The sequence below is a fragment of the Paenibacillus plantarum genome, assembly GCF_013141695.1.
GTDB classification, from domain to species: domain Bacteria; phylum Bacillota; class Bacilli; order Paenibacillales; family NBRC-103111; genus Paenibacillus_E; species Paenibacillus_E plantarum.
The window spans coordinates 1-57,671 of sequence record NZ_WHNY01000062.1; the positions used below are offsets into that span (position 1 = coordinate 1).

Below are 57,671 nucleotides of genomic sequence, written 5' to 3' on the forward strand. Positions count from 1 at the left end.
TACAAAAAGAGGCTGTTTCGAAAAGTCTGAACGGACTTTTGGGACAGCCCCTTTATTGTTATCTTTTACTCAGTTCCCCCATTGCTTCATGAATTGAATCCAACCTCTGGCCGCGTGAGAAAGGTAATGATGTTTACTCCAAATTGCAGCTAGATCCCAACGAATCGGTGGAATCGTCACTGGAATCGTACGAACCGCCTTCGAGTTGAGCTTACTTGATACCGTATCAGGAAGAAATGCGATGCCCAGCCCCGATCCAACCATCTCCCCAATAAAATCCCATTGCGAGCTTTCGTAGGATATCGCTGGCTCGAACCCCTCTTGTATACAAGCTTCTCTCACCCGGTCATAGAGGGAGAACCCTTCTTTGAACAGAATGAACGATTCATTCCTCAATTGTGATAGGTGGATGACCTTTTCCCCCGCGAGAGGGTGAGCCTCATTTACGATTAACGAGAGCTTCCGCTCAGCCAAAGGAAACACCTCGAACTCTTCCTCGTCTACAGGCAAGACGACAACACCTAGATCAAGCTTGGCTTCCCTCACCAATTGCTCCACGATTTTGCCTCCTTCTTCTACTAGCCTGGTCTGAACACCTGGATATTCACTCCGAAAGTCGGCGATCATCTTGGGAAAGAAGCTTGCTCCGATGACAGGCGGCAAGCCCAATGAAAGTTGGCCTCTCTTCAATAGCTTACCTTCATTTAACAACGACTGAAGATCCCGAGACATCGCTAGGGTCGCAGTGGCATATTTCAGAACGACCTCTCCATCGTCTGTCAGTTGTAGATGCCGCGTCGTACGATTGAACAACACGACGCCGAGCTCGTCTTCTAGGCTCTTTATCGTTTTGCTTACCGATGGCTGCGAGCTATGGAGCAACTGCGCCGCTTTCGAGAAACTTTGTTGTTTGGCGACTTCGGCGAAATAACGCAACTGTTGGAAATCCATTCACTCACCCCGATGATATATTCAAATTTAGAATAAATTGTATTCGATATCTGTATTTTACTCATAAATCATACTCCATTACAATCTGTATAAAAGGAACGATTTCCCAGACTTTAAGGAGTGAATAGCGCATGAGCGCAAATGAAGTTATCATCGTAAGCGCAGCCCGAACGGCGATCGGGAAATTCAACGGCCTACTCAAGGATGTCTCAGCTATACAGCTCGGAGCGGCCGCCATACAGGCTGTCATTCAGCGTGGGGGGATCCCCCACTCCCAGGTGCAGGAAGTCCTCATGGGCAACGCTCTGCAAGCGGGGCTTGGACAGAATCCGGCACGGCAAGCTTCGCTTCAAGCAGGCGTACCCGTCGCTGTTCCCGCTACAACAGTGAATCAAGTGTGCGGATCGGGACTCATGGCGCTCCAAATCGCCTACCGTTCCATCCAAAGCGGGGAATGCGACGTTATCGTCGCAGGCGGAATGGAAAATATGAGCCAAGCTCCTCATCTGCTGCAAGGAACACGCTCCGGCTACGTCATGGGAGATCAGAAGCTTCAGGATAGCCTGATCAAGGATGGCTTGTGGTGCGCGCAGAACAATTACCATATGGGCATCACCGCGGAACATTTATGCGAGAAATACAATCTGACGCGAGAACAATTGGATCAGTATGCGTTAAACAGCCAGAGAAAAGCTGCTGCCGCAGTGGCCTTAGGAAATTTCGATGATGAAATTGTCGCGCTTGACGTACCCGGGCGAAAAGGAACCGTTATCCGCGCCGATCGAGACGAATATCCGCGTCCAGACACGACCCTAGAGGGTCTCTCTAAGCTAAAAGCAGCCTTCACACCAGAAGGCAAAGTGACGGCTGGCAATGCTTCCGGCATCAATGACGGGGCCGCAGCGTTGCTCATGATGAGCAGAACGCGTGCAGCATTATCTGATATTCGTCCGTTGGCCGTCGTGCGCTCATGTGCTGTCGTTGGCGTTGACCCGGCCTATATGGGGATTGGACCGATTCCAGCCACAGAGAAAGCGTTGATGAAAGCCGGCTTAAGCATGTCCGACATCGATTTGATTGAGGTGAATGAAGCTTTCGCTTCTCAGGCGCTGTTATTCGCCCAGCATTTCGACTTAGACGACCGTAAGTTGAACGTGAACGGAGGGGCCATCGCACTTGGACATCCGATCGGAGCCAGCGGGGCCAGAGTAATGGTCTCCCTTCTCTATGAGATGGCGCGTCGGCATTCACAGTATGGTCTGGCTACCCTATGTGTTGGCGGCGGGCAAGGCGTTGCCGTTATCGTAGAACGCTGCGAATAATCATAGAAGGAGTAGACGCAATGAAAAAAATACTGACATCATTCATGGAAGCGGTTACCGCAATTCCAGATGGCGCGACGCTGATGGTCGGCGGTTTCGGCCTCGTGGGCATTCCTGAAAATATTATTGTCGCGCTGTCCCAAACTGGCATAAGAAATCTAACCGTCATCTCCAATAATTGCGGAGTCGATGATTGGGGACTAGGGTTATTGCTTCGCAATAAGCAGATTAAGAAGATCGTGGCCTCTTACGTTGGCGAGAACAAAGAGTTCGAACGACAAGTTCTCGCCGGAGAAATTGAAGTAGAACTGCTGCCTCAAGGCACACTTGCGGAGAAAATCAGGGCCGGCGGAGCAGGTATTCCTGCTTTCTATACCCCTGCAGGTGTGGGGACTCCGATTGAAGAATGTAAAGAAACGCGTGTTTTTGACGGTAAAACCTATCTGCTAGAAGAAGCGTTAACTGCTGACTTCTCCTTAATTCGTGCTGCAGCTGCAGATAAGATGGGAAATCTGACTTACAACAAAACAGCTCGAAACTTCAATCCTATGATGGCTGCCGCAGGACGCACGACGATTGTGGAGACGGAACGGTTACTCGAAGACAGCTATCTCGAATCCAATCAAATTCATACACCTGGCATTTATGTGCAGCAAATCATCGTAGGCCAACAGCAGAAACGAATCGAGAAGGTAACGGTCACACGAAGATAAAGGCAGGAATATCGGAGGAGGAGCCCTATGGCAGAGTTGTCTACTCGTGAGAAAATCGCAATACGCGCGGAGCAAGAAATTAAAAATGGAAACTACGTCAATCTTGGAATCGGTATTCCTACTTTGGTAGCCAATTTCATACCAAAGGAGAAGCAGGTTTTGCTGCAATCGGAGAACGGTCTGCTCGGCATCGGCCCCTATCCAAGTGAAGATCAAGTGGACCCCGATCTAATCAATGCCGGCAAAGAGACGATAACTGCGATTGCGGGAGCCTCGTATTTTGCTAGCGCTGACTCCTTTGCAATGATCCGAGGTGGGCATATCGATCTCGCCATACTCGGGGGCATGGAAGTATCGGAATCCGGTGATTTGGCCAATTGGATGATCCCAGGGAAGATGGTCAAGGGCATGGGGGGAGCCATGGATTTGGTTCATGGTGCCCGACGTATCGTAGTCATCATGGATCATGTGAATAAAGACGGCAAACCGAAAATTCTGAATCAATGCACGCTCCCTCTCACAGGCAAATCCGTCGTGGATCGCATTATTACGGATCGGGCAGTCATTGATGTCACTCCAGAAGGACTCCTCCTTGTGGAAGTCGCAAAAGGTTACACCATCGGCGATATTGCAATGGCGACAGAACCGCCAATTCGGATTGCGGATAATGTTCTTTTAGATGCCTATTAACTTAAAGGGGGCCTACCATGCATATGCCAAAAAAACCTGTCGTTCTGATAACAGGATCTGCGAGAGGAATCGGATTTGAAATCGGAAAACGATTCGCCGAAACGGGAGCAACGGTCATACTGACCGATATCGACAGAGCTTCTGTGGAACAATCAGCAGCGTCGCTTAGAGAGTTAGGATTCGATGCCCACGGGATTCAAATGGATGTAACTTCGGATCATGAGATCGCTTCCGTGATCAAAGCCGTCGAAGCTAGTTGGGAAGGTGTGGACATCCTGATTAACAACGCCGGAATGCAATTCGTCTCCCCGGTTGAGCATTTCCCAACGGAAACCTTTGAGCGCATGATCCGAATCATGCTAACAGCCCCTTTTGTTTTGACCAAGTTAGTCGTTCCAGGCATGAAGAAACGCCAATTCGGAAGAATCATCAATATCTCTTCCATCAACGGACTCGTTGGTTTCGCCGGAAAAGCCGCTTACAATAGCGCGAAACATGGCGTTATCGGCTTAACCAAAGCTGTTGCCTTAGAGACGGCAGCAGACGGAATTACGGTGAACGCGCTCTGCCCTGGGTACGTAGATACGGCTTTGGTAAGAAACCAATTGGCCGATCTGGCGGATCTGCATGGAATTTCTCCGGAAGATGCCTTGGAGAAAGTCATTTTGCCTTTGGTTCCGCAGCGCAGGCTCATCGATATGAAAGAAATTGCGGAATATGCTGTTTTCTTATCGAGTGAACATGCTAGGGGGATTACCGGCCAGTCGATCGTAATCGATGGCGGCTATACCGCTCAGTAACTTCAAATCAAAACCTCGCTGTATCGTGAATTTTCATTCACGATACAGCGAGGTTTTTACAATGGAGTCGGTTTGAATGTTAATCAATTGAAATCCCCAGCATCTTCTTTAATTCTTGAATAATTGTAAATCCAGCCCCATTGTTGGAGTAGAGATTATTAACTAGCCCAACCGCAAGATGGTTGTCCGGATCCGCAAACGCAATGGAACCACCGTATCCCCCATGCCCAAAAATGGAAGAACGCGAGCCCATTATGGAGTCCTTAGCCCCTACCTGGTATCCCATGCTCATGGACAATGGCATTTCATCCTTCAGCTTTAAAGGTTCCGTAGCAATCTTCATTCGTGCAGGGGGAAGCAGTTGTATGCCATCTACCCCGCCAGGCAATAAAGCTGCGTAATGCTTCGCAATTGCTTTCGCAGTCATGATTCCGTTGCTTGCAGGAATGCACGCCTTCCTGGCGTCCGACCTGTTCATCCATTCATGAAGTGGATAGATCCAAGATGGAATCGCTTGAGGTCCACTAGCGGTTGTACTCGATTGCATATATGCCGGTTCCTCAAGGGTTGCTACACGAGCCTCGACATCCTCTGGGATTCCTACGTACATATCCTCAATACCCAGTGGATCGCAAATTTCTTCCTTCATGATTCGGGCAAACGACCGACCATCTAGACGCTGGGCAATTTCCCCGAGAATCCAACCAAAAGTAATAGCATGGTATTCCATGTGTTCCCCTGGCGTCCATTGGGGAACCAGCTTGGCTACCCCGTCACGCATCGTATCCCAATCGACGACATCCGCTAACCCTATCCCTTCCGGCATCTGGGGAATTCCCGTTGTATGGTTGAGCGCATGTCTGATCGTGGCATTTTCTTTCCCGTTAACTCTAAATTCGGGCCAAATTTCACTGATTTTCATGTCATAATCTAGCTTATTGCGATCAGCAAGAAGATGGATTACCGTTGCCACAACCCCTTTGGTTGTAGAGAACACAGGAAACAGTGTTGTTGCTTTCACGGGTTCCTGCTTATGACTGTCCGCGGAGCCTGCCCAAGCATCTACAACGAGCTCGCCGCGATAATAAGCCGCAAGCTGAACTCCGCATTCTCTTCCCTCACAGGCCATACGGCCTAGAAGCTGTTCCATATTTTTCTGAATGTCTTTCATCGAATGGGATCCCCTTTCAGTTACCTTCTTCGATCCTACATCCTCTGACAAAACATGTACAATGCAAATTAAGAATGTGATATATGCCTAATTGGCATGCATAAACCGGAACGCTTGTTCAAATAGCACGAAGTGGCTATCCAATATCTCATCAGCCGTCAACTTTATTCCAGGTGCAGCAAGCCCCATGTTGGATTCGAATGTCAGGCTCATCCCTCCACATACGTGATGGATGGCCGATGTCAGATTAAACGGTGGAGAAGAAATGGTTCCTGCATCTGGCGCAAGCTGATTGGTAAGGGTAAAAGGAAGTCCCCTCTTCGCATAGGCATCGGCAAGCTGCAGATTGAAGGCTTGCTGCTTTTGCAAGACGTATTGCGGGAGAAAATAGATCGGATACAGATGAATCTCGCTATTCGCACCTCCATGAAACTGAACCGTGAAATCTGGAGCCTCCACGTCCGCAACACCCAGCAATGCGCTCGTCTCGCGCGCCATCGGGGCAAAAAAATTGTCATGCATTAGATTGACGCCGTCATCATTAAAATAGGAGCCGAGGTAATCCGAAGCGTCCTTAATCGGATGAACTGCTTTGCAGTCCGGCCATGAACAGAGCGTCCCGTCTTTCCAAGTTCCTTGCATATAATAGACGAACTTCTCATAAGGCACATCGATCAACGTATCGGTCGGCAGCCTAGCTCGCCCGTCTGGGTTCATACAGGGGATGAGAAGAAGTCTACATTGACGGGCACGCTCACGAATATAATCATTTCGCTTCCCTCGATAGTCCTCCCCTGTTTCGAGCAGCCGAATAAGGTTCATGACGGCGACGATGCCTTCCAGCTCACCGCCATGGACGCCTCCGACGAAAAGCAGAACAGGCTTGGATTCCTTCCCCTTACGTGCATAATGCTCTGGATTTCCCGCGCCGCAAGCCGAACTGTAGTTCGCCTTCCGACTGAAGTCATCCTTCTCCCCGTATTCGACAACATAAATCTCCCTTCCACCTGCAGAGGTGGCAAGCACCCGCGTCTTCCCCAGCCTCACCTGCCCCATGGCGTCTTCGATTTCTGCCAAACTACTTTTCCAGAATGTTGCATCCATTCGTTGCACCTCCCCCTCCTTCATTGCGCTTGAAAATTTATCCTTTTACCGACCCAACCAGCACACCCTGGGTAAAATGCTTCTGAATGAACGGATAGACCAGCAAAATTGGCAGTGTACTTACAAGAATGACTGTATATTTTAAAGACTCCAGCACGATTGTCGCCTCTCCGACCGCAGAGCTTACCGTCACATCGCCAACTTGACCAATCAGCACGATGTTTCGAACAATGACCTGGAGCGGGAACAAATCGGGATTCCGCAAATAGATAAGTGCAGAGAAGAAATTCCCCCATATGCCCACAGCGTAGAAGAGTGCGATGGTCAAGAGGACCGGCTTCGACAAGGGAAGAACAATCCTTAGCAGGATACCAAGGTCTGATAATCCATCGATTTTGCCGGATTCCTCGAGTTCGCGTGGAATACCTTGGAAAAACGTACGCATGACGATCAAATACCAAGAGGATACGAGCCCAGGCAGCACCATCGCCCAAATGGTATCGAGCAGGCCATAGCTGCGCATCGTGAGATACGTCGGAATCAAACCGCCGGTGAACAACATGGTGAATACGACGAGCAACATGAGTGTTTTACCGAATACGAGACCCTTTCTTGACAAGGCATATGCACCTATCATCGTAAACACCAACGATAACGTCGTGCCGAGCACTACGTAAATAAGCGTGTTTTTATATCCGATCAGGATGCGTTTGTCTTGCAGTACGGATCTATAGGCATCGAAATTAATGCCTTTGGGCCACAGTGTAATTTCATTGCGAATGACGTAATCCGATGCACTCATGGAAACGGATGCCATATGAATGAAGGGAAACAGCATCGAGCAAACGAGTATTCCCATCAGAAGAACGTTAACCCAGTCAAAGTAACGAATTCGCTTATGCATATGTTCATTCCCCCCTACCATAAGCTGGTTTCTCCCAGTCTACGGCTAATCTGATTGCTCGTATAAACGAGCAGGAAGCCGATGACCCCCATGAATAAGTCGATGGCTGTGGCATAACTGAAGCTCCCTTGAAGCACCCCCACACGGTATACATAAGTCGATATGACGTCCGATGTGTCATATGTAGCGGGATTGGACAGCAGGAATACTTTCTCAAAACCGATTTCTAACACATGGCCAATTTGCAATATGAACATAATCACAATTGTCGGCGCAATACCGGGCAATGTGACGTTCCACGTTTGTTTCCATCTGCTTGCCCCATCCATTTTGGCCGCTTCATACAGCTGTGGATCAATGGTTGTTAAGGCAGCGAGAAAAAGAATAGAGCCCCAACCGACCTGCTGCCAAATCTCCGAACTGACGTAGATCGTGCGGAACCATTCCGCCTTTTGCAAAAAATTGATGGCCGGCAGTCCCATTGCTTGCAACGCATGGTTGATCCATCCCGTGCTCGGTGACAGCATCAACACGATCATACTCGAAACGACCACCCCAGATAGAAAATGCGGCAGGTAGCTGACCGTCTGTACAAACCGTTTATATATCGAGCTTCGAAGCTCGTTCATCAGCAGCGCGAGAATAATAGGTGCGGGGAAACCGAACAAGAGCTTGAACGCTCCAAGGAGAATCGTATTCTTGATAATGACTAATGCATCCCTGTTATCGAGGAACAACTTATAATACTTCAATCCGACCCACGGGCTTCCTGTAATGCCTTTGAACACGTTATAATCCATGAAAGAGACGACGATCCCGAACATCGGAACGTACCGGAACATGATGTAATAAACCAATACCGGCGTAAACAGCAATATAAAGGTTCGATCGCGTTTCAACTGCCTAAAGATGGATAGTTTCAAACTCTTTTCTCCTTCCGAGAAAATCAAAGGGCCCAGCCTCTACTCATCGGATGCGTGGCCCTTTCGATTCTTCTGTTCTATCTATTTTTTCACTTTGACCCGATCAAATGCCTTTTGATAAGCATCCAACATCTTCTGCAAACCAAGCTTATTCATCTCGCTAGTGAAGGTATCCCATTGCGTCAATGGCGTTTCACCCAAAATGAATTTGGCGATAGACGTTTCATAATATTTGTTTATTTGCTCTTCGGTTGTCATAATTGCGCTTTTTTCATCTGGGGTCAAGGCTGGCAGGACGTTGGTGACCGGGGATTGATACTTCGCCGCCTCTGCGTAGGAATATTTTTCATTTTCATTGCTCATCGACGTGACAGCACTGTAATCGAATTGTCCGTAAGTGCCCGCCGTCATAATACCCGTTTCTTTGCGGAGTTCGTTAGCCTCTTTGATCGTTGGGATTATTTTTCTTTTACCGTTATCGACCGTATAGGACTCCCCTTCTTTCCCCCAGCTGAGAACGTCCGTCCCTTCCTTGGAGTACGCAAAATCAAGATAGCGGAGAACCGTGTCTAGGTTTTTGGTTTTGGACGATACAGAAAATCCGAGCGTTTCATAGTTCCCTCTAGGCAGGTACGGTTTGTCCCCCGCTCCGATTGGCGGTGCCATGAATTTCAAATGCTCCCCGTTCTTAAACTGTGTATTCATTGTTTCGATCTGTCCGATAAATTGAACCGTCATGAATGACTTATTCGTCGTGATGAACTGCGTCCAAGCCTTGTAGTCCATCGTAAGCCAATCTGGTGGTATGAGACCTTCCTTATGGAATTTATTCAAGTATTCGATCATTTTCTTGAAGTTCGGATCCGTCGCCCCATACTTGAGCTTACCGGTTGCCTGGTCTTCATAAATGCCTGGATACACGCCAAATGCCGGCCCAAACGTATTGAGCGTACCCAAACCGTGACGGAAGACAAAGGGATAGCTGTCCGGGTAAACCTGTTTCAGCTTCTTCGCCGTATCGTACAGTTCATCCCACGTTTTAGGTTCCTGGAGTGAATTCTTCTGTAGAATATCATTCCGATAAAACCAAACCATCTGGTTGCCCGCACCTGCACCGTCGTTGATCAACTGGTACATTTCTCCTCCAGGCGACGTCATCCTTTGGGCGACATCAGGATGGGCGGTCAAGAACGTCTTGACGTTCGGCATCTTGTCCAGATGCTTGGACAAATCAAGGAATGCACCCTGTGGTCCATACTTCTGCGCATCGCCCACATAAAGCGCGAACACATCGGGCATATCCCCTGATGCGATCGCAAGTGCCAGCGATTCCGGTCCCGTCTGCGTCTCCTGCTTGACCGTAATATTCGTTTTTTCTTTCACCCATTTCCATATAGGCCAATCCGGCTTGGCAGGCCAGCCAGGAGAGAGCTCCGTCAACATGCGGAAGCTTCCCGCTTCAGGCGGTTTGGTCGTAGCTGTACTTGCTGATGCGCTCGGCTTGGGCGAAGAAGATGAACCATTCGTTTCGTTGGCATTGCCAGAACAACCTGCGATTAAAGCGGATGTAAGGATGACTGTTATTGCGTAGTACTTACCGTTACTGTTTCGTCTCAATTCAGATACACCGTCCCTTTTTCAATTCTTAATATGGATATGTCCCAACCATACAAGGTAATGAATGCGCTCTCATTTACCTAAACTTATCCGACAACGCTATCATAGGACATCCAAGATAACTGGTAAATGAACGGTTCTCATTCGTCTGCAATTACTTTTCGGTTTTCCAAAAATAATATCAGTTTTGTAAAAACGCTTATATTCCGCGCGAAGCCACGCTTGAATAAGAAAACGGATCTCGCCATCCTCGTATGGCGGATCCGTTTACTCAGGAAGACATCTCGTTCCTCTTCCGATACTCGCTTGGCGTGACGCCGGTATATTTCTTGAACATGCGGTTGAACGATGCAACGTTCTGGTATCCAACAGCTTTCGACACGGCATGAATCTTCATCTGGTTATCGGCTAATAGCCCCGTCGCTTTATCGATGCGGGTTTCATTAATATAATCGACGATGTTCTTACCCGTCTTCGCCTTAAAATACGTGGATAAATAGCTGCTGCTCATCTTTAATTTATCTGCGAGCACGTCGAGGTAAATCTCCTCTGCCAAATGCTCGTTGATGTAATCAATAGCCATTGACGTAATAGGGTACTTCTCTTGCTTCTTCTCATGAACCGCATCAGCCGTCTGTGTCACCCATTCGAGCATCAGCCTTTCCAATTCCGGTACTGTGGAACAGCGCCGAATGCGTTCAACCGCTTTGCTGAGAATCGCCTCCAACCTGTCTGGATCGAGATGATTCGGAGGGATCGCGTTCCGGATTTTGCCGATCATCGAATCGGCAAACCGCATCATAGCTGCAGCAGGCAGTTCCTTGCCTTTCCATTTGCCAAATACTCGTTCCATAAGCTCAAGTAGCTGTGAAGTGTTACCTTCCCTCAAATGGATCTCGAAAGCTTTGTCTTGATCCGCCGAGAACCCGATTGCTACTTGTGTGATACGTTTTTGAATGATTTGCGACTCGTTGCTAAGCAGGCGTTCTCCTACCAGTTCCTGTGCTTCTGCGTACGCTTTTGTCAATTGAGCCACATCCGAGTAAACCGGCGTAAGCGCCATAGTCACAAGCGCATGCTCCTTGTCGTGATTGAACACGTCTTTGATCTGGACGAGCAGTTCAAGCACTTCGGCTGATTGTTCGCTGTATACGAGGCTCAAAATTTGATTGCGCTCAATTTGAAAGGTAAGCGAATCAGCGAATTTAGGCTTGATCTGGCTTTCTATATATATTTTGCAATAGTACAGCCAGTTCTGGAGTAAAGCGGCTTGCACGTTGTCCACATCACTCATTTCGTGAATTTGAAAAAGGATGAGCACAAACGGCTTGTTGGCGAATTCCAGCTTCATCGAGTCGGGATTCTGATTTCGAATCGCCTTTACGTGGTTGATGAACGAAAATTGTTTCAAGATCAGTTGATTATCCTGAATATTATCGCTAATAATATTAAACTCCTTGATACTTGAACGGAACGGCACATTGTCATTCATTTGGCGAATCGAATCGATCACTTTCTTCAACGGGTTGTTGACGCGTGCCGCGAACAAGAACGAGAAAAGGACACTCAGCGTGATCGCAGTCACAATCATGACGACAAGCGTCACGTTCAGCCGCGTCTGATTGGCAATCTGGTTGACGGGAACGCGGTCGACATACGTAAATCCGGTGCCATCTCCCACTGCCTGGAAGTGATATTTTTCACCCTGAATGAAAGCGTTACCTTTTTTCTGCCAATCCTTGAAATCGTTGAACGACTCCTCATTGACGCTCTTAAATATCGTGATACCGGCACTGTCGTATATCATAAAATCGCTAATACCTTGATGGAACGCCTTGTACATTTTGGCGGCATCGAGAAAGACGACCATGTAGAAATCCGAGTTTTCCTGATTCTTAATTACGATAGGTATGAATTTGCCTAGCAGTTGCGGACGATCGCGGAACATATAATTACTTATATTGGCGGCTGGTAAAACCCGACTCGAATCTGACTCCGTAAATTGCTGCCTCCAAAATTCGATCGGATACTCGTCGCTTCGGTAGAACACGTTGAACATCAGGTCGGCGTTCGTGCTCGTGCTTTTCTCCAGAACAAGCTCATCACGCTTCGAATAAAACAATATATTATCGATAAATAGATAGGGATTGGTTGTCCAGGTTGTAATACTTTTCTGAATGAGGGATAAATTGACGTAGTTCGTTTTTTTGGCCATGAGCTGCACTTCTTCACTGAAAAAAAACAGCACCATCTGCTTGCGGATCAGATCCAAATGCTTTTCGTAGCTGTCCCTGGCATTGCTCAGCATTAGCGTATTATATTTGACGACTTCCTGTCTGGCGTTCTCTTTGGAAATGGAGATGGCATAGAACGTGAGGGAAACGAGGATGAGAACGATGAATAGAAATCCGGCAATCAGCCGTATAAAAAGAGAATGAGATATGTTTTTGATGAAAAGGATCGGGTGAATATTGTTCATAACCTCCCCCTCCCTTTCTCATAAATGTCGCTGTTTTAATCGTTCATGGTATTAATTTATCTTAACAAATCGGATGAATCGTGTAAATAAATGCCCTAAACTCTTCCAAGAATCGAGCTGTCCCCGAATAAGAAAGACTTCGGGGACAGCCCTGACATCCTGAATTATCCCTTCATGCTAATTGTACAAGGACAAGTAATCTATCAAGAATGTACTCGTATATCGGTTCGTGCTGAATCGGAAGGTATCGATTCCCGTCGTGGTAGCGTTATTGTAGAAGGGAATTCCGCTGATCTGATAGACACCGAGCGTTCGATCCATCGTGCCGGGAGCGTCGACTGTTCCAGCATAGCTTTTCAAAGCGTCAGCCTGGAACATAATGTCATACGTTTTCGCGACCGTATCAAGATCAATGCGGAGCGTGAGCCACTGATCGCGAGGCACGGTGAACCCGGAGGACTTCGGAATTTTGAAAGCTGTGAGTGTGCCGTTGACCACCTTCCAATAGCCGAATGTACCGTCCGAGAAACTGTTGAACCGCACAACATCTGTCCCGGATCCGCGCAGTTTGATCTCGAAGTTGCCGACGTCGTGATTCAACCGGCTAAACATGAATTTGGTTTCGAATGTCACCTTGCCGCTCAGCATCGCATTCGTTCTCGCAATTGCCGGGCTTTCTGTATAGTCGTCGTCCGTCGGGGCGTAATTATCCGTTACTTTCAGCGCATTACCGCTTCCGTTAGGCGTCGGTACAATTGCTACCCCTGTTCCGCCGTTCGTCACCACTGTCCAATTGCCTCCTGTCGTCATGTTGCCTGCCGTTCGGTCGTCGAAAGACTCATAGTACTCACCGTTGCTACTTGCGGCAGGCAACGTCACCGTCAAGGTCGGGCCATCGGCCGATTCGTTGCCCTTGGCATCCTTTGCTCTAACCTGGAACGTATAGGTCCCTCCTGGCTGCAGCCCCGTAGCATCGCCATAAGTACTGCCGCTAACTGTCCCTGTGTTCACAAAAGACGATTGGGTTGCATCCTTCCGGTAAATCGAGTACGAGGCAACACCCGACTCATCCGCTGCGGGATCCCATGCCAGTTTGGCCGCGCTCGGGAACAAATGAACGGATCGAACAGCGCTCGATCCCGTCCAGGAAGGAGGCGTCCTATCGACCGTGGTTTCGTACAAGCTCACATAGTCTAACAAGAATTTGCTCGTATACCGATTCGTGTTGAATCGGAACGTATCGATCCCCGTCGCGGTTGCGTTATTGTAGAATGGAATTCCGCTGATCTTATAGATACCGAGCACGCGATCCATTGCGCCGGGAGCGTCCACCACGCCAACATAGTTTTTGAAAGCATCGGCCTGCATCGTAATGTCATACGTTTTCGCAACCGTATCAAGATCTATGCGAAGCGTGAGCCACTGATCGCGAGGCACGGTGAAACCGGAGGACTTCGGAATTTTGAAGGCCGTGAGTGTGCCGTTGACCACCTTCCAATAGCCAAATGTACCATCCGAGAAACTGTTGAACCTCACAACATCTGTCCCGGAGCCGCGCAGCTTAATCTCGAAGTTGCCGATGTCGTGATTCAACCGGCTGAACATGAATTTGGTTTCGAATGTCACCTTTCCGCTCAGCGCAGCATTCGTTCTCGTGATAACCGGGCTCTCCGTATAGTCGTCGTCCGTCGGAGCGTAACTATCCGTCACCTGCAGCGCATTCCCGCTTGTATTCGGCGTCGGCACGATCGCTGCCGTTGTTCCGCCGGTTGTCGTCACCGTCCAGTTGCCGGCTGTCACCATATTGCCTGCCGTCCGTTCGTCGAACGACTCATAATACTCGCTGCTAGTGGCAGGCAGCGTTACTGTCAAGAGCGGGCCACCAGCCGATTCGTTGCCGTTGGCATCCGTTGCCTGCACTTGGAACGTATAGGTGCCCCCCGCCTGCAGGTTGGTCACATCGTAACCATATGTGCTGCCTGTCACCGTCCCTGCTTTTACGAAAGAAGATTGGGTAGCCTCCTTACGGTAGATCGAATAAGAAGCAACCATTCCCGAGTTATCCGTTGCGGAGTCCCATTCCAGTCTTGCTGCGCCTGGGAACAAATGCACGTCCCGGACAGCGCTTGATCCCCCCCATGAAGGAGGCGTAGCATCCTGGGTCGTAACGGTCACAGCAGCGGCTTCCGGGGAACGATTATCGCTGGTATCTACGGCTCTAGCGGTAATCACATAGGTTTTCCCCGCACTAAGTCCTGTAATCGTCGCCGAGAGCGTACCGTCCGGGACGGCCATTTTCTGTACGCCGTTCACATACAGCGCGTATTCCTTCACCGCGACATTGTCGGTCGAAGCGGACCAACTGACCGTTGCGGAAGTTTCCGTGCGAGAAACCAACTGCAGATTGCCAGGCACTGTTGGCAGTTCCTCGTCATCCTTCTCCTCGATCAGGCCGATCCAGTCCAGGTTCATGGCGCCGCCAGCATTCCACATTGTAATGTCGACCGGGCCAGCCGGCAGTTGCTGCCCTGTTGAGATCCGCAGTCCTTTCCAAGCTTCGGGGACCGTCCCCCAATCGACGGTTGTCGGCGCCTCGGCATAATAAGGCTGATTGCCGATCATAATTTGTCTACCCGTAAGTGTACCCGCAGGTAAATCCCAACCTGCTACGTACTTCAGAACGAGATCGTATTTGCCTGCTTTCGGGACTGTGAACGTCCATTTCGCCCACTGCCCTTTCTGATCCCAGTTGCCTAAGCCAACCCCACCGGATAAGAACGGCCGGGTAGCATATTTCGAAAAGCCTTTGCCGCCCGAAGAGGTAAAAGCTTCCGCCTCCTGCCATAGCAGGTTCAGGTTCGAGCGCATCTCATCCGGATTGTTCCATAGCACCGTATTCGTCAGATTGTCGTTCCCTACCCGCTTCAGCTTCAGCGTCCCGGACGCACCACGTAGAATGACGTTTGCGTTCTCTTCGAGATACAGACTGTGCAGACGCCCATGCTTCTCGAATAACAAACCGGGAGGCGCCTCTACGATCTCATAGAGCCCCGCTTCATTGATCAATTTTCCCCATGCAACGGACTCGCCTGCCATATCACTGTGCGCTTGCAGTGTCACTGCGTTCGAAACACCCTCGATGACCGTCTGCAGCGTCACGTCGGCGAGCGCTTGCGGCACAGGTGCATTGTTCAACTTGAAGGCATGTTGCCCCTTCTCGACATGAACGGTTAATCTGGTTCCATCCGCGTCCCATTGCACACCGCGCATGTCCATGGCCTCGGCGATTGAGCCGCCGCGAGGGAAGTCCGTGCCGCTGCCGGCCTCACGCAAACGAGCGATGCCAGGCGCGTAGAGAGAGAATTGCGAGTCTGACATACTCGATACCGACAAGCGGTCGCCTCCGTACACGATCGTGGAGGGGAGATCGCTTTCGATCAACGTGACGCCGTTCTTGACGACTTTCGTCCCGTCGACAAGCATCACAGTACTACCTTTCAGGGCGACAGCCGTTCCCTCGAATTGCACGCTTCCCGTATCAATTTCTCCGCTCGCTGCCATTCGGATATAGACAATCGAACCGTCTGCGAAAGTGAGCTTCAGGTAACTGCCATGATCTTCCGATACGACGTTCTGAGGCGTCGAATCCCGCTTATACGCTTCCATCGTCGCCACAAATGTTGTAGCATTCGCTTTGGGCGCAATGAATGCCGCATGCATCTGCTGCTCGGAAGCGTACGTCCCGCCAGGCTGCAAGTCGGTTCCGTTCATGCCGATAAACCGGTCCTCGTATTCCGTGCGCAGATTAGAAGGAGACTGGAACCGGACCTTGAGTCCTGCTTCACCCTTCAGGATCGTCGCACCGGCATGATCGGCATCTAGCTCAAGATTGTCCTCAGCATGCAGTCGCCATTCGAATTCATTGCCTGCCGGATTCGCGGACTGCAGCTTATCAATGACGACAAACATGTTTGGCCTGACATAAATCACCTGGCGTCCCGCCTTGGTCAAGACTCCCGGATAGGCCGCCGATGCGTCACCGCTGACGGCATCAAAATCGGGATGCGTGACAAAGCCGTATATGCGTCCGTCTGCATCAATATTCCCGACAGGCTGCCCTTGCTTCCCATCAAACGTAATCGCGTTTGATGATAGCGTTTGCTTCGCATAATTTAAATCATGATCGCTGCCATAGTAATCGTAATACCCGCTCTCAATGGCAAGCGACTCGCCGAAGGCGTTAAGAACAAAGCTATTCTGATCAGCATGACTATGATTGAAGCTGCCATACGGACTTGATTTGAAGTAGAAAGAAACGCGATCTGGATCAAACAGCTTGGAATGCATGGCAACCAGTCCGACATCCTCAAACCATCTGGCATCCGGCAAGTCCATAGGCGGCATGGAAGCTAAGCTGCTGTCACCATAGAAGTAATTGTTCAACTGAGCATCCGGTCCCGTACCAATCGCTTCTCCTGCCCATTTCAGCCGTGGATCGCCATTCATCTGAGAAAGGCGGTTGTACATGGTAACGCTTGGTCTGCCTGGCGCAAATTCGCTATCATCTCCGAAGATTCCCTTCGGGCTGCCATTTGGAAAAGCATATAGCGGATACATGCCTTCATTGCGGGTATAGCTCTTGTCGTACAAATTGACGCCGGTAGAAGCAAGGAGAACGTCCATGAATTCTTGGCCGATAAAAGCTGACCACTGCCAGTACCCCGTTCCTTGCGCCCATCCGCCATCTTCGCCGCCCCAAGGCGGCATAATGTTGATATAAGCGGGTACGATCTGACGATACCATTGTTCGGCATCTGGAACATCGTGAAGCATGGCGGTCGCGATAATACCGATGTAGCCGAATGCAGACCACCCGTGCGAGTCATAAGGATTCTTTTGAATTGGATGGGCAATGACAACATCGTTCACCATCGTCGTCGTACGGGTAATGATCATAGCTTGAACCTGCTGTTTCTCCGTTGGAGTCAGGAGGGGGTATAACCAGTCGTAGGCGATGGAAGCATTCAGCGCAATGGAGCGGTGCACCTGGTCTTGAATGACATAACTCGTTGCTCCGCTTGGGTTCCAAGAAGCGATATTGAGAAGCCGGTCCTTGGCTTTCTGTCCAAATTGCGGGGAACCCGTAATCAAATAGAGAAAAGCGGTATCCATCATTTGCGTGAGGGGGCCATCGGTGTAGGTCTTCAGCACACTTTGCGCAGCAACGAAATCGCTATCGCGAGGATGTGAGGCCGGATAAGGGAACGTCGGCTCAGCAGGGAGCGGGTTATTCAGATTAGCCGTCACCGAAGCCAACTTCGTCTCGTAGACCGACTTCCCTACCGTCTGTGAAAGGCTGCGAAAATCTGCAAGTGTCTCCGAGGTTGTCCATATACGCGGATGCTGAGCGGGTAAATTAGTCATAATCTGGTCGATCGATGGCACGGCGAACGGAACGTTCTGCTCCTCTATGCGGAACTTTCGAACGTCGCTCCATACCGACCAGCCGTCGGCTGGTTTATGGAACCTTACCCGCCAGTACCAGGTGCCGGCATCGAAAACATGAGGAAAGTTGTAAAAATTATCCGATAACGCCGAATTCTCATAAACAACATCCGATACCGTCGCGCTGCGGCTAACCTGCAAATCATAACTGTCCGCTCCGGGAACCGCCGGCCATTTGAAATCAGGTGGATTTTGCGTCGTCACAAGCGAATCTGCCGGCCCGAACGGCATGTTGAGGCCGGTTAACACCGACGAAGGCCATGTCGTTGCCGCTTCAGCCACGCGAGAACCCAAAAGCCCAACATTAAACAAGCTTGCAACCATTACGAAGATCATGCCTATTGCAAAACTTCTAGCTTTCATCCATCCACTCAACTTTCGATCATCCCTTCCATCATTTAGGTATAGAAAATCCCAGGCACATTCTCGATGAAATTGAAATCGCTTTCAAAAATCCCTCCTTTCTCACTAGTACAATACTAGCCAGCACCGAGCTGGGCGTATATGAACAAAGCTCCACGCGTTCAACTTTTTTTGCTATCTTCAAAAAAAAGTACCAGCTTTCGCAAAAGAGGCTAAGAAAACCTTTGGTACAATAAAGAAACCTGAGTCAATTCCCAGGTTTCTTCGCGTCTTATAATTGCTCCACAATGGCATAGGCAGCGGCCATGGATTCCGTATGCGTAATACTAATATGAATCCGGTGATTGCCTTGCAGTCCTGCTCGCAGCAGGGCTTCTTCTTTTACCTGACAAATCGGCTTGCCTAACGCATCCGGCAGTACCTCTACATCTTGAAACCCAATCTGCTTGCCGATGCCACAGCCAATCGCTTTCACAATCGCTTCCTTGGCAGCAAATCGGCCAGCAACAAACTCGGCTAGCCGTCCACGGCGCTTCTGTGCCAACTCCCGCTCGGCCGGTGTCAGTATCCGCTCCATAAACCGTTCACCTGAAGATCCCTCTAACATTTTGCCTACACGTGTAATTTCAGTTAAATCCGTTCCGACTCCAATGATCATGCTAGGTGTTCCTCTTTTCTGATAACGATAATGCTTATGCTTTGCGTACAATTTAACTGATTACTCGTCCAAGGTCAAGATAGAGGAGTTATGCCAGGCTGCTTGTATCTTCCGCTCCCCGATCTTTCCAGGGCATTGCTTACGTCCAGGTAAGTAAGTAACACTATTTTCAGCTCTTATGTCATTCTCCTGTAAGCGTTATACTAGGCATAGAAATTATAGCTAGGAGGCCATCATAGTGAAAATCATGCCACTGGAAAGACGCGGGATTTCGAACAGCCGCATTGTCTTCGGATGTATGGGATTAGGCGGAGATTGGGCCGGCAATCCATTAACCAAGGAAGATTACATCACCGCTGAAAAAGCTGTAGAAGCCGCATTATCAATTGGAATTACGATGTTCGATCATGCTGACATTTATAAAAGAGGGAACTCTGAGACCGTCTTCGGTCAGGTTCTCAAGAATAGACCTGATTTGCGCGACCAAATCATTTTGCAATCGAAATGCGGGATTCGCTTTCAAGATGAGCAGCATCCACAGCGTTTTGATTTTAGCAAAAATCACATCCTAAGCTCTGTCGATGGTATCCTCGGCCGTCTTGGTGTGGAGCACATCGATATCTTGCTGCTGCATCGTCCGGATCCGCTCATGGAGCCTGAAGAAATCGCGGAAGCTTTCAATACACTGCGCTCTGCGGGGAAAGTTCGCCATTTCGGCGTATCCAACATGACCTCTGCGCAAATACGTTTCATTCAAAACTCACTGCCAGAGCCACTTGTCGTCAACCAATTAGAGATGAGCTTGGCGCGCGTGGACTGGGTTGAGCAAGGCATTCTGGTGAATCAGAAGGTTGGCGCCAGCGTTAATTTCGCCGATGGCATCCTCGAATATTGCCAAATGAACGACGTTCAAATTCAGGCATGGGGTCCACTCGCCAAAGGGAAGTTCTCCGGCAGCGATATCTCTGATGCGCCTGACACGGTCAAGAAAACGGCCGCGCTTGTTCAGAAGCTGGCCGATGAGAAAGAAACGACGCCAGAAGCCATCGTACTTGGCTGGCTCATGAAGCATCCGGCACGCATTCAGCCGGTCATCGGCACTTCCTCCGCCAAGCGTATCGTCGCTTGTGAGGACGCGGTTCGCATCGCGGACAGCATGACGCGCGAAGAGTGGTACGCGCTGCTCGAAAGCTCCCGCGGCTTGCGCATGCCGTAGCCCAAATGGCTACTCACCTGGAGAGAGGGAACGAGAGGGCACTATTTACGAGAAAATGAGCCTAATGGACGTCGAAGGGAACAAGGGTGCCTTATTTTACCGAAAATCGGCAAATATGATGAAAATCGAACAAATAGAGCATCTATGTTCCTCTCAGAGTAAATTTCGAACGATTTTGGCGAAATAGAGCATCTTCGATCCCTTCACTACTCCCCCTAGCCCAAAATGTTGGGTGAAGGGTAATAAGGCCGTCCTGCAGTAGAGAAATCTACTTCAAGACGGCCTTTTCGCTCAGCTGATTACTTCACGCAGATCCCGATACTCTTGGGGACTAACCCCCTCCATCTCTTTGAACACGCGGCTGAAATGCTTCACATTCTCAAAGCCAGCCCGCTCGCTAATTTCGTAAACCTTGAAGTCCGTCGTTGCTAGCAGCTCGCGTGCACGCTCAATGCGCAGCTTTTTCAGATAATGAACGAAGCTTTCTCCGGTGTACTCTTTGAAGGCCTGACTGAAATAGGAGTAATTGAAGGAAACATGATTCGAAACCATCGCCATATTCAAATCTTTATCAAAGTTCTCCTGTATGTATTGGGTGGCTTTCTTCATTTCTCTGTGATCAATATGAAATGTCTTCATCGTGCGCACATACCCATTGAGTCGGTCCAACAAACCCTCGACACTATGATAATAATCGGAGAAATAATAGAAATTCGAGATATCCCCGACCTTTTTGAACAGCCGCAGGATCTCTACAGACTCGCCCCCATACACATGAAATACTTTATCAAACACAAGCTCGTTCATGGCTTTGCTCACAGCCTCCACATAGGCGATATCGAGCCGAGCGACGGTTTTCATGTCCAGTATTTCCAATAGCAGCGCGGACATTTCCTTATTCCGGTCGGTCCCCAGCATATTGGCAATTCTTTGAATTGTAGCGATAGGCACAGTGAAATCCTTATTTTTAGCACAAATACTTTCATAGCTCACACTGCCTGGCCCCGACTGCAAAAATGTATACTTCAGCGCCTCTTGAGCTTCCATATAGGCAGACTGCAACTGCTCGGCTCCACGCGTGTAGTCACTTAACCCCATGCTGTACATGAAGTAACCCGCCCCAGTGATCCGCTCCGTCAAAGATAGAAATAATTCCCCCTGCTCTGCGATGAGCATTAGCTGATTTTCTTTATCTTGAACGATCGCGTGCCGATGACGGCTGATCTCTGGCACATGAGCTAGTTCATCTTGGATACGAACCAGGAATTCGGAAGGCTTCATCCCCGTTATCGTTCCCCGATAGTGAAGCACGCCGATTTGAAACCCTGCCTCCACCCAAGCCATATCAATCTGCCCAAGCTTGCTCCGCATGGTTTCCCCGTCCATATGAGAATGCCTGAGCAAATAACTCAACTGACTCTCCTTGAAAGCTTCCTTCTGCTGTAAGGAGCTGCTCAGTTGCTCGGATATCTGCTCTTTCAGCTTCAGATCATTCTCCAATCGAACTAGGGTACTGGACAGCTCATCCCGAATAATCGGTTTCAACAGATATTCCTTCACCTCGCAGCGGATCGCTTCCTTCGCATAGGGGAAATCATCGTGTCCGCTTAGAATGATCACCGCAGGCTTCAGAACCATCTCCTGAATACGATTAATCAGCGTAATCCCATCCATCACAGGCATACGGATATCCGTAATGACAATGTCTATTGTGGTGCGCTGCAACAGTTGCAGCGCTTCTTCGCCGTCCCCAGCGAACTCGAACGTATAGGCTTCCGGAAATTCGCGGGCAATCATGGCTTTCAAGCCGAGTCGGATATTTTTCTCATCGTCAACGATAAGTATGTTTCTCATCCGTAGACATTCCTCCAGATAATATCAAATAAGGCAGCTTCATAAATACTTTGGTATACGTCCCCTCCGCACTCTCTACCCAAATCCCATACTCATTGCCATAGTACATTTTGATTCGCTGCGTCACATTGCGCATACCGATGCCGTTGCCTTCCTGCTCACGCTCAGGTCTATTCCCATATTTGTTATGAAAATAAGCGTCCTCCATATGCATCTTCTCGTGAAGCTCCTCCAGCTGATGCGCTGACATGCCTGCGCCATTATCCCCAACCTCGATGAGCATGCCATCCTCACACTGGCTCGCACGAATCCAGATCGTGACACCCTCACGTCTAGCCCGATCGATATTCATCCCATGCTTCACCGCATTCTCCACTAGAGGTTGAAGGGACATTTTCAGCACTTCTTGCTCCAGATAACTGCTTGGGATATCCAATTCCAACTCTAATTTATCATCATAGCGAATGTTCATGATCGCGATGTAATTCTGAATATGGTGGATTTCATTGCGCAGCTGGACCTGATCGCTGGACCATTTCAGACTGTAGCGCATCATGGCGCCAAGTGACGTCAACGCATTAGAAATCGTGTACTGCGCTTCGACTTCAGCCATCATTTTTAAATTTTCCAACGTATTGTAGAGGAAATGCGCGTCGATCTGATTCTTTAGTGAATTCAGTTCCGCCTCTTTCGTCGCCGCTTGTTTGTTCACAGCCTCCACGATGAGCTCATTCATTTTCTTCATCATTTGCCGGAAATGATGGGCAAGCTCGCCCACTTCCCCGCCAGCATCCATATCAATTTGCACATTGAGATCGCCTCTGCGCACCTTTTTCATCGAATCACGCAGGATATGCAATTTTTTCAATATGAGCCCTTGCAGGAAATACGTGATTGCCGACAATAGCGCAATTAACACAACAGCAGCAGCGATAAATATATTACGGGTATGATGGATTTGCGTAACGGGTTCTTTTAAAGACACTACATTCAGCAAATGAGCATCCAGATTATCGATAGCCGTCGCCAAGATCAGGTACGGCGTATCCCCAATAGTTACCGTGAAATTAGCCCCCTCCGGATGCGAGTTGGCATTCCACGCTTGGCGCAGCTGCTCCATGTTCATGCCTTTGAAGAAAGCATTGCCTTCCCCCGTAAACATCCCACCATACCGATCAATGACGAGCATGTGCGACTGGCCATCTTGAATGGGACTGAACAGCTTCTGAAAAAACTTCTCCATCAGCATATCGACCTCAAGAATAGCAACGCGCGTGTCCTTGGGATAATAGATTTCTTTCAACAAGGATACATACGTCCAGCTAGCTTCATTATCCGTGTTGTACCGATTCATAATATCTTTCTCATTCTGCAAAATCTCCCAGCGAGCCTCGCCCTTCCGTTCGAGCACATCCTTATACCAGGATCGATCTGCAATTCGGCTTTCTTTTAGAAAAATGGGCCAAATCTCTTCCGTATTCGGATTATCTGTAAACAAGCGAACATTCGTGATATTCGGGTTGTTAAACAGGAGCCGCTGCAAATTTGAAAACGTATTCATATTAAAATCTACAAGCTCCGAGACCTCAAGTTCATGCGCATTATGTAAATATTGAATAACCTCTCTGTCCGTAATCGAAAACTGAGCAGCACGCCCCATCGCTTCAATATTGTTCAGGATATTCGCTTTCTCGCTCTCTAACGCGTATTGATTATTGTTCACGGTGTCTTGAATCGTATTTTGGTAAAATTCATTAAATAAATACCAAGAAATCAATATAATGGGAATCAAAATGATGATGATATAGGCACCGATTAGTTTCGTTTGAATCGAAATCCGGTTCGTTATCTGCGTAACCCGCATTCTCCCTTTGCCCCGCATGAATCCCATGGTCTCATATCCCGTCTTTCTATTCGGTAGTTCTCTTATTTTAATATAAATCTTGCACCATGCGGGAACTATTTGCAGCGAAAAACCCGAAAACCCGATAGATTCGGGCTCTCAGGTTATCATATCGAATTACTTCGCGGATGCGGCAATTTTCTTCGTGTTCGATTCAAATTCTTTCTGTTGGTAAGCCTGCACTTTATCCAATCCAGCTGCTTTCCGATCCTTTTGGTATTTATCAAACAACTGATCGAATTCAGCATCCGTCTTAGCTAGTAGCAGTTTCGGAAGCGTTTTGCCCCACGCCTGGGCGATTTTCGTGTTGGCGATCCCCTCTTCGGATGTCCCTGTTGGCACAATGTTATCGTACTGCGAGAAGCTCTTCGACTTGCCTTTGGTCCACTCTTCAGGTTGTTTGATCGGTTCCACGCTAGGCGGTGCCCACTGCAAGTTCATGTTTGTATCCATCAACATCCAGAAGGTGTAGGACGAGCCGTATTTTTTATCAAAAGCAGCCCGGTCTTTATTCAAAAGATCTAGCACTTCGGGCTTAAATTGATCTTTGCCATTGATAGTGTCATAGCTGACGCCTTTCTCACCCAGGTACAGATCCTTGTTTCCTTCCTCACTAATGAGGTAGCTCAAGAATTTAATTGCTCTTGCTTTATCTTTCACGTCTTTGGAAATTAGCGTCACTGTCCAACCGGAGATACCGGGTCCTGCTAGGGTTGGTGCGCTTTTGGCAGCATTCGCTGGGCCGTCTACGGCAATGTACACTTTGTTCGGATCTTTTTGGAACAGGGAGATATTTTGATTCGCTAAGTCAGAACGTTGATACAACATGGCAAAATAACGGCCTTGCGCAATCTTTTCTTCCATTTGAGGACGCTTATCGATAAAAATATCTTTCGCCAGCAAGCCCATTTCATTGGCCTTACGGAACGTTTTGAGCCAGCTTACAAACTCTGGATCTGTGGAACGATCGTAGAGCTTATTATCTTTTTCATACGGAATTGCTAAGAAATTCTGCAGCATGGAACCATTTTGACCAGCATCAAGCAGTGAACTATTCCCTAAGTCTCCGAACTCATGCAAACCTAGCGGAATCAGCGGCTGACCGTTCACGTCAGGGAACTTCTCTTTCGCCGCCTTAAGCGCGTTCAAGAACCCCTCTTGTGTTCTCATATCCGGCTTACCGATCGCCTCATACATGTCTTTGCGAACCAGGAACGTTTGATTAGACACGAAGTTTTGCCCGTATTTCTTGTAGTCCTCGGAGGAAGAAGAAGCGTTCGGATAACCGTAGAAATTGCCGTCCTTCTGTGTGTACCACGATGTCTTGGCCGGATCAGCTACCTTAATGAAATATGGATCATACTGCTTGGCAAGCTCATTCAGCGGAAGGACCATATTGCCTTCGATCATTTTCTTCACTGCATCTTCGTACCAGCCCAATGTGATAAAATCAGGCAGCTTCCCGGAGGCAATCATCGTATTCAGCTTCTCGTTCTCATTGCCCGCAGGGACGATAAAGTTGATATTCACACCGGTTTTCTTGGTTATGTACTGCGAAGTGGCATCAACGCCCCATTTATTAGGGAACCAAGAGAAGTTAAGGTACCAATCGAACGTAATCGGCTTCGTATCGGATTTCCAACCTGGATCATTCGCATTCGCCACAGGCGCAGCGGATTGTGGTGCGGCGGTTTCTGCTGCCTTGGTCGCCTCGGGACCGGCCGTACTGGTGTTGGTCTCTTTATTTGTGGTACAGGCAGTTATTGAAAAAGCTGTAAATAAAGCAAGCAAGGTCGTTAGCGTTTTGCGTGGTTTCCTCATTGGCGTTTCCCCTTTTCGGATTCATTATGTGTAATCTCTGTTCGATTAACAGAGCTGGCCACCAGTGTCACATGAAGATTAACATGACTAACCCTTAATAGAGCCGATCATAAAACCTTTTACAAAATACTTCTGTAAGAATGGATAGACCAACACAATGGGCAATGTGGTCACAACCATCGTAGCTAGCTTAATCGACTGGGACGATACCGTCTTCGCCACACTTCCCGTCGTTGCTGCCATCATTTGATTGGAGCTCGACTGCGCAACAACACGGTAGAGATACGTCTGAATCGGTTGAAGATCGCTTTTATTTATGTAGATCATCCCCGTAAAGTAATCATTCCATTGGTAGACCCCATGAAAGAGGGCGATCGTCGCCACGACGGGCATGGAGACCGGTAGGATGATTTGATAAAAAATTTTGAAATCGTTCGCGCCATCGATTTTGGCAGCTTCCTCTAGCGCGTCCGGAATTTCTCGGAAGAAAGATAAGAAGATAATAAGATCGAAAAAGCTGAACATCGCCGGAATGATATATACCAGGAAGCTATCGAGCATCCCTAAATCTCGGATTAACAAGTAATATGGAATTAGGCCTCCGCTGAAAAATAAGGTTACCGTACCAATCAGCATGTAGACGTTACGGCCGATTAACTCTTTGCGGGAAAATGCGTAGGCGACCATCGCTGTAAAAAGTACGTGAACTACTGTACCTATCAGTGTTTTCGCTACAGTTACGCCCATCGCAAGCATAATGCCGTTATTCGCAAAAACAGCCCTATAGCTGTCGATGCTGAACACCCGTGGCCACCAGTAGATCCCCCCTCGCATGGCGTCATTCCCTTCATTGAAAGAATTGACGAGCACATACCAGATTGGGTAGATGGTTACGAAGCAAATCACTAGCATGAAGATAAAATTGAAGTAATCGAATGCAGCCTCTTTGTAGGTTCTGCGATTCAGGGAAAGCATCGTTGGCTCACCTCCTTGCGTAGAAGCATTATGTTTTTAAAATAAGGATGTGTTATTAAGACGTTTGGTAATAAAATTCGCCGAAAGCAGCAGGATGAGTGAAATGAGCGATTTGATTAAGCCGACTGCTGTCGCATAGGAAAAGCGGCTCTGACGAAGACCTACCTCATACACGTACACATCGATCACGTTGCTAGCGCTGGCGTTGAGTTGGTTTTTGAGAACGAGAATTTGATCAAAATTGGAGTTCAGGATACCGCTCACCGAAAGGATGAACAGGATCGTGATTGTTCCTTTAATCGAAGGAAGGGTTACATAGAACATTTTCTGAAAACGTCCTGCCCCATCGATCGTAGCCGCCTCGTACATCTCCGGAGATACGCCGGCCATCGCAGCTAAGTAGATAATCGACGACCAGCCAAGCTCCTTCCAAATATCAGAGGTGACGATAATACTCCAGAAATACGAAGGCTCTGCCAAATAGCTGATGGGCTCTTGGATGATATGGAGTGCTAGGAGGAGCTTATTTATAAGGCCAACATCTGCTAGCCAAGTGGCTAAGATGCCCCCGAGAATAACCCAAGATAAGAAGTGGGGTAAATAGGATATGGTTTGAACCAGCTTCTTGAATCGTATGGAACGAAGTTCATTCAGGAACAACGCGAACACGATAGGAAGCGGAAAGCCAATGACGAGCTTGAGTACGCTCATCCCGACGGTATTTTTAATGACACTGGCCAAATTATCATCATCCAGAAAAGCCTTGAAGTGCTCAAGCCCCGCCCAGGGTGCTGCTGATATGGGTTTCACAATATTGAAATCTTTGAAGGCGATGATGATCCCGTACATGGGGACATAGTGAAAAATGATCATCCACGCGACGCCCAGCAGCGCCATAACCTGCAAATATCGCTGTGCGTATGCGATGCGGAGCAGCCTTGAGGCAGATTTGCGGAATGGGACTGACTTGTGATTCGGAGTGGCGATGTCCGTCTCCGTCTTCATTTCTGGCTGCACCTCCTATGTCCTCTTCATGTAAGCACTTTCACTTTACTCATTATAGGTCTTCTATTCCGTCGATGTAAGGCTTCAAATTTCAGCTATGGTTACTATTTTTTGGATAAGTGGCGAATCTACTCCTAATCCACCTTCTACTCCTCCTTCTACTTCTTAACCTCCCTCAACTCCAAAAACCGCCTCAACCATCCAGCCTTTCTACGCCGCACTAAACAAATTAATGGATTTTATGTAGTTAATTTTGCTGATTCTCCCCATTTGAGAGCATTAGATGGATTTCCTACAGTTAATTTCTACCAAAGTCCACCAAAAAGATGATCCCCCTGATATTAGCTGTATTTTTTCCATCTATTCGTTAAATCTTAGATAATACGGCAATATTAGCTGTATATTTTACAGTTAAAAAAAGACCCAAGGCATATTTGGCCTCGGGTCTTTTCGATTAGGTTTACTTGCTTAATTACTTGCTGGTACAACTGACGGCGCTGACGGTAACTCCCTCACTGCTGGAGCTGCTGCTGGCGTTGCTACTGGAGCTGATCTTGGCTTCATCACTTCTTGAGTTGCTGATGGCACTGCTCCTGGCTTCCTTACTTCTGGTACAGCTACTGGTGCAGTTGCTGATTCGGGCTTTCTTACCTCTTGAGCTGGTGCAGGTGCAGGTGCTGGTTCTGATCTTGACCCCTCCGTTACCTGGGCTGGTGCAGGTGCTGGACTTGACTCTACTGTCGAAGTAGTTGGAGCAGTAGGAATATTGGGAGTAGTCGGTGCAACTACGTCGGTAGTCTTGGTTTCAGTCACTGTCTCAACTGAAGTATTCTTATCTGTTCCCGTTGTTAGCGCACTTGTATCTGTTGTCTTCTGATCAACAATCGGCGCATTCGATTCCGTTGCTGATTTCTTATCTGCACTCGCATTCGTCAACGAGCAACCACTAATGATGAGAATGGCGGCCAAACCAAGGAACGACCAGCGGTAGGAATTAAATTGAAACTGTTTTATCATCATAATTCTCCTTTTTAACTGTGACTTGTTTCCGGATAAATGAACATTGCCTGAGACACTTACGGGACGTACATAGTTTTCCAACAATTGAATAAGTGTATATCCGTATTCATCTCTTCTAGCTGGTTCTATATAAGAAAGGGCTAAAGCATCGCTTGCAATCTCTTGGTCTTCACGCATCCGTTGATGCGCATACCAAAGTACAGGGTTGAACCAATGAATAATCAACAGAAATTGCATCAGCCAATTGACGCCAATATCATTTCGTTTGCAATGTGCCAATTCATGTAGAAAAACATGCCGTAATTGCTCATGGTTTAAACTGTTCATTACCGACTGCGGTATGACTAGACAGGGATTCCTGAAGCCAAATAACGTCGGCATCGACAATTTGTCAGATACCACTAATGTGACCGGTTTATGTATCGACATGAGCTGTCGGCTCTGAGCGAATAACTGTAATATGCCGATATCTGTGATCGGTCTCGTTTCTTTCGTTATTTTCAGCACAAATTTACGGTTGATCACGAAGGTATATATCGCAAATAGGACGATTCCAAGCACCCATACGTACATCGCATACTTATACAAAATATTCTGCAACGAGTCATCTATTGCCAATTCCTCATCTGTTCCTATCTCATCTGCTGGATTGATTTCGTGAATAGTATCTGGGTAAGATAACCAATTATAAATGCTTAAATTGCTCTCCAAGTGCCAAGGCAGGAGCAGTCTTACGAGCACCAACAACCACATGAGATAGTGCCATCTAGGTTTGATCCGTTTATGCAGGATGCGCTGAATCAGCATGATGAACACAACCGTAATGGTTGCCATGATCGATACCGATAGGATCCAATCAAAAAATCCTGTAAGAAGTTCACTCATTGAGTTCACCTTCACCCTCCCTTCTTTCCTAGAAGTGGAACCTTGCTGGAGCACTGCCCAATCTCTGGTTCCATGTCATTTGTTTTTACCGTCTAGCATATCTCTTAACTCTTTGATATCTTCCTCCGATAACTGCTCCTCTTTCAAAAAATTAACAAGCATCGGCTTAAAAGCCCCGCCATAAATTCTTTTCAAAAAAGATTGCGTCTCCGACTTCACACATTCGCCCTCAGAGACCAAAGGGAAATAAGCATACACCCTGTTCTCTTGCGTAAACGAGATCGCCTGCTTCTGTGCTAGCCTGTTCAATAGGGTTCGGATCGTTTTGGGCTTCCACTCTGTCCGCTCCTGCATAGCATCAATAACTTCATTGGCTGTGCGTGGTGATTCGTTCCAGAGTACCTTCATAACTTCCCATTCGGCATCTGTAATATGAGGGACTGTCTTCACATCGTTTCCTCCTTTCAGTTGGATTACAACTGTAATACAACTTGAATATTACAGTTGTAATCCAACGTTGTCAAGCTGCATAGTTCGAGAATGAGAAAACGCCCCTTTTTTGTATACGGCGGTCACGTTAGCGCTCCTCTCTCGTGCAGGGATGCGGGCATCCGTGGACCAAACACTAGAGTAACTGTATTTTGTACAGCTAAATTCACGTCTAATTCGTGTTTCCGTGATTTAACTGGAAATCATCCATGTAATTTCACGATTTTAAGAGAATACAAATGAAATCGGAAGATTTAACAACATAAATTCCGTCTATTCGTGGAATTTGGAGGAATTTGCGAGAATTAACTGTATGTTTTCCATTTAGCTACGGTGGGAAAGCCGAAATCTGATAAAGTGAAGTGTGATTATACATGAAATAAGGGAAAAGATTCGCTTGCCCCAAACCCAAAACATTCATATTTCTATATGTAAAAAAGACCGTCCATGTTTAACATGGACAGTCTCTGCACCCTAACATCTAAATGCCTGGAATCGGAACACGCTTGTGCTCCGTTTTCGCATATTGCTTCTCCAGCTTTTCTTGAATCGCTGGATCAATTTGCTTGCCTTCGAGATAGTCGCTGTTATCACCGTAGGTGATGCCTAGCTCGTCCTCGTCGGTTTGGCCGTCCCAAAGGCCCGCTGTAGGAGCTTTGTCTAGCACGCTTTGCGGTACACCGATCTTCGCAGCGAGCGAGCGCACTTGGCGCTTGTTCAGCGTGCTCAGCGGTGTAATGTCGACCGCGCCGTCGCCGTACTTCGTATAGAAGCCGGTGACCGCTTCGGAGGCATGATCCGTGCCCACGACGATCAAGCCCAGCTCAAAAGCCAAGGCATACTGCATCACCATGCGCGTCCGCGCCTTGATGTTGCCTTTGCCGCCGCGGCTCACATGCTGGTGAACGCCGATGTGTTTGAGTCCGTATTCGACTTCGATGGCAATCTCGTCGACGGACTCTTCGATGTTGTTCTCGATTTGGTATTTCAAATCGAAAGCTTTCGCCACCGCGTAGCTATCTTCGATATCGACTTGTTGGCCATAAGGCTGGAACACGCCGACGGTTTTGTATTCTTTGCCTTTTTCTGCTGTAAGCTCGTCCGTTGCTTGCTTACACAGTCCTGCTGCTACCGCGCTGTCGATACCGCCGCTGATCGCGATCAGCAGGCCGTTCGCGTGCGCGCCGAGCACGTAATTTTTCAGAAAATCCACGCGTTTGCGAATCTCTTCATCAATATCAATTTCAGGTTTAACGCCGAGCTTTGCGATAATTTCAGCTTGTAAACTCATGCAACTCTCCACCTTTTATCTAAATTTTGGAATGATGCCTTCTTTGAGATCTAGTATAGACTTTCGGCTCCCAAATTTCAAAGTGTAATCGAAAGAACAAGAGATTAACTGGATTTCCTACATCTAATTTCACGCCAATCGCGCATTTTCAGCGAATAAATGGATTCTCTACAGTTAATTCCAGCCATTTCAGCTAAAACCGATCATTCAATCGAAATTAGCTGTATATTTTCCATTTAAATTCCATATGCAGATGAAAACGCAAAAATTAGCAGTACTTTTTACAGTTATTCCTCCAGAAGCAGTAAGGCGGATCAGAGATAGCTAGTTTAAAAGCGGATATACGGAAGAATCCGGAATGACAAAAGAAAAACCCCACCTGCTCATTGGCAGGTAGGGCCTATATGCCTAACAATTATTATTTGCAATATTGTTCAAAAGCACCAATCAAATCGCCAGCGATCATATCAGCGGAACGATCTTCGATTTGGTGACGTTGAATGAAGTGAGCTAGCTCACCATTCTTGAACAACGCGATAGATGGGGATGATGGCGGGTATGGCGCTAAGAATTCACGCGCTTTAGCCGTAGCATCCTTCTCTTGACCCGCGAACACTGTGTATGTGTAAGTTGGTACAGTTTCGTTTTGAAGAGCTTTTGCAACACCTGGACGACATTGACCAGCTGCACAGCCACAAACGGAGTTCACGACAAGCAGCATCGTGCCATCCTTGGATTTCTCAATTGCTTCCTCAACTTGCTCAGGAGTCAGAAGCTCCGTAATACCCAGACGAGTCAAATCTTCTCTCATCGGTTTAACCATATCTTTCATGTATGAATCAAAAGACATTGCCATATGTGCCACCCCTTAGGATTTAATAGTTACTCTTAAAACGTAATGACTATAACTTATATTATACATCCGTTAGCGGTGAAAGCAAAGTCCAATGTCCCCTGGTAAAAATAGAAATAAAGCGAAAGCTGTCTAGGCTTCCGCTTTATCATCCTTGTCATTCTCGATATCTTGTCCCGGCTCGTAGGCAACATTTTTATCCGGATGGGTGAAAATACCACTTTGCGGCTTGATGCCTTCTTCAAATAGTTCGCGATTCTCTGCGCTTTGGAAACCAACATCCTTGAAGGGATGCACCCACTGGTCGCCTGCCATGACTTCGGGGTTCGTATCCGATGTCCATTGCTCCAGAGGGGAGTTGTCGGATTCATAGTCATGATCACCGATCGTAACCCCATACTCATTCACAAATGGCGCACGCGGGCCTCGCCCTTGCTCAAACTGCGGCAGAAAATCGATCTCAAAAGGATCTAGCTCACTCTGGTCCTTCGAAGAGGCGGCTGTTTTCTTCTGATCTTCACTCATGTGGATGGGCGGTTGGGGCCGTCCAATTTTTTATCATAGCCCTCTTTACTTGCAGGTTTTTTATCACGCTCTTGGTTTTGCTGTTCTTGCTGGATTTGCGTTTTGGAATCGTTCTGACTCATATCCATCAGCTCCCTTCTGCCCGTAGTATGTGACAAAATAGGGAGATTCATTCCAATAATCAGCATGAGTAGATTTAGTAACTGTGCAGGGGTGAGATACAACGCCGTGGGCTCACCTAAAGCGAAAAAGCTCGCAACCATCCCCGCTGCACCCCCATAGAACAAGGTGATCTTCAGTAGCTTGCCTGTTCCTAGAACCGTTGTCGAACGAGCTGTCCACAGCTGCTGCCACACCAGTAACGGCACCAATAAAATCGCCAGGTACGCATGATGGGGATGAAATCTCGACACCGTACCTTCCACGCCAATCCCCCACGGCAACAAAGTAGGAAGTCCGAAAGAAGGTGTCAAAGCGGCATAAAGGAACACTGCTGAAGCAGCACCGATCGCGAGCATATCCAGCAAAACTCGCCAAGCCATTCCATGCTTACGCACCTGATACGTTAAGTAGATGTACGCTAGTACGATGCCTACTACAATCTCCATATTAGAGCCTGCTGTCAGAAGCAGCTTCATCGGGCTCTCCCACAACAGGGATGGCTGCGTCAACAGACTACCCAAGCGCCATGTAAAGAACACGATCAAGGCACTATTCAAAATCAAATCATCCATACTTTTTACGGCTCCCCGATCCGTATCAGGCACTTCCAGCTCTACCTGATTCCATTGCCGCACTACACGTCGCATCAGCCAAAACCCGAGCACACAAGCCAACAACAACGCGACTAACTGCCCCTGCAATTGCAGCGGTCCGATTTGTACCACTTCAGGCATAGGTGACCTCCATTTTCCCTTTCCATGTATCATTAATGCGCTTAACTTTCGACAAAACGCTTACTATTTCCTGGGAAATTTTGCAGAAGAGCGTGAACGTTTGTCTAAATCCCTCGAACTTACTAATGAACGAACTCCAGAGTCCGTTATCCCTATTCTATTTCCCGACAAAAGGAAACAACAACTTCTGATTCTCATTCGTATACATGTTATCCTTGGTGATAACCTCAGAGCCCGTATCCACCACCCGTTTAACCGTTTCCCCACGATGAGCCTGGAGCGCGGTTTTGACAGCGAGATATCCCATGTTAAAAGGCTTCTGCACGACCGTCCCTTGCAAAATCCCTGCTTCAAGAAACGATATTTCGTTCATGGAGCTGTCAAAGCCGACAAGTTTAATATTGCGGTCGGGATCCAACTCCTTCAGCGCACGCGCCGCGCCCATGGTGGATGGCTCATTCAAGCCAAATATGCCTCGGATATCTGAATGCTCGCTTAGCAGCTCCTTTGTCAGCTCATATGCCTTGTCCTCCGACCCATTGCTATACAACGTATCCAGCAACTTAATGGACGTATCGCTTTTCAAACTATCTCGCACGCCATTCTCCCGATCCATCTGGGTGTTGGAGGTTTTCACAAAGCTAACAATGGCATAGGTTGCTGGCCCCTGCACATAGCCCTTCATCGTTTCAACAGCTTTGCGTCCTGCCGCGTAATTATCCGTTGCAATAAAGCTCTCCGACACGCCGCCCGCAAGACCCGAATCGACCGTGATCAGCGTGATGCCTGCATCGATCGCACGCTGCGCAACAGGAACTAACCGATTGTAATCCGTTGCCGCCAGAATGATCGCCTTCGGCTTCTCCGCTATCGCTTGTTCCACAAGCTTAATTTGTTCCTCAATTTGTGATTCGGATGCGGTTCCCATGATCTTAATTTCTGCATTATACTCTTTCGCGGCTGCGAATACGCCTTGATTCAATACCTGCCAGAATTCCACATGGGGGTCAATCGTCTTAGGGATCACAATAATGGCATTATTCTTGGCACCGAAATCGTTAGCGTAGATCAGATATCCCGCGATCAGAATAACAGCAGCAGCAAGCGTAATCAGAACAGCACTCACTCTAATTTTCAAAAGAACACCTCACTTCTAACCTTCACTTTGACCCGGCATCGGCGGCATTTCAGGATACGTAATCGTGACTGTCGTACCCTCTTCGAGTTCGCTTTCGAATTGCAATCCGTACAGCTCGCCAAAGTACAGTTGAATCCGGTGATTCACATTAAGCAAACCGAACCCTTTGCCTGATTGCGATTGATGTGTCGTCTTCAGTCTTAGTGCGTTCAACTGATCCTCGCTCATTCCTACGCCGTTATCCATGACCTTCAGCTCGATGACGCCGTCCCGCTTCCGCCCGGTAATCCGAATATGTCCGCTTTCTGCCAAATGCTTCATGCCATGATAGATCGCATTTTCCACGAGCGGCTGCAGCACGATTTTCAAACTACGATCCTCCAATAGATCCGCTTCCACCTCGATGTCGTACGTAAATTTATTGCGGTAACGGATATTTTGTATCGTTAAATAGTTCTCAATATGAGCCAATTCCACACGGATAGGAACGAGTTCCTCCCCTTTGCTGATGCTCGAACGCAGCAGCTTGGACAAGGCCGAAGTCATCGTCACAACATCGTCGACCTTCCCCATCTCGGCCATCCAAATAATCGAATCGAGTGTATTATATAGAAAATGAGGCTGAATCTGCGCCTGCAAAGCCTTCAGCTCGCTAATCCGTTTGACCTCCTGATCCAGTACCGTCTGGCTCATCAACTCTTTGATTTTGCTAATCATCAGATTGAACGTCCGCGACAGCTTGCTAATCTCATTCGCGCCTTCCACATCGACACGGATATCGAAGTTCCCCTTCTCCACCTGCTTCATGTGTACTTCGAGCTGTTTAATCGGTTTGGTCAACGTGATCGATAGCCAAATCGAAATCGCCAGCGCAATAATAAGCGCAATCCCGCCCCACATCGCGGATGTCAGCTGCATCTCTTTTTTGTTCCCGCTGAGATCACCAGCATAGGTGACGCCAATCATTTTCCAGCCAAAGCTGGTTGTACGCACCGTATAGATCTTATTTTCATCCGTCGCCGCCGTCTCGAACGTACTATCCTTGGCCTGCATCAAGGCACGGATATCCTCGGACTTCAAGCCCGAATACAACAGTTGTTGCTGAGGATGATAAATGAGATCGCCGCTCTGATCGAGAATGAATACGTACCCCCGCTGACCCAACTGAATTTGATTGCACAAATCATTAATGAGGTTAAAATTCAGGTCAACGAGCAGCACCCCGCTTGCACCGCCTGGCCCCGGACTTGGCATCTGTTTCGAGATCGAAACGACCCATTTATATTCATTTTGATACACATGCTGCACATGCGACGAGGAAATGACGATATCCCCCTTGCTCCTGCTCGCTTTGGTGTACCATTCCTGTGAAATCAGCTCAGCATAAGACTTAAATTCGGGCGACACCCGATCCGATACAACAGCACCATTCGAACCGATGAACACAATGGAAGCGATATCATTTCGAGATGCAACGATCGTGCTGAAATAGCTGCTGATCTGCCGCTTCAACTGCTGCGCTTCCGTATCCTGCGGATTTTTCGAAGAGAGATATTGCTTCAGATCTGTATTGCTCAGTGAAAGAGTCGAAATGCTTTCCATATTGCCAATGTAAGTCTGAATGTTCTTATTCACTTGCTCGATCAATTGGTTCGTATAGGTCAGTGAGGCATCCGTAACAGCGACGGTCGAGAGCCGATAGGCGCTATAGCTAAGAATGACGGTTGTACATAAAATTAAACAGGAGAAAGCCAACGCGAACTTCGTATGTATGCTTTTGAATTGAAAAGAACGAAGCACACCTCTCATAAGCTCAGCCCAGCCTTGTTGACGGCTCTGAACTCCTTCGGGGTCATACCCGTATGTCTTTTGAAAATAACACTAAAATATTGCGGATCGCCATAACCTACCTTCGCTGCAAGCTCATAGGTTTTGAGTTGCGTGGTGGCTAGCATTTCTTTGGCTTTATCCAACCGGTATCGGGTCACATACTCAATGAAAGTCTCCCCCGTATACGGCTTAAATAAGGCGCTGAAGTAGCTCATGCTCATATAGATATGATTGCACACCTGCTGCAGCGAAAGCTGCTCATCGGCATAATGCTCATGGATATAGGCCACAGCCGACTCCAACTGTGCTCCTGACACATGAGTACGCTTCTCTGCAAGCCGATCTACGAAGGTTAAACAAATGGCCTCCAGCCATAGTCGCACATCATCCAATGTTTTACGTGTATAGAGTTCCATGAATGAATGATCGCCCAGCACGTCTCCTTCATTCAGCCCTGTCTCCACCCCAGCATTCATCAGGGCGACGAGCAATTTGTGCAGCTTGCCGTAGCAAGATTCCATCGGACACGCCGATTTCTTCAAATCGTCGATCCACTCGTACAGGGTGTTCGTGATGGCTGTCTTTTCACCTGTTTTGATCGCTGCAATCACTCTCTTCTCTGTACGTAAATAGCTCGAGTTATCTTGGCTGCTCCCGAACTCCATATCCCCAATGGCGATGATGCGATTATTCCCTAACATAAAGCGGTAATCCAAGGCCGCAAGCGCTTCTTGAAAAGCCTTCGGCAGCTCCTGCAGTCCCTTGTACATACGGCTAATGCCTACCGTGACAGTCATGCCCAAATATTTCTCAATACTGTATCTGGCTTGCTCCGCTAGCGTCTGACAAATGACTTCGACTTCGTCCTCGTTGCCTGAGACGAGTCCGACAAGCTTATCATCACGGGTCCGAAACACCGTACCGCCATGCTCCTTCTCCACGATTTCATGCAAAATATTATAAGCCGCAAATCGCAGCAGCTCCTCTTCCGCTACTTGGTCGCTATACAGCTCCCTGCCAAAATCATCTATGTCGAGTGCTAGGACAGTATGTCCCGCCCCCTCTAAGTGCAGACCAAACATCGGGAGCTTCCGCTCAATCTCGTCTTTCCGCATGCCTGACGTGACCAACCGCTCCAGAAACCGCTCGCGCAGCAAGGGCATGCTCTCTTGGAACTGGTGGCGAAGGAACGTGATGTCCTCGCGCTGCTTGCGCTCTTCATCCAGCTCGAGACATAGTTTCTGCAGGAATTCCGTGAATTCTGCGCTATTGATCGGCTTCAGCAAATAGTCTTTGACCTTCAGCTTAATGGCTTGCTTCGCATAGTCAAAATCCTCGTAACCGGTTACAATGACGACTTTCATGGTACGGTATTTGGCGACAATCCGCTCCGTGAGCTGAAGTCCGTCCATGAACGGCATATTAATGTCGGTGATGACGACATCTGGCTGCAGCCGCTCAACCGCCTCATAGGCGTCACGGCCATTATCGTAATCGCCAACCAGCTGGAAGCCGCAAGCTTCCCAGTTCGTCTTCTTCTTAATGCCTTCTCTGACTTCATCCTCATCATCGATCATGATGATTGTGTACATGGTCCGTTCACCTCTAGCGAAATCGAATTAGGCTCTATGTGTATTGTACACGTCGCTCCCAAGAACTGGCAATGCATAGCCAGCCACATCGTCAATGCGTTGCCAATTTAAGAAACACATCTACTGCTTTTGCGTTCCAGGCTAGATAGCTTTGGGGGATTAACTGGATTTCCTACATTTATTTCCGGGTAAATCTAGCCTGCGGAGAGTTTAACTGGATTTTCTACATCTAATCTTGCTCGAAAAGTTCCGTTTTGGCGAAATTGGCCTGAAATAACGGGAGGAAATCCAGTTATTTTACGAAATTCCGTGATTTCGCTTGAATTAGCTACAGAAAATCCAGTTATTCGCTTGACCAGGATGCCCTATGGCCCTATGGCTAGTGCAGGTATTTGTGCCTGCACCAGCGCCAGGAGCAACGCCTCACGCCCTAATCCACGCTGATAACAATTACATTTAGACACACAAAAGAGGCTGCCTAATGGCAGCCCCTCATTTTTGTAGTACTTCATCTAACCTTGTGAAGATACGTTATGACTAGACAAGAAGAACTCAAACTCCATCTCTTGATCCGCTGGAATCTGATATTCCTCATGGACTGGTGCACCCCAGCTGTCATCGCCGCCAACACCCATTTGTTTGCCTGCAACGGTCACAACCGTATAATGAACCTCTGGCAGCTCAAAGGCATGATCCGCATGCTCGAGTTCAAATGCCGTATACGGAGACAAGTTGCACTCAACTGGCGCTAGTGGGTCTGACTGAATCGATAGACCGATACCAGCCACATCCGTCACATTCACACGGCGGACACCCGTACGGTTGCCTGATTCCTGTGGGACCAGATAAGGCGTAGGCAATTGATTCACAGGACGACTAAATACGCCCAATCGAGCACCGAAATTGCGATCGATATAGTTTTCTTCAGGTCCCATCGCATACCAGTCGGATTGATTATAATCCGCAGACATCTTGAACGATACAGCGAGTATCGGCAAATTCGGCAGACCCGCGGCACCCTTGTACTGCGTATTCACGCGAATTGTTCCATTCGCTAATACGGTGTACGCGATGCGAACGGTCACTTCGACGTTGATGCTGAATTTGTAATCGAAAATGACAGTCGCTGAACCTTGTTCTTGACGCAGCTCCCAATTGACGCATTTGCGAGCCAAGCTAGCGGCATACCAAGCTCCGGCCGTAAAGCTCATTGCCGTTCCTTTGTCATTATCCGTGGTTGCCCGCCAAAATAATGGCGCAGGTGGCATCGCGATCATTTCACGTCCCTCGTATTTAAGTGAAACGAGCGAGCCTACCTGCTTCGAGAAAATGGCAGCGAAGCCTTTCCCTGTCACGCTCATGTTCACATCGCCCTCAACGACGACGACTTCACCTGATGGCCGCTCATTCTGACGGCTCGCCCCAACTACAAACGTCGTTTGACCAAACGTCGTTTCAAATCCAGCATCAGCCCATATTGTAGCTTCTCTCAGAACCAAAGAAGCCTGAATGCAGTACTCACCTGGCGTTCCATCTACATCGGACAATTCAATTGGCAGACTGAATTCACTCTGCGCTTCGACTTCGATGTTCGCTTGCCCTGCGCCAATTTCTTTCCCCTCATGGAAAAGACGGTACACTAGCACTAAATCATCTGTATTCGCAAATAAATTCTCGTTCACAATGTTAATATGAGTTCGGGTTGGTTCCAGCTTGATATTCTGATAAAGGAATTTAACTTCCTGCATTTTAGGTGTGATTTGGCGATCAGCAAAGACGAGACCATTACCACAGAAGCTATAGTCGGTTGGACGATCTTTGAAATCACCGCCGTACGCCAGAAACTCACGGCCGTTTCGGTCTTTTTTCACAATCGCCTGATCGATATAATCCCAAATAAAGCCACCTTGGTATAACGGATATTTGTTCTCAAGCTCGGTGTATTTATGAAGACCTCCGACGGAATTCCCCATCGCGTGCATATATTCGCAGCTAAGGTACGGTTTGCTTGGCTGGCTATTGAGATACGCTTCAATATCCGCTGGCTTCGCATACATCCGGCTTTCCATGTCGCTTGTCGCATCATAATTGCGATCGTAGAAAACACCTTCGTAGTGAACAAGTCGTGTAGGATCCGTTTCACGGAAGTAGTTGGACACATTCAGAATAACTTGACCTGCATAGGATTCGTTACCGCAAGACCAAATGAGAATCGACGGATGATTCTTATCTCGCTCCACCATCGATATCGCACGATCCATGACGATGTCTTGCCACGCCATATCGTTACCTGGAATATTCCAGGAAGGTTCGACCGCGCCCATCTTTTGCCATGAGCCGTGCGTCTCTAAGTTCATCTCATCAATGACATAGACCCCGTACTCATCACAAAGCTCATACCAAAGCGTCTGGTTTGGATAGTGAGACGTGCGGACCGCATTAATGTTACTGCGCTTAAGCGTTTGAATATCCCACAGCATATCCTGCTTCGTAATCGCTCGTCCGCTGCGGCTGTTAAACTCATGTCGATTGACACCTTTGAAAACAATACGTTTCCCATTGATGCACATCAGCTTGTCTTTCATTTCAAAACGACGGAACCCTGTCTTCTGAACGATAGCTTCAATTAAATTTCCGCTCTCATCGTAAATCGAGATACACGCGGCATATAAATAAGGGCTTTCCGCACTCCAAGGCTGAACAGTACCTGCAGAAAGGTTGAAAGAAAGGTTGCCTTCGCGGAACTCTCCTTCTTCGGTGAGGCAAATCCGCCCTTCCGCATCCTTTAGCTCAACCTTAGCGCGGACCGTTTCCGTATACTCATTTCGAAGCTTGAGCTCAATCTCAAGCAACCCTTGCTCATACGCATCATCCAAATCTGCCTTCACACGCATATCCCAAACATGGACTTTAGGTACGGTGTACAAATACACCTCGCGGAAAATCCCCGACATCCGCCAGAAATCCTGATCTTCCAGCCAGCTTCCAGTACTCCGCTGATAAACCTCTACAGCGAGTTTATTCTCACCCTCACGAATATGAGGCGTTAAGTCAAACTCGGCAGGCGTAAAGCTATCTTCGCTGTACCCGATAAATTCGCCGTTAAGCCATACGTAGAAGGCCGATTCCACGCCTTGAAACGATATGTAGACAGGCTTACCAATCATCGTATCTGGTAATTCAAAATTTTTCACATAGCTGCCAACTGGGTTATGCTCTTGCGAAATATGAGGAGGACGAAGCGCTTCTACGCCATCCCACGGATACATCGTGTTAACATATTGCGGCTGACCCCAGCCTTGAAGCTGGATATGTCCAGGCACTTGGATATGCTCCCAAGCCGCGCAGTTATAATCCATTTGATAAAAAGACTGCACGCGGCTTGCGGGATTAACCGCGTAACTAAACTGCCAGCGCCCGTTCAAACTATGCCGCATGTCCATCGGTGCGCCTGCCTCCGCAGACGCCATTGAATGATAATAACGATGATCCGAATGGGCATCCACGCGGTTCACTTTGAATACACGTACATCTTGAAGCCAATCAAGGCTTGGTACCGAATGTTTCATTCTTCTACGCCTCCCAAAAAATAAGACCCAAGAAGGGTCTCTAATTACGTACTATTTCACAGAACCAACCATACCAGCTACAAATTGTTTTTGCATCAAGAAGAATACGAGCGCTGTCGGCAATGTTGAGATGACAATAGCGGTCATGATCACCCCGAAATCCGGTGAATAACTAGAACCTAAATTCGAGATTAACAAAGGAATGGTTCGTTTCTCCGGCGTTTGCAAAACGATAAGCGGCCACAAGTAATTGTTCCAGCTCGACATAAAGGTAATGATGGCTGCGGCTGAATATGTTGTTTTCATAGTCGGCATATACACACGGAAAAACAATCCTAATTCGGACAAACCATCTATACGCCCCGCTTCTAGAAGCTCCTTCGCAAACATTTTTGTGCTTTGGCGGAAGAAGAAGATAAGAAACGCTGTCGTAAAGGTCGGAAGTACAACCGCGTTCATCGTGTTAATCCCGATAAATGGAACCGCACGCGATAGGCTCGAAAACATTTGGTAAAGCGGAACCATCAACGCCGCGAACGGAATCATCATCGACACAAGCAGTATATTGAACACAATATCCTTGGCTTTGCTCCGATAGATTTCAAAGGCATAGCCTGCCAGCGAAGCAACGACTAAGGCCAAGATCGTTGTAGCCAACGAGATCCTCAAGGAATTCCATAGTGCAGGAACGAGATTGATGGACTTGGTTAATTTATGGAAGTTGTCCATGAAATGCGTTCCTGGTAACATTCTGCCCTGTGTAACGTCCACAGACAGATTCGTCGAACTAATGACCATCCATATGAAAGGAAAAATGGAGACAAGCGCCACAGCAAAAAGGAAGACATAGATGATTGTACGTCTTAAACCTATCATTTTTTATCACCTGCCAATTTGATTTGAAGGACAGATAACACAATGATCATGACTACAACCGAGTAGGAAACTGTTGCTGCATAGCCAAAATCAGGTGTGTATTTGAAAGAAAGATTGTAGATGTACTGCGATATGGAGAGGGTAGAATTACCTGGTCCACCCTTCGTAATATTCATAATCTCATCGAACAACTGCAGCGTACCAATCGTCGAGGTAATGGACGTGAAGAGTACAATAGGCTTCAGCATTGGGAACGTAATAAAGAAAAACTGTTTGAACGCAGAGGCTCCGTCAATACGAGCTGCTTCATAAATAGAGCTATCAATGTTTTGTAAAGAGGAGAGGAAAAAAATCATATTATATCCTGTCCAGCGCCATGTAATGGCAAGGATAATCGTAATTTTCGCCCAAAAAGGATCAGAAATCCATGCGATGGGCTGTGAAATCAAGTGAATCTTAGTTAAAGCCATATTAATCAAACCATCATTGCCAAACAGGTACTTGAAAACAACGGAGTAGGCTACGAGCGAAGTCACGCAAGGCAAGAAAATAGCTGTCCGGAAAAAGCCTTTGAAACGAAGCTTGCTATCATTCAACAAGACGGAAATCATCATCGACAGAATGATCATGACCGGCACCTGAATAATCAAATAGATGAACGTATTCTTAACGGCAGTGATGAATGTCTTATCACTAAAGAGCCGTTTATAGTTGCTTATCCCATTGAAATGTAGATTGGCACCCGCGCCTGTTTTAAAGGAAAGCAGCAATGCCTGAATCATGGGATAGAAGTAAAACAAACAAATCATCAATACGGCAATAGCGATAAACAGCCATCCCGTAAGCTTTGCACGGCTACGCATCGAGTAGTTCATTGAGTCCAAATCCTTCCTATTCTTAGCGATAAAAATTGAAACGCTGTCCTCTTCTTTGCATATTGCGCAATTCAGAGGTCAGCGTTCATAAGGTAAATGGGAAGAGAAACTTATTTAAGTTGGGATTCTGCTTGGGACTGAGCATCACTGAATACTTTCGCGATGTCTTTGCCCTTCAGGAAGTTTTGCATCTCAACTTTGAGAATATCTTCAATCGCATACGTATGCAGACCATAGTTGACTTTAGGAATTTGTGCCGTCCATGTTGCGAAATCAGAAATCACCTTTTGACCTCCGAAGAAATCGTCGGCTTTCGTGTAAGCTTCACCTTGTGCAGCAGGTTTATAAGTACCAACAACACCTACGTCTGTTACTAATTTTTGATACAAATTCACATCAGAACCCAGTGTTTTCCCAAGGAAATCAGCAGCCGTATCTTTACCCGTGCTGTTTAATACGTACCAGGAGCTTCCTCCTAGGTTAGATGCGTTAACGGAACTAGCTGTGTTTTTCAACTTAGGAAAAGGAACAACTGCCCATTTACCGGATTGATCAGCTTGTGATTTAATCGATGGCGTAATCCAGTTACCTGTCGGAACAGAAGCAACAGCACCGCTATTGAAACCAGCTAGGAAGGAGTTCCAATCCGAATTGATTTTAACAATGTTCGCGTTCATGATTTCTTTGTACGTCTCGAATGCTTCCTTCAACACAGCGTTGTCTTTCAGATCCGGCGTCGTGCCATCACTTTTCAGATACCAAGCGCCTGCGGATTGAATCATCATACGAACCAAACCAAGATCATTTGGATCCTGTGTCAGCAAGTCTTTACCGGTTTTGGCTTTAACCGCTTTACCGACTTCAATGAATTTCTGCCAGTCAATGTTTTTCAAATCATCAACCTTGTAGCCTGCTTGTTCCAAGTAATCTCTGCGAACATAAAGACCTGTTACGCCGGAGTCAAATGGTACACCGTATTGTTTACCGTTCAAGCTTGTTGGACCTAACTTGTATTCAGCGAAATCCGAAGCTTTAATGGATGCGGACATATCAGCGAATGCATCTGGATATGTTTTCAAAAAGCTTTGCGCACGATAATCTTCAATCAATACCACATTCGGCAGGCCTGACTTTGAACCGGAGTTCAAACCAGTGTTCATCTTTTGAATAATGTCATCTTGCGCATATTCGACAACGTTGATTTTGACATCAGGATGATCCTTCGAATACGCGTCTTTCGCAAGGTTCATTGCTGCGATATTAAAGTTCTTATCCCATGCCCAAACTGTAATTTCTTTACTAGTGCTCGCTGCACCGCCACTAGGAGTAGTCGTTGATGATGTGTCTGACGAATTACTTGAACATGCCGTCAAAAGCATAAAACTTGCAAGTAAAACCGTAGAAATTTTCTTCTTCATGTGATCCCCCTGGATGATTTAATTTTGTAAGTGCTTACTTATAAATAATATCATTTGGGCAATTTGTCTTGTTAGAACGAAATTTGCTGAAATTAGCGTTTTTATTGTCTCTGTAATCCCATCCTCCACTACTCATTTGTATTATTTTTATATTTTGTATTTATTTTAGTTTTTTATACTCCTACGTGTTCTGTATCTGTACGCCATGGAAGATTAATAGATATTTTCGTTCCCTGTCCCAATGTGCTTGTTATCGTAACCCCATACTCTTCACCGTACAGAAGAACCAAGCGATCATGAACATTACGAATACCAATCCCTGTGAACAATTGCCTCGCACTTTTGGGATTCGGTATCTCATCCGCCTTATCCGAAAGTTCCATGCCATCCCCATTGTCAACCACTTCACAGTGCAGCGTGTCTCTTTCTTTCGTGATGATGACGTAAATATATCCGGTACCCTTCTTATTAAAAGCATGAAAAAAAGCATTCTCGATAAAAGGTTGCAGCATCAAATTAGGCACTTGCGCAGGCAAGCAGTCCGGTGAAACAAAGTAATCGACCTTAATCCCTTGACCATAACGAATCTGATTAATGAACACGTAATGCTTTAAATTCACCAACTCTTGCACAACGGGAATCGTTTCTTTGACATTACTGATCGTATTCTGCAGGAGAGAAATGAGCGCATGAATCGTCTGCGTGGCGGTCTCTTGGCTCCCTCGCTGAACGAGGATATTAACGGAAGCCAGTGTATTATATAAAAAATGCGGATTAATCTGCTGCTGCAACGCGGCCAATTCTGCTTTGCGCTGCTCCTTCTGCGTTTCAACAAGCTGGCTAATATAGTCGTTCAACTCGTCGAGCATGAAATTGAAGGAGCGACTAAGCTCCCTTGTCTCATAGGTGCCCGTAACCGCCATATAATTGTGAAAATTCTCTTTTGTCACCGTGGACATTTTCTTAACGAGCTTTCTTAACGAGAGCGTCAACCTCCGCGTGATCACATACACAACGAGTACAGCCAAAGCCACGATCCCCGCAACAATGAAGAAAATCGCTTTCCTGTTGAGCATTTGACCCAGGGCCGCATCCTTATCAATGACATTCATGATGTAAAAATCGTACAATGGCAAATCGCCAGCCAATACCATGACATCCTTGTCGGACATCCTGATTTCATCCTTAGCCAGACCCTGCTGCTGAATCCTCTGTGCACTTTCTAAAAGCGCTTTCGATGTTGTTCCGATCAACTCGGTTCGGTCGCTAGAAATAATTAGACCTTGACGATCCAGGATCATCACATCATTCCCAGCACTTGTAAAACTGGCATAAATGGATCTTAAATCGTTTTCTTTCAGGAAGATGTAAAGCGTCCCGTACCCTTCTTTACTGCCAGAATCCGTTAGCGTTTTGACGGCAACCAGTCCTTGATCCCCAGAACCCGGAGTTCCTTCACCTAAATAACTGTACAACAAGCGTCCTGGCTGGTTCCGCGACTCTTGTGTAATCGGATTTCGCCCTAAATCCGCCGAAGAACCGGACCAATAAGTCCGGTCGCTCTTAAAGCTTTTGCCATTCATACCTGAAATGATCATCCCAATGTTCTTGGCTCCAATACCCGACTGGATTCGCTTCATCTGCTCACTCATGTCGAAGGTTACTTTGGAGTTGGTTACCGAATCAACATCCCCTTCTGTCAGAAAACGTTTAATCGCACCACTTTGCGCGGCATTAATGACGATATTGACATTTGAATAATGAATGGATTCCAGACCGCTTTTAATTTGCTCGATGATTTTGGAATTCGTGATACTAAATGTCTGCACAAAAAGTTTCTCCGACATTTGCACGGTAACCCAAGAAGTCGCCACCGTAACCGTAATCATGCTGAGCACCATGACAAGAAATAATTTACTAAATAAACTTAGATCAGAGATCCTTTTGAGCCACGCCCCCATAGGTTGGATGATTCCCTTCTTTATTTTTTTCGATAGTGGCTAGGTGAAGTCCCCATCAACTTCCGAAACACTTTCGTGAAGTAACTGTGATCTGAGTATCCAACAAGACTGCTGATTTCCGAAATCGAAATTTGCGCATTATCCCTTAATAATTCACATGCACGTTCGATCCGAATACGATTTAAATACTCATTAAAACCTTCTTTATTATGAATGGTAAAATAATTAGATAGATACGATGGGTTGAAATGAAATTGTTTGGCTACTTCTGTCAGCGTGAGAGGTTCAGTGAAGTGCTCATCCAGATACAATAAAATCTTCTGTATACCTGGTGAACTTGTTTTGTTTCCTGTTACACAATCTGTCGCCTCATTCAGGAATTTGGCCAAGAGAGAACGCACTTCCCCAATATGTTTGGCCTCATGAATGGCACGGAAATACTCATACTTCGCATCATCCAGCGTTCTAGCCTCGTAGTGAAAATGCAGTAAGGAAACAATAATATTGAATAGGCTGTGACCTAAAAAAGACTTAAACTCAAACATATCCGTATCCAGCCTGTCAGGCATGGTGTCTACATAATGGCTGAGACGCCCAAAAGCTTGTTGAAAATCTTGACGATTCAGCTCCGCAGTAAACGCCTCCGAATCAAACGCATCGCCATTCCCTTCATGCTCCAACAGTTCCTCAGCAAAGAACAGTTGTTGATCCGACAGGAAGAAACGGTGATCCAGCACTTTGAGAATATCATTGGTATACACATCATGAAGTTCTGTAATTTGCGTAAAATTCTTGCTAAGTGCTGCATAAAAGGATAAACCCGCCATTACGCTGGATTGTACCAATTGCTCGGCCATATGAATGACCTCCATTCGGCCAGCATGCTCTATATTTAGCAAAAACCGGATATGGCTGTCTTGATGTGAAAGGCGGTGAATGATACACGGTTCCTTCACATCCTGAACCATACCTTTCAGAAAGGCTTCGATCCATTCCTCGTTTCGTTTCATCGCGGATGAGCTATCTTGCCGATCTACAACGAGTAACACGAAACATGGATACGGGAAAAGGGTCCTTATCTCCGCACTATCAACCTCCATGGCATAGCCGGAAATCAGCCTGTCCAGCACATAGTCAATGGACTGCCCTTTTTCATTCGTAAAGTCCATGTGTCGAAAGGCTGGCATCCCCTCTACCGTCTTTTTTAAGACGGCTAGCAGCGACTTCGCATCTAATTTGGGCTTTAATAAATAATCTGCTACACCACTCTGAAACGTGGAGCGTACATACTCAAATTCACCGTAGCTGCTGAGAACCACAATCTCAATCTCCGGATATAAGCCTTTCACAACTCGGACCAATTCCTCCCCACTCATGACCGGCATAACGATATCCGTCAGGATCATGTTGGGTTCGAGTTGTTTCACCATATCAAGGGCATCCTTACCGTTCGATGCCTCGCCGACAATTTGAAAGCCTTCGCTTTCCCAATCGAGAAGATGTCTGATTCCTTGACGCACCAGCATCTCATCATCAACAATTAACACCTTGCAATACGTCTCCATGGCTTACTCCTTTGTGGACTATACATAGCTTCCCACTTTTAAATTGAACGATGTATGGATCTCTGTCAGATTTTAAATTTAATTCTACACTTTAACAAGTATGAATCAATAATCATCCCGAGCGCTTATCTACGCAGACAAAAAAGCATCATTCACCATGTTAACGTGAACGATGCTTTTTACTAGAAGCTTTTATTCGTATAATAGCGGCTTGATATCCGCTGCATCAATGTTTGTTTTGTCATACCAGTGGAAGCCTGTGTCGATATTTTTCGGGACGGTTTCGCCTTTGATCGCTTGCACAGCCGCTTTCACGGACCAATAGCCGATGCCGATAGGATCTTGCGTAATCGCTCCTGCCATTTTACCGCTGCGGATCGCATCCATTTGTTGTTTACCGGAGTCGAAGCCGATAACGACGATTTTGCCGTCTTTTTTGCTTTCTGTAATCCCGTTAATAACCCCAATGGCCGCACCTTCGTTAGAACCGAAAATTCCTTTGATATTCGGGTGAGCTTGGATGATCGCTTTGGACAAGTCTGTTGCTTTCAGTGGATCACCACTGTATTGGGTGTCTACGATTTTAATGTTGGGATATTTTTCTTTAATCTGGTTCACAAAGCCATCGCGGCGATCAACGCCCGTACGGCTCGTTTGGTCATGAACAACTAGCGCAATCTCGCCTTCGTTGCCGATGAGTGAAGCCATTTTATCAGCAGCGAGTGAAGCAGCGGCTTTATTATCCGTAGCGGCAGTCGTTACAGGTATGTCGCTATCGACACCAGAGTCAAAACCGATAATCGGGATTTTGCCCGCTTTCGCTTTCTCTAGCAGCGGTGATGCTGCTTTGCTGTCAAGGGCAGCGAAAGCGATAGCCGCAGGCTTTTTGCCCAGTGCCGCTTGCAGCATTTCGATTTGTTTATCCACTTGCGTCTCCGTCTCAGGACCTTCAAACGTAATCTCCACGTTGAATTCCTTCGCTGCTTTCTCTGCGCCTTGTTTCACCGCTTGCCAGAACTGATGCTGGAAGCCCTTGGAAATGACAGGAATGTAGATCTTATCTGACTTCACAGTTGTTGTCGTTGTTCCTGCTGTTGATGTTGCTGTTTTCGTAGAAGTGGAACCACATGCACTCAAAACGATAGCGGATAGCAAGATTAACGATGACGCTAACGCCAATTTCTTAGTCCGTTTTTGCACGGTTGATCGCCCCTTATTCCTAATTTGGTTTGGTTTGTATAGGACTCCTAATGGAGTAAATACCAAGGTTATTTCTTGCGACGACGCATCATATCTGCGTAAACTGCCAATACAATCACGATACCTACGATGACGGTCTGCCACTCTTGCTTCACAGATAAAATCCGCAGTCCATTCGTCAACACGCTCATGATCAGCGCCCCGATGACGGTTCCAAGGATGGAGCCCTTGCCCCCGCTGAGGGACGTTCCCCCGATAACAACGGCTGCAATCGCTTCCAACTCATAGCCGGATCCGAGTGCGGGCTGTGCAGAGTTGAGCCTGGAGGCCATCATAATGCCGGCAATTCCGCTGAACACACCTGTCAGTGTGTAAATCACGATTTTCCAGTAGTCCACGTTAACACCGGAGAGTCTTGTAGATTCTTCATTGCTCCCTAAGGCAAAGTTGTAACGGCCGATGATCGTTTTGGTTAAAATAATGCTGGCCACAATCGCAGCTCCGAAGAAGATGAGAATCGCGTTCGGAATGCCACTGATGATTGAGCCCATCGAAATCTTCGTAAATGCGGGTGTGTCGGTAAAATAAATCGGTTTCGCACCTGAGATAACTAGCGATAAGCCCTTCGTCACCATCATCATGGCGAGCGTCGCGATGAAGGGCGGAATTTTCATTTTGGCTACGAGCAGTCCGCTAATGAGACCGCAGATTGCGCCGGCGAGTATGCCTCCGAGGATACCGAGCGGCATCGGCAATTGCCACGTCGTGATGATCACGCCGGCCATCACGGCGGAGAAGGTCATGACCGTTCCTACGGCCAAGTCGATGCCGGACGTAATAATAACGAACGTAGAGCCCAAGGCTAGAACCCCAATTACGGCGGTTGAAAGCATAATCGCGACTAGGTTATCGAATTGGAAAAAGTTGCTCGATGATAGGGAAAAAATAAGTACGAGCATGATCAAGCTGGCGAACGCCAGTAGCTTCTGTGCAGCCCCGCTTTGTTTGGACAAGGTGGGAATGGTTTTCTTGTAGGCATGTGCTAGTCGTGTTGACATCGGGCTCCTCCTAACTGATCCGCATCGTGGCGAATTTCATAATGGCTTCCTGTGTCGCTTCTTGCTGCGTGAGTTCACCGGTAATGCGACCTTCGCACATGACCATGATGCGATGACTCATACGTAATATTTCTGGCAGCTCCGAGGAGATCATAATAATCGATTTCCCCTGTGCCGCAAGATCATCGAGCAATTTGTAAATCTCGGTTTTGGCGCCCACATCAATTCCCCGCGTCGGTTCATCGAAGATGAGAATATCGCAGTTGCGGTGCAGCCATTTGCCGATAACGACCTTCTGTTGGTTACCGCCAGATAGGAATTTCACCTGCTGGTGGATGGTCGGCGTTTTGATTTGAAGCGCTTCCACATAGTGCTTGGCTGTTTGAGCGATAACACCGTCACGCATCCAGCCAAGTCGCCGCGCTTTTCGGTAGGAGGCCACGGCGATGTTCATTTTCACATCCATGTCCACCATGAGCCCGTATCGCTTGCGGTCCTCGGACAAGTAGCCGATACCATGCCTCACCGCGTCATGCGGCGCTTGAATACGGACCTGCTGTCCGTGAATGCGGATGTCGCCAGAATCGATGGCGTCTGCGCCAAAAATCGCCCGCGCCACCTCCGTGCGCCCCGCTCCCATGAGGCCAGCGAAGCCGAGGATCTCGCCTTTGGCCAGATGGAAGGACACATCCTTCACCGCTGAGCCGCGGTTGAGTTTGGTAACCTCCAGCACCTTCGTCGGTGAGGTCGCCTTTGTTTGTTGATTCGGGCTGACGTAGAGCTCACGCCCTACCATCATCGCGATAATCTGATCGATGGATGTCGTCTGCGTCTGTACCGTATCGATGTAGCGACCGTCACGCATGACGGTGATGCGGTCGCTGATGCGTTTCAACTCTTCCATCCGATGAGAGATGTAGACGATCCCTACACCGCGACTGCGGAGCTGGTTGATGATGCGGAACAGTTCCTCTATCTCTGCGTGCGTTAGCGCCGCTGTCGGCTCATCCATGATCAGCACCTCAGATTGGAAGGATAGCGCCTTCGCTATCTCCACCATCTGCTGCTTCGCAACGGTCAAATCCGCTACCAGCGTTCGCGGATCTAGCTGCAGGTTCATCTGATCGAGGAGACGCTGCGCTTGCTCGTTCAGCTTGCGCTCATCAACGAATAGCTTGATGCCGTGTCTCGGCTCGCGGCCAATGAAGATATTCTGTGCGATGGTCAAATCCGGCATCAGGTTCAACTCTTGGTGAATCATCGAAATACCTAGATGCTGCGCTGCTCTTGTATGGGGGATATTCACTTCCTTGCCCTTCACCAGGATACGACCTTCGTCTTTCTGGTACACACCCGTGGCAATTTTCATTAACGTGGATTTTCCTGCCCCATTCTCACCGACTAGCGCGTGCACCTCACCCGCAGCTAACGCCAACTGACACTGATGCAGCGCATGAACACCAGGAAAATGCTTCTCAATCCCTTCCATCCTGAGCAAAACTTCCTCACTCATCGTCGATCTCACCTCGTACCCAGTTCGTCATGTCCCTCGTTCATGAGTTCATTCTACCTGCCAGAAGTTGGAATGAGAGTAGATAAATCTCTTCAAAAACGTTGAAAATCTTCTGATTCGAGGTGGGCGTGCTTGGTTCGGTGGCTAGGTATGGAGGTGCGAAAATGTAGGTGCCAGAGATACTGTGTGTGGATAACCTGTTTGGAGTAGCTATGCCTTGGAGTTACGGAACGTCGGTCCGCTATTTCGGCGAAAACAACGAATTAGCCAGAATAGCGGAACCTGGTTCCGCTATTATCGTTAAATCCGTATTCTTCGGGCAAAAAAAGAGAAATAGCGCCCTCTCCTTCCGTATCTGGCTGATTCAGCTAGTTTTAGACCGAATAAGGGAACCACGTTCCGTAACTTGGGGGGGGTGGGGGTGGGTTGCGGTTGCGGTTGCGGTTGCGGTTGCCAGCGACCAGAAACACTTTCCCAATTTGAAGGGAACGAGGATGCGCTATCGGTTGCTTAACAAGTGAATTGGTCATCCAAGGGGAACGTCGGTGTCTTATTTGTTCAAAAAACGGCTAAATACCCGAATATCGAACGATTAGTGCATCTACATTCCCTTTCGAGTTCGAAACAGCCGATTTCTACCAAATAGTGAATCTACGTTCCTCTTCGTGGACCTATTCATCCACTAAGTGGCACCATGTTGAGCATACATGTAAATTTCAGCATGTTAAGCAGCTTACGCGTTGCCACTCACGAATACAAAAAAGCCCCTCACCAAGAGGGGCTTTCCGCACTTCTTACACCAAGCTGCTACTCAGCAGCTTGACCGTTCAATTTCTCTTTGAGCAGGTTCAGTTGCTCATCTACTTTGGCTTGCTTCGCTGTGTCGATCGGCGTGTAGCTGCCAACCCCACCAGCGGGTACGTATGGCTTGCGAGCGATCTCAGCTTCAACTTCAAGCTGAATGATCTTCTCTTCCATGCGCTGGAAGCCGCGGGATGCGTTGCCGCTTTCGATCACACCGTTGTAGGATACTTGCGCCATTTGTTTCTTTGCTTTCGCTAATTGAGCACGGGATACAAGCTCGTTGCGTTTGTTGCGCATTTTGTAGAATTCATCTTTCATCTCGTGCAATTGCTGAGTCAACTCATCGGCATGTGCTTTCGCAGAAGCGTGAAGATCTGTGTACTCAACAATTTTATCTTCGTGGTACAACTTTTCTTCAACTGCTTGACGAGCAATGGCTTCTTGACCGTTTTTGATGGCAGCGGAAGCTTTCGCTTCACGATCAGCTACTAGGCGAACGGACTCTTCAAGGCGCTGCTTCAGCTTGCGCTCACTTGCGATTTGGCGGGCAACCGTTACTTCCGCCTGGGCAATTTCTTGCTCCATATCGCGCAGATATTGGTTCAACATTACGATTGGATCCTCAATTTTATCTAATACCTCGTGAATTGAAGCTTTCGTCATATCTTTCATTCTTGTGAATACACCCATGGTTTACACGTCTCCTTTTTTACTATCCAATGTTTGTTTTTCAAAACGAGCGACTTTGGCTCTTAGTTCGTCTACTTCTCTTTGCAAAGCTTTCTTCTCAATGTCTTTCATCATCTCATCGATGTTGTTCGTTGGTTGGCTCGCTTCATATGAAGCATACTTGCTAGTCGGTTGTGGCGCTTGGTGGTGGTTATGGTGGTTATGGGATTTATGATGATTCCATGCTCCCCCTGGATAGTTTTGACGACCATACGAGCTTGCATAGGGATCAAATGGGGGCTGATCAAACCCAGGTTCCTTCGGAATGACAATCGCCGCTACAAAGTAGACGAAAATGACGGTGCCTCCGGTAAAAAACGTGGTGATCACGACTAGTAAACGTAATAGTGTGACATCTACATTCATGGCTTCTGCAAGTCCCCCGCATAGGCCCGTTAATTTCTTATCTCTTCGTGAGCGGTATAGTTTGTTCATGATCCTGTGTTCCCTCCTGTTTCAGTCTATTGCGAAGTGCTTCCATTTCCGCATCTACAGCTGGGTTACCCCCACTGTAGTAGCTTTCGCGACCCATCTTCCTTACGTCGCGAAGCGTCCTGGCGTGCAGCTCCATATCGGATACGCGCTCTTCCAATCGGCCGAACATCCGCGGTGCCCCATCTTGTGTGACACTGCTGCGAGCATGCATGCGCTGCTGCAAGCGAGCGGACTCCATACGAGCCAAGTAGTAGCTTCGTTTGTCTGCGACTTCTTTGTAATCCGCCTTCAGTTGTTGCAGCTCCTCATCAAGCTCAAGGATGGACTGCTTCGCCTGCTCATAAAGATCATGATATTGCACGCTTTTTTCTTCCGCTTGCAACTTCTCTTGCAGCACGATTCGAGCCATGTGCTCTTCGCCAGCCTTCAAAGCCAGCAGCGCTTGATGCTCGCGCTTTTCTTTCGTCTCTAATGCGGTTAAATATTGCTGCCGAAGTGATGCTGCATGACTTACGCATTGCTGATACAATCTTTCTGACTGCACAAGCTGCTCACGTTGGGCCGCTAAGTATTGGTCAATCAAGCGTACCGGATCTTCCGACTTCTCTAAATGTTCATTCAAAGTTGCCACGGTTATATCTCTCATCCGCCTAAATAGGCTCATCTTCACTCCACCTTTTTCACACTCTGTATTCGATTCTCTTACTGCTTACGTTAAGCCGTTCTTCCTTTCAACATGGAAAATCCATATCCGATTAATCCGATTGCCAGAAGGATAATAATCCATCCTGCTAGCTTACTTACTAGAATGATGATTCCGATACCGGCAATTACCCATCCTATTTTCTTATCGTTCTTAATCCCTAGGTACCCCAGTCCAACCATAATGAGGGGAATTACATATCCCATCACCGAGCCAATAAAGTCTCCTAAGTGAAAACCTAGCTTATTGAATAAAATCAGTGCGCCGAATGCGATTAGCAGAGCGGCAAATCCTGTATTTCTTTTCATCGTTTCGTCACCGCCTTTCGTTGTTTGTCGTCGTCTTCTTCATGTCTTTATTCTAGGTAAAATCGCGGCTTTCCAAAACGGACCGTGGACGGTATTTACTCCTAGACCTTAGTCGGGGTGGGTCTACGACCTATGATAGACAGGCATTCCCCTCTTTCCATGGCTGCAACCACAGCAAAAAGGAGCCGCCTACTGGCAACTCCTTCTCTCCATCTCATTCAAACCTACACGGTTTCCCTATCTAACACGTACACCTTCACGTTCTTTTTCACACCAAACTCCTGTGCTTGGCCCAAATCATTCATGAAGACATCAATGCGAGAACCGCGAATCGCCGATCCGATATCTTCCGCTTTCCGAATCCCAATGCCTTCGATGAACACCGTTGATCCTAAAGGAATGACGGCTGGATCTACAGCAATCGTGCGCCCCTCCTTGGCTTTGATACCGCTATACGTGATGCCGTATGTAGGATGAGAGGCTTTTTTGCCTGTCGATTCAAAACCCGCGGTGTACGCGGTTAACGTTGTATTAATTACTTTTTTGATAATTTTCGGCTGTCCATCCGATGATGTAGAGGCTACAGCGACAAGCGGGATTGTCAGACTTTGCCCGATCGTTAATTGGTTTGGATTCGAAATTGAATTGGCAGCAATGAGATCGTCGACGGCGATTTCAAAGCTTTTTGCTATTTTGAAAAGGGTATCTCCTCGGCTTACTTTGTACGTTGTCGCAGCTTGCTCGACTTCAGCGGCTGGAGTTTCAGCTATCGAAGTATCCGAGCTTTCATTCGAAGAGGCCACATAGACAGGTGACATCGACATATCTTCAAAGCTCGACGGATACGAATACACCTTCGATTGCATGAACCACAAACCAAGCAACACAATGAAGGATAAGGTCGATATACATATTTTACGAAACATCATAACTATAGCTCCTCCTAAAAAAGTTAATAGAGTTATAGCTACTAGACTCGGCTAAAAGTAAACTTTCTATACATTTCCTATGAAATTAATGCTAGATACATAGAAACAATAAGAGAGAACCATAAGAGTTGGCTTGTATATTTCCACCTTATTCTGTTCACGATAGTAAACCTACGGATGATATCCGTAGCAAAAAAATGAGTCCAGTTGATAAATTTCTCCATTAGAATATGCCTTGACAGGAATATTCCATTTGAGTTATATTCAATACATGAATACGATATTCAGTGCTCTTGCCGAACCACATCGCTTGCACATGGTTGAGCTTTTGCGAGACGGCCCCCTAACTGTAGGAGAGATCGTCGACCGGCTCGGCCTTAGTCAGCCGCAAGTTTCCAAGCATCTGCGTGTACTTAGTGAAGCAGGACTCGTAGAAGTACAGCCAATAGCGAATCGAAGGGTCTATAAACTGCGGCCGCAGTCCCTTCAGGACATTGAGAACTGGCTTGGTTCCTTTCGGCGCCTGTGGGAAACTCGATTTGATCGCATGGAAGCCTATATAGAGGCTCTGCAAGTTAAAGAAACCAAGCCGGCTGATCCGAAATAAATCGTGATCAAGCTAGCGTAAACTATTTTAATAATGGAGGAATAGACATGACACAACAGAACACATTTGAGATGAATCATGAAGGCACAGAATTGGTGATTACACGTATCGTTAACGCACCTCGCGAGCTTGTTTATAAGGTATGGACAGATCCTGAACACTTAGCTGCATGGTGGGGGCCAACGGGTATGGAGTTGACCGTCGTATCACTGGATGTTCGCCCAGGCGGCCTTTTCCACTACGGAATGAAGTCACCGGAAGGCTTTGAAATGTTTGGCAGATTCGCGTATCAAGAAGTTGTTGCACCGGAGAAGCTTTCCTATGTGACTTCTTTCGCAGACACGGAAGGTAACGCAATCCGCGCACCATTCAGCCCTATTTTCCCGATTGAAATCTTGAATAAGTTAACGTTCACCGAAGAAGATGGCAAAACGATCATCGTGATGAGCGGCGGCCCGATCAACGCAACAGCAGAAGAAATTCAATTCTTCGCTTCGATGAAAGGTTCTATGGAAGAAGGATTTGGCGGAACGTTCAAGCAATTGGATGACTACATTGCGAAAATTACAGCTTAATCCCATACACAAATAAACGAGCCATCAGAAGAACTCTTCTGTGGCTCGTTTAT

General features: G+C 47.4%; 46 protein-coding genes. 9 read left to right on the forward strand and 37 right to left on the reverse strand.

Going from position 1 to position 57,671, the window contains the following annotated elements:
• Nucleotides 1-69 precede the first annotated feature (69 nt).
• A complete protein-coding gene (locus GC096_RS20485; protein ID WP_171632753.1) occupies nucleotides 70-951 on the reverse strand; it encodes a LysR family transcriptional regulator in 882 nt (293 codons plus the stop codon).
• A gap of 131 nt (nucleotides 952-1,082) precedes the next feature.
• On the opposite strand from GC096_RS20485, the gene GC096_RS20490 reads away from it, so the two are divergent.
• From GC096_RS20490 to GC096_RS20505, 4 genes are read left to right on the forward strand one after another with little or no spacing between them, the layout of a single operon-like run.
• Nucleotides 1,083-2,273: an acetyl-CoA C-acetyltransferase gene (locus GC096_RS20490; RefSeq protein ID WP_171632754.1), complete on the forward strand. Its 1,191-nt coding sequence runs from the start codon at nucleotides 1,083-1,085 to the stop codon at nucleotides 2,271-2,273.
• Nucleotides 2,274-2,293: 20 nt separating this feature from the next.
• Nucleotides 2,294-2,986, forward strand: a complete 693-nt coding sequence (locus GC096_RS20495; protein WP_171632756.1) for a CoA transferase subunit A — start codon at nucleotides 2,294-2,296, stop codon at nucleotides 2,984-2,986.
• Between the two features lie 27 nt (nucleotides 2,987-3,013).
• Nucleotides 3,014-3,676: a 3-oxoacid CoA-transferase subunit B gene (locus GC096_RS20500; protein ID WP_171632758.1), complete on the forward strand. Its 663-nt coding sequence runs from the start codon at nucleotides 3,014-3,016 to the stop codon at nucleotides 3,674-3,676.
• 23 nt (nucleotides 3,677-3,699) lie between these two features.
• Nucleotides 3,700-4,476, forward strand: coding sequence for a 3-hydroxybutyrate dehydrogenase (locus GC096_RS20505; RefSeq protein WP_171632898.1), 777 nt, complete (start codon nucleotides 3,700-3,702; stop codon nucleotides 4,474-4,476).
• 79 nt (nucleotides 4,477-4,555) lie between these two features.
• On the opposite strand, the gene GC096_RS20510 is transcribed toward GC096_RS20505, so the two are convergent.
• The 5 genes from GC096_RS20510 to GC096_RS20530 form a co-directional block, all read right to left on the reverse strand.
• Nucleotides 4,556-5,647: a serine hydrolase domain-containing protein gene (locus GC096_RS20510; protein ID WP_171632759.1), complete on the reverse strand. Its 1,092-nt coding sequence runs from the start codon at nucleotides 5,645-5,647 to the stop codon at nucleotides 4,556-4,558.
• Nucleotides 5,648-5,734: 87 nt separating this feature from the next.
• Complete coding sequence (locus GC096_RS20515) at nucleotides 5,735-6,751, reverse strand: M14 family zinc carboxypeptidase (protein ID WP_171632761.1); 1,017 nt, start codon at nucleotides 6,749-6,751, stop codon at nucleotides 5,735-5,737.
• A gap of 37 nt (nucleotides 6,752-6,788) precedes the next feature.
• Nucleotides 6,789-7,655, reverse strand: a complete 867-nt coding sequence (locus GC096_RS20520; protein ID WP_171632763.1) for a carbohydrate ABC transporter permease — start codon at nucleotides 7,653-7,655, stop codon at nucleotides 6,789-6,791.
• A gap of 14 nt (nucleotides 7,656-7,669) precedes the next feature.
• Complete coding sequence (locus GC096_RS20525) at nucleotides 7,670-8,578, reverse strand: ABC transporter permease (RefSeq protein WP_246302860.1); 909 nt, start codon at nucleotides 8,576-8,578, stop codon at nucleotides 7,670-7,672.
• An 81-nt stretch (nucleotides 8,579-8,659) separates the two neighbouring features.
• Entirely contained in the window at nucleotides 8,660-10,021 is a 1,362-nt protein-coding gene (locus GC096_RS20530) for an extracellular solute-binding protein (RefSeq protein ID WP_171632765.1), read from the reverse strand.
• Between GC096_RS20530 and GC096_RS20535 the strand changes: the two genes are divergently transcribed.
• Entirely contained in the window at nucleotides 10,020-10,169 is a 150-nt protein-coding gene (locus GC096_RS20535) for a hypothetical protein (protein ID WP_171632766.1), read from the forward strand. The genes GC096_RS20530 and GC096_RS20535 overlap by 2 nt on opposite strands.
• A gap of 297 nt (nucleotides 10,170-10,466) precedes the next feature.
• Here GC096_RS20535 and GC096_RS20540 read toward each other — a convergent pair whose 3' ends face one another.
• The 3 genes from GC096_RS20540 to acpS all read right to left on the reverse strand — a co-directional run bounded on the left by GC096_RS20540 (nucleotide 10,467) and on the right by acpS (nucleotide 19,200).
• On the reverse strand, nucleotides 10,467-12,674 hold the full coding sequence (locus tag GC096_RS20540; protein ID WP_171632768.1) for a helix-turn-helix domain-containing protein: 2,208 nt from the start codon (nucleotides 12,672-12,674) through the stop codon (nucleotides 10,467-10,469).
• A 177-nt stretch (nucleotides 12,675-12,851) separates the two neighbouring features.
• Entirely contained in the window at nucleotides 12,852-18,554 is a 5,703-nt protein-coding gene (locus GC096_RS20545) for a DUF4962 domain-containing protein (RefSeq protein ID WP_171632770.1), read from the reverse strand.
• Nucleotides 18,555-18,813: 259 nt separating this feature from the next.
• Entirely contained in the window at nucleotides 18,814-19,200 is a 387-nt protein-coding gene (gene acpS, locus GC096_RS20550; RefSeq protein ID WP_171632772.1) for a holo-ACP synthase, read from the reverse strand.
• A 238-nt stretch (nucleotides 19,201-19,438) separates the two neighbouring features.
• On the opposite strand from acpS, the gene GC096_RS20555 reads away from it, so the two are divergent.
• The gene (locus GC096_RS20555; protein ID WP_171632774.1) at nucleotides 19,439-20,416 is read left to right on the forward strand and encodes an aldo/keto reductase; all 978 of its coding nucleotides are present in this window, start codon (nucleotides 19,439-19,441) and stop codon (nucleotides 20,414-20,416) included.
• Between the two features lie 291 nt (nucleotides 20,417-20,707).
• Here the strand turns inward: GC096_RS20555 and GC096_RS20560 are convergent, their stop codons facing one another.
• The 23 genes from GC096_RS20560 to GC096_RS20670 all read right to left on the reverse strand — a co-directional run bounded on the left by GC096_RS20560 (nucleotide 20,708) and on the right by GC096_RS20670 (nucleotide 52,528).
• Nucleotides 20,708-22,270: a response regulator transcription factor gene (locus GC096_RS20560; protein WP_171632775.1), complete on the reverse strand. Its 1,563-nt coding sequence runs from the start codon at nucleotides 22,268-22,270 to the stop codon at nucleotides 20,708-20,710.
• A complete protein-coding gene (locus GC096_RS20565) occupies nucleotides 22,248-24,161 on the reverse strand; it encodes a sensor histidine kinase (RefSeq protein ID WP_246302861.1) in 1,914 nt (637 codons plus the stop codon). Before GC096_RS20565 ends, GC096_RS20560 begins: the two co-directional genes overlap by 23 nt.
• Nucleotides 24,162-24,290: 129 nt before the next feature.
• Nucleotides 24,291-25,994, reverse strand: coding sequence for a type 2 periplasmic-binding domain-containing protein (locus tag GC096_RS20570; RefSeq protein WP_171632777.1), 1,704 nt, complete (start codon nucleotides 25,992-25,994; stop codon nucleotides 24,291-24,293).
• Nucleotides 25,995-26,081: 87 nt separating this feature from the next.
• A complete protein-coding gene (locus GC096_RS20575; protein WP_171632778.1) occupies nucleotides 26,082-26,969 on the reverse strand; it encodes a carbohydrate ABC transporter permease in 888 nt (295 codons plus the stop codon).
• 36 nt (nucleotides 26,970-27,005) lie between these two features.
• Nucleotides 27,006-27,974, reverse strand: coding sequence for an ABC transporter permease (locus GC096_RS20580; RefSeq protein ID WP_171632780.1), 969 nt, complete (start codon nucleotides 27,972-27,974; stop codon nucleotides 27,006-27,008).
• A gap of 468 nt (nucleotides 27,975-28,442) precedes the next feature.
• A complete protein-coding gene (locus tag GC096_RS20585; RefSeq protein WP_246302864.1) occupies nucleotides 28,443-29,879 on the reverse strand; it encodes a M56 family metallopeptidase in 1,437 nt (478 codons plus the stop codon).
• Between the two features lie 75 nt (nucleotides 29,880-29,954).
• The gene (locus GC096_RS20590) at nucleotides 29,955-30,287 is read right to left on the reverse strand and encodes a BlaI/MecI/CopY family transcriptional regulator (RefSeq protein ID WP_216626205.1); all 333 of its coding nucleotides are present in this window, start codon (nucleotides 30,285-30,287) and stop codon (nucleotides 29,955-29,957) included.
• A 562-nt stretch (nucleotides 30,288-30,849) separates the two neighbouring features.
• On the reverse strand, nucleotides 30,850-31,659 hold the full coding sequence (gene nadE / locus GC096_RS20595) for an NAD(+) synthase (RefSeq protein ID WP_171632785.1): 810 nt from the start codon (nucleotides 31,657-31,659) through the stop codon (nucleotides 30,850-30,852).
• A gap of 418 nt (nucleotides 31,660-32,077) precedes the next feature.
• Complete coding sequence (locus GC096_RS20600) at nucleotides 32,078-32,515, reverse strand: BrxA/BrxB family bacilliredoxin (RefSeq protein WP_068665909.1); 438 nt, start codon at nucleotides 32,513-32,515, stop codon at nucleotides 32,078-32,080.
• Nucleotides 32,516-32,644: 129 nt separating this feature from the next.
• Nucleotides 32,645-33,037 carry a DUF3905 domain-containing protein gene (locus GC096_RS20605; protein ID WP_171632788.1) on the reverse strand — a complete coding sequence of 131 codons (393 nt, stop codon included), beginning with the start codon at nucleotides 33,035-33,037 and terminating at the stop codon, nucleotides 32,645-32,647.
• Nucleotides 33,034-33,933: a hypothetical protein gene (locus GC096_RS20610; protein ID WP_171632749.1), complete on the reverse strand. Its 900-nt coding sequence runs from the start codon at nucleotides 33,931-33,933 to the stop codon at nucleotides 33,034-33,036. Before GC096_RS20610 ends, GC096_RS20605 begins: the two co-directional genes overlap by 4 nt.
• A 157-nt stretch (nucleotides 33,934-34,090) precedes the next feature.
• On the reverse strand, nucleotides 34,091-35,071 hold the full coding sequence (locus GC096_RS20615) for a substrate-binding domain-containing protein (RefSeq protein WP_171632790.1): 981 nt from the start codon (nucleotides 35,069-35,071) through the stop codon (nucleotides 34,091-34,093).
• Between the two features lie 15 nt (nucleotides 35,072-35,086).
• The gene (locus GC096_RS20620; RefSeq protein WP_171632791.1) at nucleotides 35,087-36,880 is read right to left on the reverse strand and encodes a cache domain-containing sensor histidine kinase; all 1,794 of its coding nucleotides are present in this window, start codon (nucleotides 36,878-36,880) and stop codon (nucleotides 35,087-35,089) included.
• Nucleotides 36,877-38,493, reverse strand: coding sequence for a response regulator (locus tag GC096_RS20625; protein ID WP_171632793.1), 1,617 nt, complete (start codon nucleotides 38,491-38,493; stop codon nucleotides 36,877-36,879). Before GC096_RS20625 ends, GC096_RS20620 begins: the two co-directional genes overlap by 4 nt.
• A gap of 512 nt (nucleotides 38,494-39,005) precedes the next feature.
• A complete protein-coding gene (gene lacZ / locus GC096_RS20630) occupies nucleotides 39,006-42,062 on the reverse strand; it encodes a beta-galactosidase, LacZ type (protein ID WP_171632794.1) in 3,057 nt (1,018 codons plus the stop codon).
• Between the two features lie 51 nt (nucleotides 42,063-42,113).
• Nucleotides 42,114-42,938: a carbohydrate ABC transporter permease gene (locus GC096_RS20635; protein WP_171632796.1), complete on the reverse strand. Its 825-nt coding sequence runs from the start codon at nucleotides 42,936-42,938 to the stop codon at nucleotides 42,114-42,116.
• Entirely contained in the window at nucleotides 42,935-43,813 is an 879-nt protein-coding gene (locus GC096_RS20640) for a carbohydrate ABC transporter permease (RefSeq protein ID WP_171632797.1), read from the reverse strand. Before GC096_RS20640 ends, GC096_RS20635 begins: the two co-directional genes overlap by 4 nt.
• A 110-nt stretch (nucleotides 43,814-43,923) precedes the next feature.
• Nucleotides 43,924-45,231: an ABC transporter substrate-binding protein gene (locus tag GC096_RS20645; protein ID WP_171632799.1), complete on the reverse strand. Its 1,308-nt coding sequence runs from the start codon at nucleotides 45,229-45,231 to the stop codon at nucleotides 43,924-43,926.
• A 173-nt stretch (nucleotides 45,232-45,404) separates the two neighbouring features.
• On the reverse strand, nucleotides 45,405-47,192 hold the full coding sequence (locus GC096_RS20650; protein WP_171632801.1) for a sensor histidine kinase: 1,788 nt from the start codon (nucleotides 47,190-47,192) through the stop codon (nucleotides 45,405-45,407).
• A gap of 20 nt (nucleotides 47,193-47,212) precedes the next feature.
• Nucleotides 47,213-48,757 carry a response regulator transcription factor gene (locus tag GC096_RS20655; protein WP_171632802.1) on the reverse strand — a complete coding sequence of 515 codons (1,545 nt, stop codon included), beginning with the start codon at nucleotides 48,755-48,757 and terminating at the stop codon, nucleotides 47,213-47,215.
• 192 nt (nucleotides 48,758-48,949) lie between these two features.
• Nucleotides 48,950-49,957: an ABC transporter substrate-binding protein gene (locus GC096_RS20660; RefSeq protein WP_171632803.1), complete on the reverse strand. Its 1,008-nt coding sequence runs from the start codon at nucleotides 49,955-49,957 to the stop codon at nucleotides 48,950-48,952.
• A 68-nt stretch (nucleotides 49,958-50,025) separates the two neighbouring features.
• Nucleotides 50,026-51,015, reverse strand: coding sequence for an ABC transporter permease (locus tag GC096_RS20665; protein WP_171632805.1), 990 nt, complete (start codon nucleotides 51,013-51,015; stop codon nucleotides 50,026-50,028).
• A gap of 10 nt (nucleotides 51,016-51,025) precedes the next feature.
• The gene (locus GC096_RS20670; RefSeq protein WP_171632806.1) at nucleotides 51,026-52,528 is read right to left on the reverse strand and encodes a sugar ABC transporter ATP-binding protein; all 1,503 of its coding nucleotides are present in this window, start codon (nucleotides 52,526-52,528) and stop codon (nucleotides 51,026-51,028) included.
• Between the two features lie 170 nt (nucleotides 52,529-52,698).
• On the opposite strand from GC096_RS20670, the gene GC096_RS20675 reads away from it, so the two are divergent.
• Nucleotides 52,699-53,049, forward strand: coding sequence for a hypothetical protein (locus GC096_RS20675; protein ID WP_171632808.1), 351 nt, complete (start codon nucleotides 52,699-52,701; stop codon nucleotides 53,047-53,049).
• A gap of 286 nt (nucleotides 53,050-53,335) precedes the next feature.
• Here the strand turns inward: GC096_RS20675 and GC096_RS20680 are convergent, their stop codons facing one another.
• From GC096_RS20680 to GC096_RS20700, 5 genes are all read right to left on the reverse strand, one after another.
• Nucleotides 53,336-54,022 (reverse strand): PspA/IM30 family protein, encoded by a 687-nt coding sequence (locus GC096_RS20680; protein ID WP_171632810.1) that lies wholly within the window; start codon nucleotides 54,020-54,022, stop codon nucleotides 53,336-53,338.
• Between the two features lie 3 nt (nucleotides 54,023-54,025).
• Nucleotides 54,026-54,496 (reverse strand): PspC domain-containing protein, encoded by a 471-nt coding sequence (locus GC096_RS20685; protein WP_171632811.1) that lies wholly within the window; start codon nucleotides 54,494-54,496, stop codon nucleotides 54,026-54,028.
• Nucleotides 54,465-55,160: a PspA/IM30 family protein gene (locus GC096_RS20690; protein WP_171632813.1), complete on the reverse strand. Its 696-nt coding sequence runs from the start codon at nucleotides 55,158-55,160 to the stop codon at nucleotides 54,465-54,467. The genes GC096_RS20685 and GC096_RS20690 overlap by 32 nt, the downstream gene beginning before the upstream one ends.
• A 50-nt stretch (nucleotides 55,161-55,210) precedes the next feature.
• Nucleotides 55,211-55,507 (reverse strand): LiaF transmembrane domain-containing protein, encoded by a 297-nt coding sequence (locus GC096_RS20695; protein ID WP_056617426.1) that lies wholly within the window; start codon nucleotides 55,505-55,507, stop codon nucleotides 55,211-55,213.
• A gap of 224 nt (nucleotides 55,508-55,731) precedes the next feature.
• Nucleotides 55,732-56,436: a 3D domain-containing protein gene (locus GC096_RS20700; RefSeq protein ID WP_171632815.1), complete on the reverse strand. Its 705-nt coding sequence runs from the start codon at nucleotides 56,434-56,436 to the stop codon at nucleotides 55,732-55,734.
• 271 nt (nucleotides 56,437-56,707) lie between these two features.
• Between GC096_RS20700 and GC096_RS20705 the strand changes: the two genes are divergently transcribed.
• Nucleotides 56,708-57,043, forward strand: coding sequence for an ArsR/SmtB family transcription factor (locus GC096_RS20705; protein ID WP_171632903.1), 336 nt, complete (start codon nucleotides 56,708-56,710; stop codon nucleotides 57,041-57,043).
• A gap of 47 nt (nucleotides 57,044-57,090) precedes the next feature.
• A complete protein-coding gene (locus GC096_RS20710; protein ID WP_171632816.1) occupies nucleotides 57,091-57,618 on the forward strand; it encodes an SRPBCC family protein in 528 nt (175 codons plus the stop codon).
• Nucleotides 57,619-57,671: the final 53 nt, after the last annotated feature.

What these genes read in the sequence shown, in the direction of transcription:
- GC096_RS20485 (WP_171632753.1), bottom strand. Translation starts at nt 951, where the DNA reads ATGGATTTCCAACAGTTGCGTTATTTCGCCGAAGTCGCCAAACAACAA.
- GC096_RS20490 (WP_171632754.1), top strand. Translation starts at nt 1,083, where the DNA reads ATGAGCGCAAATGAAGTTATCATCGTAAGCGCAGCCCGAACGGCGATC.
- GC096_RS20495 (WP_171632756.1), top strand. Translation starts at nt 2,294, where the DNA reads ATGAAAAAAATACTGACATCATTCATGGAAGCGGTTACCGCAATTCCA.
- GC096_RS20500 (WP_171632758.1), top strand. Translation starts at nt 3,014, where the DNA reads ATGGCAGAGTTGTCTACTCGTGAGAAAATCGCAATACGCGCGGAGCAA.
- GC096_RS20505 (WP_171632898.1), top strand. Translation starts at nt 3,700, where the DNA reads ATGCCAAAAAAACCTGTCGTTCTGATAACAGGATCTGCGAGAGGAATC.
- GC096_RS20510 (WP_171632759.1), bottom strand. Translation starts at nt 5,647, where the DNA reads ATGAAAGACATTCAGAAAAATATGGAACAGCTTCTAGGCCGTATGGCC.
- GC096_RS20515 (WP_171632761.1), bottom strand. Translation starts at nt 6,751, where the DNA reads ATGGATGCAACATTCTGGAAAAGTAGTTTGGCAGAAATCGAAGACGCC.
- GC096_RS20520 (WP_171632763.1), bottom strand. Translation starts at nt 7,655, where the DNA reads ATGCATAAGCGAATTCGTTACTTTGACTGGGTTAACGTTCTTCTGATG.
- GC096_RS20535 (WP_171632766.1), top strand. Translation starts at nt 10,020, where the DNA reads ATGCGGAAGCTTCCCGCTTCAGGCGGTTTGGTCGTAGCTGTACTTGCT.
- GC096_RS20530 (WP_171632765.1), bottom strand. Translation starts at nt 10,021, where the DNA reads ATGTTGACGGAGCTCTCTCCTGGCTGGCCTGCCAAGCCGGATTGGCCT.
- GC096_RS20540 (WP_171632768.1), bottom strand. Translation starts at nt 12,674, where the DNA reads ATGAACAATATTCACCCGATCCTTTTCATCAAAAACATATCTCATTCT.
- acpS (WP_171632772.1), bottom strand. Translation starts at nt 19,200, where the DNA reads ATGATCATTGGAGTCGGAACGGATTTAACTGAAATTACACGTGTAGGC.
- GC096_RS20560 (WP_171632775.1), bottom strand. Translation starts at nt 22,270, where the DNA reads ATGAGAAACATACTTATCGTTGACGATGAGAAAAATATCCGACTCGGC.
- GC096_RS20565 (WP_246302861.1), bottom strand. Translation starts at nt 24,161, where the DNA reads ATGGGATTCATGCGGGGCAAAGGGAGAATGCGGGTTACGCAGATAACG.
- GC096_RS20570 (WP_171632777.1), bottom strand. Translation starts at nt 25,994, where the DNA reads ATGAGGAAACCACGCAAAACGCTAACGACCTTGCTTGCTTTATTTACA.
- GC096_RS20575 (WP_171632778.1), bottom strand. Translation starts at nt 26,969, where the DNA reads ATGCTTTCCCTGAATCGCAGAACCTACAAAGAGGCTGCATTCGATTAC.
- GC096_RS20580 (WP_171632780.1), bottom strand. Translation starts at nt 27,974, where the DNA reads ATGAAGACGGAGACGGACATCGCCACTCCGAATCACAAGTCAGTCCCA.
- GC096_RS20585 (WP_246302864.1), bottom strand. Translation starts at nt 29,879, where the DNA reads ATGAGTGAACTTCTTACAGGATTTTTTGATTGGATCCTATCGGTATCG.
- GC096_RS20590 (WP_216626205.1), bottom strand. Translation starts at nt 30,287, where the DNA reads ATGAAGGTACTCTGGAACGAATCACCACGCACAGCCAATGAAGTTATT.
- nadE (WP_171632785.1), bottom strand. Translation starts at nt 31,659, where the DNA reads ATGAGTTTACAAGCTGAAATTATCGCAAAGCTCGGCGTTAAACCTGAA.
- GC096_RS20600 (WP_068665909.1), bottom strand. Translation starts at nt 32,515, where the DNA reads ATGGCAATGTCTTTTGATTCATACATGAAAGATATGGTTAAACCGATG.
- GC096_RS20605 (WP_171632788.1), bottom strand. Translation starts at nt 33,037, where the DNA reads ATGAGTGAAGATCAGAAGAAAACAGCCGCCTCTTCGAAGGACCAGAGT.
- GC096_RS20610 (WP_171632749.1), bottom strand. Translation starts at nt 33,933, where the DNA reads ATGCCTGAAGTGGTACAAATCGGACCGCTGCAATTGCAGGGGCAGTTA.
- GC096_RS20620 (WP_171632791.1), bottom strand. Translation starts at nt 36,880, where the DNA reads ATGAGAGGTGTGCTTCGTTCTTTTCAATTCAAAAGCATACATACGAAG.
- GC096_RS20625 (WP_171632793.1), bottom strand. Translation starts at nt 38,493, where the DNA reads ATGTACACAATCATCATGATCGATGATGAGGATGAAGTCAGAGAAGGC.
- lacZ (WP_171632794.1), bottom strand. Translation starts at nt 42,062, where the DNA reads ATGAAACATTCGGTACCAAGCCTTGATTGGCTTCAAGATGTACGTGTA.
- GC096_RS20635 (WP_171632796.1), bottom strand. Translation starts at nt 42,938, where the DNA reads ATGATAGGTTTAAGACGTACAATCATCTATGTCTTCCTTTTTGCTGTG.
- GC096_RS20640 (WP_171632797.1), bottom strand. Translation starts at nt 43,813, where the DNA reads ATGAACTACTCGATGCGTAGCCGTGCAAAGCTTACGGGATGGCTGTTT.
- GC096_RS20645 (WP_171632799.1), bottom strand. Translation starts at nt 45,231, where the DNA reads ATGAAGAAGAAAATTTCTACGGTTTTACTTGCAAGTTTTATGCTTTTG.
- GC096_RS20650 (WP_171632801.1), bottom strand. Translation starts at nt 47,192, where the DNA reads ATGGGGGCGTGGCTCAAAAGGATCTCTGATCTAAGTTTATTTAGTAAA.
- GC096_RS20655 (WP_171632802.1), bottom strand. Translation starts at nt 48,757, where the DNA reads ATGGAGACGTATTGCAAGGTGTTAATTGTTGATGATGAGATGCTGGTG.
- GC096_RS20665 (WP_171632805.1), bottom strand. Translation starts at nt 51,015, where the DNA reads ATGTCAACACGACTAGCACATGCCTACAAGAAAACCATTCCCACCTTG.
- GC096_RS20670 (WP_171632806.1), bottom strand. Translation starts at nt 52,528, where the DNA reads ATGAGTGAGGAAGTTTTGCTCAGGATGGAAGGGATTGAGAAGCATTTT.
- GC096_RS20680 (WP_171632810.1), bottom strand. Translation starts at nt 54,022, where the DNA reads ATGGGTGTATTCACAAGAATGAAAGATATGACGAAAGCTTCAATTCAC.
- GC096_RS20685 (WP_171632811.1), bottom strand. Translation starts at nt 54,496, where the DNA reads ATGAACAAACTATACCGCTCACGAAGAGATAAGAAATTAACGGGCCTA.
- GC096_RS20690 (WP_171632813.1), bottom strand. Translation starts at nt 55,160, where the DNA reads ATGAGCCTATTTAGGCGGATGAGAGATATAACCGTGGCAACTTTGAAT.
- GC096_RS20695 (WP_056617426.1), bottom strand. Translation starts at nt 55,507, where the DNA reads ATGAAAAGAAATACAGGATTTGCCGCTCTGCTAATCGCATTCGGCGCA.
- GC096_RS20700 (WP_171632815.1), bottom strand. Translation starts at nt 56,436, where the DNA reads ATGATGTTTCGTAAAATATGTATATCGACCTTATCCTTCATTGTGTTG.
- GC096_RS20705 (WP_171632903.1), top strand. Translation starts at nt 56,708, where the DNA reads ATGAATACGATATTCAGTGCTCTTGCCGAACCACATCGCTTGCACATG.
- GC096_RS20710 (WP_171632816.1), top strand. Translation starts at nt 57,091, where the DNA reads ATGACACAACAGAACACATTTGAGATGAATCATGAAGGCACAGAATTG.